This is a genomic window from Gordonia soli NBRC 108243 (assembly GCF_000334455.1).
GTDB classification, from domain to species: Bacteria; Actinomycetota; Actinomycetes; order Mycobacteriales; family Mycobacteriaceae; genus Gordonia; species Gordonia soli.
The window spans coordinates 57,275-110,848 of record NZ_BANX01000006.1; the positions used below are offsets into that span (position 1 = coordinate 57,275).

Consider the following 53,574-nt stretch of genomic DNA (forward strand, 5'->3'; position numbering starts at 1 on the left):
GTCGGGCGGTTACATTGACACCCGGGATCGGCGGCGTCGGGAGGCCGCCGGCGGCCGATCGAGAGGGGGCTCGATGACGACCACTGTGACATCGGCGGAGTCCTCCGCGGAGTCCTCCGCGGGGACACCGGCGGAGTCCTCCGCGGGGACATCGCGGGAGACCTCCGGGTCGGCCGACGAGCTTCTGGATGCCGGACGCCTGGTGGATCTGTTGCCGCCCGGTTCGCCGGCCCGCGGCGGCGTGGCCGCCGCGAACGCCCGGTTCACGCGACCGCTGCAGGTGCAGGTGGTCGGCCGACCGGGCGTCGGTCGCGACACGATGGCCCGCGCGGTGCGTGATCGTCTCGCGGTCACGACCATCGGCCCCGGCGAGGCCGCCGAGGGCGCCGCGGACGCCGACCTCTGGGTGCTGCTGCTCGCCGGTCTGCCGCGGCCCGAAGACCGGGCCGCGCTGTCCCGACTCCCCGCCGACCGGACCATCGTCGTCCTCGGCAAGGCCGACACCCTCGGAGAGCGCGACGTCGCGCTCGACCTCGCGCACCGATCCGCCGACGTGCTCGGCGTGTCCGTGGTCGCCGTATCGCAGTTGCTCTCCTGCGCCGACGTCCGCGACGACGAGTTCGACTTCCTGCGGGCGATGGTGGCCGCCGGTGAGGAGATGCCGTCGATGTCGGCGGAGTTCCTGACCCCCACCGGCGTGATCCGCGACGGCTCGGAGCGACTGGTGCGTTCCGGACTGCTGCGACGCATCGACCAGTCCGGCATCGACCTCGCGCTGGCCGTCCTCTCCGGCGACCCGGACGCCGTCCGCACCGCGACCCAGCTGAACCGCATCCTGCACGCCGCGGGCCACATCGGCGATCTCGTCGCCCCGATCCGTGAGCGCGTCGCGCGGGTTCGGGCATGGCGGACCGTCGAGGTCCGGAACCGTCTCGAGGTGATCGCCGCGGGGGGCACCGACCGTGACGCGGTCGAACACCTGCTGTCCCTGGACGGGCTCGCCCGGTCGGAGGTGCCGCGATGACCACCGGCAGCGAACTGTTCGGTCAGGTCAGCCGGCTGACCGGATTCGACGCGGCATCGGTGCCCGGCGACGGCGTCGCGGTCCGGATCGCGGGGGCTCCCGGCACGGGCGTGTCCGAGCTGGTCGCGGCCTGCCGGATCGTCGACCCGACGGTGACCGTCCTCGACGGGGCGGGGGTCGACGAGACGGTCATCGACGGGCGGGCGGCCGGCGGCGCCGAGCAGGTGCGTCGTCCCAGTGCCGTCGGACACCGACAGGCCGGTCACGCGGAGGTCGGCCTCGGCGTGCTTGTCGTCGATCCCTCGACGCCGGTCGGGGACACCGAACGCCGGATCGTCGACGACCTGCGATCGCGATACGGGGCGGTCGGGCTGGTGTGCACCAAGATCGACGCCTTCTGGGACTGGCCGCGCATCCTGCGAGCCCAACGCCAGGTACTCGACCCCCACGGCCGCCTGCCGGTGTTCGCGGTATCGGCGCTGGCCGCGACGTCGGGCGCCGTCGAGGAATCTGGAGTGGTGGAACTCGTCGACTGGATGCGTGAGCACCTGTCGGCTCCCGCCGACCTGCGTCGGGCACGCGCCCGGGTGGCCGCGGCCCAGGGCGCCGTCGAACACCGGCTGGCGGGCATCGAGTCGGCGTCGACGGCCGCCGACCGCGGCCCCGACATCGAACGACTGCTGGATCGGCGCCGCGTGCTCGTCGACGGTCGGGATCGGGGGCGGGGAGACCGGCTGGCGTCGCTGCGTGCGGGCCTGGCATCGGCCCGATCCCACGGCCTGGCCGACGCGCAGGCAGGCGTCCGGTCGATCGGCGCGACCGCCGCCACCCGATGCGCCGCGCTCACCCGGGCGCAGGTCGACGAGCACGTCGCATGGCTGCGATCGGCGATCACGGACCTGCGCGACCGGGTGGACGACACCACCGACGACCGCATCGAGCAGGCCCGCGCCGCCGCGCTGGTCGGCATCGAAGGTGCCGACCTGGCCGGCGACGATCCCGCGACCGGCGTCCACTATCCGGTCGGCGTCGAGCCGGTCCACTCGGCGCAGGACCACTCTGGGCAGGACCACGCCGGCCAGGTCGACGTCGGCGACGTCGCCGACCCCATGGAGTTCGAGCGAGCGATCCCGACCGGACGCCGGGGGGCCGAAGATGCTCTGCTTGTGGTGATCGGTGCGTCGACCGGTCTGGGTATCGGACGACTGATCGTGGCGCCGATGTCTGCGGTGCAGACCCTGCAGTGGGTGAGCATGCCGCTGACCCTCGTCCTCGGGGTCGCGGTCGCGGCATGGGTGATCCGGGTCCGACGGATCGGCGCATTCCGTGCCGACCTGCGGAGTTGGAGCCTGGACGTGCTCGCCGAGGGCCGCACCCGCATCGAACACCGTGTGGGTGCCCGGGTCGCCGCGGTCGAACCGCAGGTCGCCGGGCAACTGGCCCGGCATCACGATCGACGGACCCGGCGGTTGGCGGCTGAGATCTCCGACCTCGATGAACGGGTTCGGACGCTGCGGTCGGGAGCGAAGGATCCGGCCGCGGCCCGTGCGCTGCTCGACGTCCGCGCCCTCGACGAGCAACTCGCGACCTATGCGGGCGCGCTGGCCGGCACCGACGACGTCTGACCCGCACACTCGGGTGGAACCGATCGCACTGCCTATGCGTCCCAGTCGTGGTGCCATGGGTCGATTCCCGGCCGCACGCGGTGACGAACACGTGGAGGAGAGCGCAGATGGACCCGTTCCTGGGTGAACCGATGGACGACGGCCACCTCGATCACGGCGGCGTGCATCCGGTCGCCGACGTCGGTCCGGCCGACGGGCTGCCCGGACATCCCGCCGACACCGAGTCCTCGGCAGCCGACCATCTCTGGGTGCACACCGACGACCGGGTCTGGGACCTCGGACCGGCCGACGTGGACACCGACGCCGACGGTGTGAAGGACTCGCTGACCCGTCCCGGCCCCGACGGCCTCACCGTGTACACCGACACAGATCACGACGGTCAGGTCGACAAGATCACCGAAGTGGACAAAGACGGCGGATTCTCGTCCAAGACCCTCGACAAGGAAAGTGGGCTCTGGTCCCCGACCTCCCGCGGTCGACTGGAGTGACCTGGGACAACCCGCTCGTCGGCGGTGCGAGGTGTGGGCTGTGCCGCATCTGATCACCCGGCTACCTAGCGCACGCTCGGTGCACGTATCCTGTGGCGTACGACGACGCCTTGGCCGACCTGTGGTATTCCGGTCGACCATTCTGGAGGAGACCTTATGACCTCAGCCACCATTCCCGGTCTGGATCCCGGCACCGCACCGACCAAGCATCCCGAGCTCCTGGCCTGGGTCGCCGAGGTCGCCGAGCTGACCCAACCGGATCGGGTGGTGTGGTCCGACGGCAGTGACGAGGAGTGGGCCCGGCTCACCGATCAGCTGGTCGAGGCGGGAACCCTGGTGAAGCTGGACGAGGAGCGCAAGCCGAACTCCTTCGTCGCCACCTCCGATCCCGCCGATGTCGCCCGCGTCGAGTCGCGCACCTACATCTGCTCGAAGACCCGCGACGAGGCCGGCCCCACCAACAACTGGGTCGACCCGACCGAAATGCGTGCCACCATGACCGATCTCTACCGGGGATCGATGCGCGGCCGCACCCTCTTCGTCATCCCGTTCTGCATGGGCCCCACGGACGCGCCCGACCCCAAGCTGGGCGTCGAGATCACCGATTCGGAATATGTCGTCCTCTCGATGCGGATCATGACGCGGGTCGGCAACGACGTCCTCGAGGTCCTCGGTGACGACGGCTTCTTCGTCAAGGCGCTCCACTCGGTCGGTGCCCCGCTCGAGCCGGGTCAGGCCGATGTGCCGTGGCCGTGCAACAGCGAGAAGTACATCACCCACTTCCCCGAGGACCGGGAGATCTGGTCCTTCGGTTCGGGGTACGGCGGCAACGCACTGCTGGGCAAGAAGTGCTACTCGCTGCGCATCGCGTCGGCGATGGCGCGCGACGAGGGCTGGCTCGCCGAGCACATGCTGATCCTCAAGCTGATCAGCCCGCAGGACAAGGAGTACTACGTCGCGGCAGCGTTCCCGAGCGCGTGCGGCAAGACCAACCTCGCGATGATCCAGCCGACCATCGACGGTTGGCGCGCGGAGACCGTCGGCGACGACATCGCCTGGCTGCGCTTCGGCGAGGACGGTCGCCTCTACGCGACCAACCCCGAGTTCGGCTTCTTCGGCGTCGCGCCGGGCACCAGCGAGGACTCGAACCCGAATGCGATGCGGACCATCGAGGCGGGTAACACGTTGTACACCAACGTCGCTCGCACCGACGACGGCGACGTCTGGTGGGAGGGGCTCAGCGAGCCGCCGGCCCATCTGACCGATTGGAAGCTGCAGGACTGGACCCCTGATTCGGATACGCCTGCAGCGCACCCGAATTCGCGGTACTGCACCCCGATCGACCAGTGCCCGTCGCTGGCCCCCGACTGGAATGCCCCGCAGGGTGTGCCGATCTCGGCGATCCTCTTCGGCGGTCGCCGCAAGACCACGGTGCCGCTGGTGACCGAGGCCCGCGACTGGCAGCACGGTGTGTTCATGGGCGCCACCGTGGGCTCCGAGCAGACCGCGGCTGCCGAGGGCAAGGTCGGCACCGTCCGCCGCGACCCGATGGCGATGCTGCCGTTCCTCGGCTACCACATCGGCGACTACTTCCAGCACTGGATCGACCTCGGCAAGAACGCCGACGCCGACAAGCTGCCGAAGGTCTTCTACGTCAACTGGTTCCGCCGCGGTGACGACAAGCGCTTCCTGTGGCCGGGATTCGGCGAGAACAGCCGCGTCCTGAAGTGGATCGTCGGCCGTATCGAGGGCGAGATCGAGGGACAGCAGACGCCGGTCGGCGTCGTCGCCAAGCCCGAGGAACTCGACCTCACCGGCCTCGACGTGCCCGAACAGGACCTGGCCGAGGCCCTCGCGGTGAATGCCGACGAGTGGCGCGAGGAGATCCCGTCGATCGAGGAGCTCTTCGAGTTCGTCGGCGACAAGCTGCCCACCGGTCTGCGCGACGAGCTGGACGCTCTCAAGCAGAGGCTGAGCTGAACCACACCCTGAGGTAGGCTCACGACCCATGAGAATCCGCTACTGGGGGGCGGCGCTGCTCGCCGCTGTCGCGGTCGCCTCCTCGGGCGCGATCGCACCGGCATCCGCAGCTCCGGCACCCTCCGTCATCGCGCGGTACCTCAACAGCGTCGACGTGACGCCGTTGATCCCTGCGCCGTTGTTCGGTGCCATCTCGGGCATCGACTCCGTCGGTGGAGGCAACTACTCGCTGATCTCGACCGACGTGGGTCGGATGGGTCCGGCGCGGTACTACACCGCGCGGGTACCCGTGGATCAGGGCGGGCAGATCTCGGGTGCACCGTTCTTCAACGGTGGCGGAACGGTTCTCGGTCCGGGCAACATCCCGGTCCTGCCCGGCGGCGCCCAGTTCGAGGGCATCCGCAAGCTCGGCGCCGACTACGTCGTGGTCAGCGGTGGCGCCAATCAGTTCGTCCGGGTCATCGGCGCTCTGGGCACGTTCCAGCGTGATCTGCCGCTTCCGCGCGCCTACCAGGCCGGCCGGACCACCGGCCTCAACGGTCAGCGAGGACTCACCGGTGTCGCGGTCGGTCCGCGTGGGCAGGTCAGTGTGCTGACCGCCGGTGGCCTCAAGCAGGACCCGGGCCGCTCGGCGCGCCTGTTGACCTTCGGCAAGCGCGGCACCACGGAGTTCGTCTACCGCACGGACGCCGACAAGGTCGCTGCCAACGTGATCGCCGTCAACTCCACCGATTACCTCGTCGTGGAGCGCGGCAAGGGGCGGATCACCCGGATCTACTGGACCTCCACCCGAGGTGCCACCAATGTCGCGGGCAAGGCGAAGTTGTCGGGGGCGGAGACCCCGATGATCAAGAAGTCGGTGTTCTCGTCGGCACCGGTGCCGCGTCTGGCTATCGGCAACGTGTCCGGGATGGCGTGGGGGCCCTGGCTGCCCGACACCCCGTGGGCCAAGACCAGGTCGCGATCGCTGATGTTGGTCACCAATGACGGGTTCAACGGACCGACCCGTCTGCACGCGCTGGAGTTCGTCACCCCGAAGCGCTGATCCGCGCCTGTTCAGGGGTGTCGGTCGGTCGGTCGGACGGTGTCGCCACGCCAATGTGACCGACCGTCGGAGCCCGGTGTCGACGGCGGCGCCCGAGGTGGGACCGGACTTCCGGGGGTTGTCGGGGACATCTCAGGGTTCAACCCGATGGCAGACCTCCGTCAGTCTTGGCAGAGTTGAGCCCATGACATCGACTCCGACGGTCGCCGACCGCCAGCCCGGGCCGCAGCACCTCATCGCGGCGAGTGCGCAGGAACTGACGAAGGTCTACGGAACCGGCGACACGGTGGTCGAGGCGCTCCGCGGCGTCACCATCTCGTTCCGCGCCGGTGAGTTCACCGCCATCATGGGGCCGTCGGGCTCCGGCAAATCCACCCTGATGCACTGCCTGGCCGGGCTCGACGTCGCCAGCGGCGGTCGGGTCCAGATCGGCGAGGTCGACCTGACCGGCCTCGACGACAAGGCGATGACGACCATCCGTCGCGATCGCATCGGCTTCGTGTTCCAGGCGTTCAACCTGGTGCCGACCCTCACCGCAGCGGAGAACATCACGCTGCCGGTCGACATCGCCGGTCGCGAGGTCGACCGCGAGTGGTTCGACACCGTGGTCGACCGTCTCGGCATCCGAGATCGACTCGAGCATCGCCCGGCGGAGCTCTCCGGTGGTCAGCAGCAGCGTGTCGCATGTGCCCGAGCGCTGGTCGGCAAGCCGTCGATCATCTTCGGCGACGAGCCGACCGGCAACCTCGACAGCCGGTCGTCGGGCGAGGTGCTGGGCATCCTCCGCGCGGCGACCGACGAGTTCGGTCAGACGGTGGTGATCGTGACCCACGACCCGCGTGCGGCCTCCTACGCCGACCGCGTGGTGTTCCTCGCCGACGGACAGATCGTGCGCGAACTGCAGCGGCCGTCGGCCGACGACGTGTTCGAGGTGATGAAGAACCTCGACGAGATCCCCGCCCCCAACGGGCCGGGCGCCGCGGGCGCCGGGAGCGCAGCGAGCGGGCCCATCGACCGGAGCGGAGCGAGCGGGCCCATCGACAGCAGGGCCGGGAGCGGTCCCGACGAGCCGGGCGAGACACCGCCCGAGGCCAACCCCTACGAGGTGCGCTGAGCCGATGGCCGGGTCCGTGATGCGCCGCGTCTCGCTGCGCAATCTCTCCGCACACAAGGTCAGGCTCTTCCTGACCATCTTCTCGATCGTGCTCGGCACTTGCTTCGTCGCCGGCTCGATCATCTTCACCTCGACCATCTCCAAGGCGTTCACCGACGTCTTCGACAAGGTCGCGCCGGGAGTCGCGGTGGAGGTCACCCCCGACACCCAGCAGTCGCCCGGCGTGCCGAACGCGGTCGTCGACGACCTGACCAAACGCAAGCAGGAACTCGGCATCGACCGCATCGTGTCGAACTACACCGGCTCGGTGACCATCGCGAACGCGCAGGGCAAGGCGCTGCAGACGGGTGGCGCACCGAGTGTCGGGTCGGCGTACGTCCCGGCCGACGAGGCGCTGTCACCGGAGACGAGCACTCTGCTACCGGGAGGTCGCGCCCCGTCGGGACCGAACGAGGTCGTGATCAACTCCAGCGCCGCCGACCGCGGCGACCTCAAGGTGGGGTCGGAGACGAAGGTCGTCGTCGGTCAGGGGGCGAGCGCACCGCAGAACGTCACCATCGTCGGCCTGATCGATCTGCCCGGCTCCACCAGCGGGTACACCAGCATCCAGTTCGCGCAGGACGTCGCCTCGACACTGTTCTCCGACGGTGACCACGTCGCACAGGTCGACATGTCGGCCGTCGACGGGGTCAGCCCGTCCGAGCTGCAGAAGCGGGTGACCGCGGCACTCCCGGCCGACACCTACAAGGTGCGGACGGGCGACCAGGTCCGGCAGGATCAGAAGGACCAGGTCAACCAGTTCCTGACCATCTTCACCGGAATCCTGTTGGCGTTCGCGGCGATCGGCCTGATCGTCGGCACCTTCATCATCTACAACACCTTCTCGATGATCGTCGCCCAGCGGAACCGTGAACTCGCGCTGCTGCGCGCGGTCGGCGCGAGCCAGAAGCAGGTGTCGCGATCGGTACTCTTCGAGGCCTTCGTCGTCGGCGTGCTCGGCGGTGTCGTCGGGCTGGGCATCGGCATCGGACTGGCGGCGGCCCTGAAGGCCATCATCGGCTCGACGTCGGGACTTCCTCAGGCGCCGTTGCAGATCGGGGTGCCCGCCATTCTCGCGGCCGTCTTCGTCGGGGTGGTCGTCACGATGGTCAGTGCCTGGGTTCCGGCAGTCCGTGCATCGCGGGTACCGCCGGTCGAGGCGATGCGCGCGAGCATGGCCGAGGACTCGTCGTCGCTGGCGAAGCGCACCGTCATCGGTGTCTTCTTCGGCGCCGCAGGCATCGTGGCGGTGATCGGCGGAGCGTTCCGCACCGGTCTCGGTCCGGCGATCACGGTGGGCGGCGGTGCGGCAGCGCTGATCCTGGCGGTCGTGCTGGCGGCTCCAGCGCTGTCCCGACCGATCGTCGGCGGCATCGGGCGTGTGCTCGCAGCACCGTTCGGCAAGATCGGTCAACTGGCGCGCACCAATGCGATCCGCAACCCGCGGCGTACGGCCGCAACGGCATTCGCGTTGACGCTCGGGCTCATGCTGGTGGCGGTCATCGGCACCCTGGGCACCTCGTTCAAGGGAACCGTCGACGACGCCGTCGACAACGGGGTGAAGGCCGAGTACATCATCGGCGGCACCAACAACGGCTCCGTACCGGTCGCGGCGACCGAGGCGATCGCGAAGGCGCCCGGTGTCGGCGGATCGGTGTCGTTGAACTTCGTCCGCGCGCAGGTCGGCGACGAGTCGCAGTTCGGGTACGCGCCGATCGGTGATCCCATCGGGGATTTCGTCAATCTCGACATGCGTGATGGTGCGTCGGACGTGTTGGCCGGCGACGCGATGTTCGTCAGTGACAAGACGAGCGCCGAGAAGGGGTGGAACCGCGGCGATGTCGTGGTCTTCACGTCACCATCGGGAGAGCAGGTCCCGGTGCGCGTGGACGGCGTCTTCGCCGACAACGAGGCGCTGCAGCCCTGGATGATGGGGTCGGATGCCTACGACAAGCTGATGCCGAAGTCGACCCAGGTGAGTGGTGCCGTCTTCGTGAACCCCGCGCCCGGTACCGATGCCGCGACGCTGTGGACGTCGCTGGAGGACGCGACCGCCGACTACCTGACCGTGCAGGTCCAGGACCGCGAGCAGTTCAAGAGCAGCATCTCGTCGCAGATCGACCAGATGCTGGCAGTGCTCTACGCGATGCTCGGCCTCGCATTGGTGATCGCGATCCTGGGCATCATCAACACGCTGGCGCTGTCGGTGGTCGAGCGGCGTCGCGAGATCGGCATGCTGCGCGCCATCGGCATGGTGCGTGCCCAGGTCCGACGCAGCATCTACATCGAATCAGTGCTGATCGCCATCTTCGGTGCGCTGCTGGGCGTCGTGCTGGGTACGGGCATCGGGTACGCACTGGTGAAGACGCTGGCCAAGTGGGGTCTCGGAGATCCGGTGCTGCCGTGGAGCCTGATCGTGATCACGCTGGTCGCGGCCGGTGTGGTCGGAGTCCTGGCTGCGCTGTGGCCGGCGATCCGAGCAGCTCGGACGCGGCCGTTGGAGGCCATCGCCGACCTCTGATCGCCCGATCGCGGCACGCACCGACGACCATCGGGTTTCGCGTGCCGCGGTCGGCGTGGGTGGCCGAGGTGACAGAATCGGGACCATGACGCGACCACCGGAGGACCCGCGCGACCCGTACAACGACCCGCCCGGGACGCGACGATTCGACCCGCTGGACGAGACGGCCGCACATCCGGCGCCCGGACCCGAGTACGGCGAGACCGGGCCGACCGAGCCGGTCGGATACGACCCCCGCAGACCGGCCGATCCGTCGTATCAGGACCCGGCGTACTCGCAGGCCTACGGTGCCCAGGATCCGTACGGACCGCAGGGCGGCTATCCCGATCAGAGCTACGGGGACCAGAACTACGGGCCGCCGCCCGGTGGTCCCTACGACGATCCGCGTGGCGGTGACGGCGGAGGCAACCGAGGCCGCACCGCCGGTCTCGTCCTGGCGGTCCTGGCTGCGATCGTCGTCATCGTGCTGGTGGCGTTCCTGATCGCCCGCGGCAGCAGCGACGACGAACTCCCCGCGACGAGCAGTTCGGCCACCTCGCAGGTCACCACCACGTCCGCCGAACCGACCACGACGACCACCACGCGGGAGACGACGACCACCACCACGACGTCGGCTCCTCCGCCGGGCGAGGTCGTCTACCAGATCACCGGCAGCGGTGACGTCGTCGGTCTCCGGTACGCCGCGCGCGGTCAGACCGTACTCATCGCTGCGACCGCGACGCCGTGGTCGCAGACGGCCCGCGTCAACGGTGGATCGGCGGAACTGACCGCGCTGGTCATCCGGGGACCGGTGACCTGCACGATTTTGCGTGGCGAGAAGTTGCTGACCTCGTCGACGAGCAACGGGGGTCCGCTGCGCTGCGCGGCGACCTTCAGCGAGTGAGCGCCGCGCCGTAGAGGTCGACGCTGGGTTCTCGGACAACTGACACGTGAGCGGGCTGCGCTGTGTGTATTCCAGAGTTGAGCTCGCTCTGGTGTCAGGAATCCGGGCGGCCCGGCCACCCGCCCGCCCGTCGGTCCGCCGAGGGCCTCGACCCGGTCGCCGATCAGCGGTAGCTGCGAACGAGCGGACACGTGAACGGGTCCCGCTCGCCCAGCCCGGCCTGATTGAGGTACCTGATCACGATGGTGTACGACGTCAGCAGTGAGGTCTCCGTGTAGGTGATCCCGTGGCGGGCGCAGTGAGCGCGCACCAGCGGACGGACCTTCGCGAGATTGGGTCGAGGCATGCTGGGGAACAGGTGATGCTCGATCTGATAGTTCAGCCCGCCCATCATGAAGTCGGTCAGGCGCCCGCCGGAGATGTTGCGCGACATCAACACCTGGCGGCGGAGGAAGTCGACGCGCATGTCCTTGGGCACCAGCGGCATGCCCTTGTGGTTCGGCGCGAACGCACCACCGAGGAGCAGGCCGAACAAGCCCAGCTGGATCGCGATGAAGCACACGGCCTGGGCAGGTGACATCACGACGAAGGGGATGGCGACGCCGAGCCCGAGACGGAGCGCGATCAGCGTGATCTCCAGTGCTCGGTGCGGGACCGGCGTTCGCGAGGTGACCAGTGCCTGAAGACTCGCTACGTGCAGGTTGAGTCCCTCGAGCGTGAGCAGCGGGATGAAGAACCAGCCCTGCCGCCGGGTGAACCATGCGTAAGCGCCCGACCGTGTGTCGGCCACCGCGGGCACGAAGGCGATGGGGCCGTCGGCGATGTCGGGGTCGATGCCGATCTGGTTGGGCGCCTTGTGATGTCGATTGTGCTTGGCGCGCCACCAGTGGAGGGAGAGTCCGGCACCGCCGGCGGCGAGCAGGCGTGCGGTCCACTCGTTCGCCGCTGCGGAGTCGAAGATCTGTCGATGTGCCCCGTCGTGGCCGAGGAAGCCGAACTGGGTGCTGATGAGCGCCGCGACCACCCCGAGCGCGAGTTGCCACCAGGAATCGCCGACCAGGACCACCGTGGTCCAAGTGGCGACGAACGCGGCGACGACGAGGACGATCCGCGTCAGATAGAAGGTGTGTCGTCGCTCGAGGAGTCCGCTGGCACGGACCTCGGCGGCCAGGTCGGTGTAGGAGCTGACGTACTTCTTCGCAGTGGTGGTGGTTGCGGTGGCGGTGGAGTGGACGTCGGACACGAGTGCACCTCGTAGCCTTCTGTTCAGTGCCAGGTGCGCCGGAAAACGGTTGTCAGGTAACCGGTGGCGCGTCACGAGGGTCATGACCGGAAGCGATGGAACCCGGTGGCACCTCCAATCCTGCCAGACATCGGCGCGGTGCGACCCCTACGCGAGGATGAACCTGCCCCCTACGCGAGGGGGATATCGGGCCGGGGTGCCGTCGCCCGGTCGACGCGGTCCGGGCCGCAGCAGACGCCGCGGAACGCACCCCGTCGGGCGCCGATTCCATGCATCCCGGCCGTCGGGCATCGGGGAGCCGACAGTCCGTCGGCCACGGCGGGAGAGGTGCTGGATCGCTTGGTCTGACCTCACCGGACCCGCAGCACCAGAACAAGATTCGTCGCCATCACCTCGCGGAGACCGGGTACCCGCATGACCCACCAGAACTGCCGCGGCAGGTAGCGGGGAAAGGCTGCGACGAGGTCGGCACGATCGGCCACCGAGCCGGCCCACCTCAGTCCCTGCGCCGCGGTCACCGCGAACAGCGAAGTGCCGTACAGGTTCTTGGGCGGGTGACCGTGTCGCCGGGTGTACCGACGTGCCGCGCGGTGACCGCCGAGGTAATGGGTGAGGCCCATCTCGTGCCCGCCGAAGGGTCCCCACCACAGGGTGTAGCTGACGATGACCGTGCCGCCCGGTCGCGTCACCCGGATCATCTCTGCGCCCATGTCCCACGGACGCGGCGTGTGCTCGACGACATTGGACGAGAACGAGACGTCGAAAGCGTTGTCGGCGAACGGGAGTTGTTGCCCGGACCCGCGCACGGTCGCCCGATGTTCGAGGCCTCCGGAATGCATCTCCGACGGATCCGGCTCGACCGAGACGTAATGCGCGCCGCGTTCGGTGAAGGCGTCGGCGAAGTATCCCGGGCCGCCGCCGACGTCGAGCACGGTGGCCGCGTCGAGCCCGGCGGGAGAGTGGGACGCGACGAGGACCGCGGTGTCCGCAGCGAGTGGACGGTAGAAGCGCTCCGGCTCGGTCTGCTCGTGCCGGAAGGCGTCCAGGAGGCCCCATGCACGCCGCAACGTCGCGTATCGGGCGAAGGACTCCGGCATGCGCGACACGCTATCGGGGCGCGGTCAGGGCTCCGACAGGCGGTGCGGGGCCAGGCCCGCGACGAACGCGCGGACCGCGAAACGGAACTCGGTGACCAGGTCGACCTGCAGGACGTCGGCGACCTCGTGCAGGACCGGAAAGCGCTCGGGGTCCATCGTCTCCAGGTACTCGCGGATTCGCGCCTGCTCGTCCGGTTCGTCGACGGCCAGCTGGAGGGCGTACCCGATGATGAGGCGGCTCAGCGACGAGTCGATCCGGATCGCGATCGCCGGCGGGAACCCGAAGGCGACGAGGGCCTGCAGCGACGCCTCGGATCGGAGCATCGCCATCGGACCCGAGGGGGTCTGGGCGGTGAACAGCACCGCCGCATGCGGATGTCGGCAGAACACCGTGAAGGCGATGAGGGCTCGACTCTCGACGAATGCACGCCAGTCCGTCGGCGCGCCGTCGCCTGGGCCGGTTGCGTCTGGTGTGTTGCCGGCCGTGTCGGTGGAATGCCCCGTCTCAACCATCGAGACCACCATCTCGCCCATGATCCGGTCGACCAAGAGGATCGACAGTTCGTCCTTGCCCGCAGGCAGTTGCCGATAGAGCGTCGACGTCGAGGAACCCAGGTGCTGCGCCAGGGTCCGCATGCTCAGTGCGTCGAGACCGTCCCGGTCGAGGATCTCCAACGCCGCCGCGCAGATCTGGTCGAGTTGCAGCGGAGGGCGCCCGGGTCCGCCGGATCGGGTGTTCTCGGTAGTCCGGAGATCCCACCACTGGGGCGTCCCGAGACGTGGTCGATCGGTCGTCACGTGGTGGTCGGCCTCCGGACCTCGAAGTATGTAGACGGCGGATGGGTATTTGGCTACAGTGTAGCCACTATCAACGATCGTGAGAGCGCGGTCGGCGATAAGGCCCTGGTCGGTGCTGCGCGACACGGAGGGGATGACGCGCCACGTGGCCAGGGCCGGTGTCTGCCTCGGTACGCTGAGCAGCGATGTCCATTCCCGGCGAAGTCCTGCTCCTGTGTTGGCGTGACACCGGCCATCCGCAGGGGGGCGGCAGTGAGCGCTATCTGGAACGCGTGGCCGCGGATCTGGTGTGTCGTGGGGTGTCGGTGACCCTGCTGACCGCCGGATACCCGGGAGCGCCGTCAGCCGAGGTGCGCGACGGAGTCCGCATCCTGCGTCGCGGCGGCCGACTCACGGTCTATCCGTTCGCCCTGATGACCATCGTCGCCGGACGACTCGGCCGGGGGCCGCTCGCCGGACGTCGTCCCGACGTCGTCGTCGACACCCAGAACGGCATCCCGTTCTTCGCGACCACGGTCGCCGGGCGGCCGACCATAGTGCTGGTCCACCACTGTCACCGGGAGCAATGGCCGGTCGCGGGCACACTGCTGGGCCGGCTGGGCTGGTGGCTCGAGTCGAAGGTCTCACCGCGCGTGCACCGAGAGAACCGGTACATCACGGTGTCGACGCCCTCGGCGGGTGAGCTCGCCGCACTCGGTGTGGATGCCGAGCGCATCAGCGTCATCCGCAACGGGGTCGACCCGGTGCCCTCCGGCAGCATCGATCCCACGCCACCGGTCGACGGCTCTCAGCCGCGCCCCAGCAGCTCTGCCCGACTCTGCGTGCTCTCTCGGCTCGTCCCGCACAAGCAGGTCGAACACGCGCTCGCAGCCGTTGCCGAACTCGCACCCGACCGCCCGGACCTGCATCTCGACGTGATCGGCGACGGGTGGTGGGCGGACCGACTCCGTGACCGCGCAGCCGAACTCGGGGTCACCGACCACGTGACGTTCCACGGCCACGTCGACGAGGACCGCAAACACCACCTGCTAGCGCGCGCGGACGTGCACCTGATGCCGTCCCGCAAGGAGGGCTGGGGGCTGGCGGTGATGGAGGCCGCGCAGCATCGGGTGCCGACCATCGGATACCGGTCGTCGGCCGGCCTCGCCGAGTCCATCGACCACGAGCACACCGGGCTGCTCGTCGACTCGCCGGACGAGTTGGTCAGTGCGACACGCAAACTCATCGACAACCCGGACGAGGCCGCGCGACTTGGTGGGCACGCCCAGCGCAAGGCAGCCGGGTACTCGTGGTCGGCGACCACCGACGGCGTCCTGGACGTCATGTCGCGCCTGGTCTGAGCGCCCCCCTCAACGCGTCGACCGTGCGTTCGAGATCGTCGACCGTGCATCCGATACCTGCGGTCAGTCAGTCGGATCGGCGACGGCGGAGCAGCCCGACTGCGCCGATCACCCCGCCGCCGACGACGAGGACCAGCCAGGCGAGGTGTGTGGTCCAGGCGATGGCCCGGACCGTCGGCGAGGGATCGAATCGCTGCGATGCGCCGTCGATGCGGATCAGCGTGAGGTCGGTGCCTCGGTAGGCGACGTCGGCGCGGCCGAGCTGCGCAGGTGGATCGCCGCCCTCGACCAGCACCCAACCGACTCCCTCGGCGGCGAGTCGCGCGGGATCGCCTCCGGCGGCGAGGATCTCGTCGACTCGCTGAGAGCGTTCATCCGGCGGGTCGACCTCGACCCCGTCCACCGACAACGCGCCCGGCTCCAGCACCGTCGCCCGCACCAGCCGTGCCGTCGGATCGAGCGACGGATCAGCGGAGAACGCATAACGCCGGACCGTCCCCGACGGCCAGAGCGCCACCGCACCGTCGTCGGAGGTGATGCGGTCGGCGACCGCGGTCCAGTCCGCCGGGTAGTGCACGCGACCGATCCGGTCACCGACACCCCATGCCTGATCCGGGAGTGGGGCGACCACCAGCAGGAGCGCGGCGGCGACCGCGAAGCCGACCGGGACCCACCGTCGCATCGATGCGACCGCCGCGGCTGCCGCGACCGCGGCGAACGGCACCATCAGCGCGACGAATTTCTGTGTGTCCCGGAACAACCCGGCCCCGGGGATCTCACGCACCATCCACGAGAGCACCGACTCGCCGACGCCCGTCGCCGACACTGCGATCACCAGCAGGGTGACGACGGCGAGCCCGGCGAGCAGTGCCACCGATCGATCGAGATGCCGGCGATCGCGGACGAGTCGTGCGGAGCCGACCGCCACCACCAGGAGCAGACACCCGGTGGCGACGGCCGCCCACCAGATGGTGCGACTCGACGGCACGGCATCGGCGTTCCAGATGCCGCCGAGACCCGCGACGGTGCCGAGCGTGCCCAAGCCGGGTTCTGCCCGTACCGCGAACGCGGTCACCCCGGCCTCACCCGAGGTGACCGACGCACCACCGATGACGGCGGCGGTCAGCCAGGGCAGAGCCCCCAGGACGGCGATGACGGGCAACGCCGCGACGGCGCCGCGTCTCCGCGCGCGGTGCGACGATCGACTCCGGATCGTCAGCAGCGGAATACCGATGGTCAACAGGACGATGGCGGCGAGCACGGAGCCCGTCGGGGTCAGACCGGCGGCCGCCGTGACCGATATCAGGAGCGCCCAGATAGGTCCGTCGCGGTGTCCAGGTTCCGACTCGCCATCGCGCAGGTCGAGCAGCAGGACCACGAGCCAACCGAGCGCGGCACAGCCGATCAGGAGTGACCAGTGGCCTTGCAGAAGGCGCTCGGCGACAAACGGATTCCAGATCGTGACCACCGCGGCGACGATCGCACCGCCCCGACCGCCGGCGGGCACCAGTCGGTGGGCGAGCAGACCGGTGCCGGTCCCCGCGGCCACAAGGGCGACGAAAGTCAGTGCGACGACCACGAACCCGCCGTCGACGACGTGACTCAGCATTGCGATCAGCCAATCCTGTGGGACCGCACGTGGCGCCCGGTCGCCGACGCCCAACGCGCCGTCGGTGACGAAGGACCGTGGGGTCGACACCGCATCTCGGTACAGGAGGTGCCCGGGGCCGACGAGGGGGGCGAGGGTCAGCGCGGCGAGGCCGACACTGACGACGGTCAGTGCCGGCAGGACTCTCGGGCCGGCCATCGCGACTACTCAGTAGTGGTAGGTGTCCGACGGTGCGGGGACGTGTCCGGCGTCGTCCACCTCGTAGACCGACGGCTCGATGCCGTATGAGCGTGCGAGGTCGAGGATCTTGGTCGCCCGCGCGATACGGGGCAGGTCGGAGCCGTTGCGGATCTCACCGCCGTCCCGCTCGAATTCCGCGAAGAACTCCTTGGCCCAGCTGATCTCCTCGCGCGACGGGGAGAGGCCTTCGTTGACGGCGGCGCACTGATCGGGTGACAGGCAGATCTTGCCGGTCATGCCGAACTCGGCGCTGACAGCCGTCGCCTCGCTGAGCTTGAGGGCACTCGAACCGACCGTCGGGCCGTCGATGGCGCTGGGCAGGTGAGCGGCCTTGGCGGCGATGGTGAACCGCGACCGCGCGTATGCGAGCGTCGTCGGGTCGTCGCCGAACCCGGTGTCGCGCCGGAAGTCGCCGATGCCGAAGGCCAGACGGAACGTTCCCTTGGCCGAGGCGATCTCGCTGATCCGCTCCAGCCCGCGCGCCGTCTCCACCAGCGCGACGATGGGCACACCGGGCAGTCGTTTCGCCGTCTCGGTGACGTGGTCGACGGACTCGACCATCGCCAGCATCACACCGCCGACCGGCGCGGACGCCAGCGCGGCCAGATCGTCGGCCCACCACGGCGTGCCGAAGCCGTTGATGCGCACCCAATCGCCCGCACCGGACGGACTCGGTGCGGTACCCGCCTCGTCGCCGGACGCTCGTGGGGCACCGGAGGCCTGCGCGACCTCGGCGGCGTGGTGCGGGGCGCCACCGCCCAGCCATCGGATGACGTTCTCACGCGCCGCCACCTTGTCCTTCGGCGCGACCGCGTCCTCGATGTCGAGGACGACGACGTCGGCGCGTGACCGCGACGCCGCCTCGAACCGCCCGAACTGGGCGCCGTTGACCAGCAGCCAGCTGCGGGCCAGTACGGGATCGATGCGGGACCCGACGTCGGACGGGTCGGAGTCGTGGAACGGCTGGTCGTACATCGTCTCTTTCGTTGCGACTGATGCGCGGGTCGGGACCTGCTCACGCGGACGAACTCGGCAGGTCGTGCGGACACCATCGTCGCCCATCGTCGGCGTGGCACGCACGCCACCCCGGGATCGCGCCGGTTCTCGGGCGCCGGACCCGCCACCCGCACCGATCCCGGGACGACGCCAGGCACACTTGTCGGCATGACATCGACCGGCCGCCGTGCACTCGTCGGCGCGGTCGGCGCCGTTGCGGTCGGGTCGATGGTCGCGAACGTCTGCAATTACCTGGTCCACGTGACCGCAGGTCGGTGGTGGCTCTCACCGGCCGACTACGGCGAGTTCGCGGTGTTGTTGTCGGCGATGCTGGTGCTGGGTGTCCCGGCGCTCGCACTGCAGGCGGTCACGGCGCGAGAGGTCGTCCGGAATCCTGGACGCACCGGGGCGCGATCAGTCGGCCTCGACACCGAGATGGCGCGCATCCGCCGACTCACCGTACAGACGACGGTGGTCGTCGCGGTGCTGGCGGTGGCCGCCACGCCGATCATGGCCCTCGTCGCCGACACCGGATGGCCGATCGCGGCGGCGGCGCTCGCGACGGCACCGGTGCTCGCGGTCATCGGTGCGGGTGAGGGGGTGCTGCAGGGACGGCAGCAGTTCCGCGCCCTGGCCTGGGTGCTCGCCGGCGTCGGGGTGGTGCGGACCGTCCCGGTGGTGCTGGCTCTCGCGCTCGGCGGTGGCCCATTCGGCGGCCTGCTCGCGGGCACGGTCGGTGCGGTGGTCGGTGCGGTGGCGGTGTGGGCGATGGTCGCCGTCGCCGGACGGCCGGTAGCCGATGGTGCATCGTGCTCTGCCGACCGCAGCGCGGCGACCGACGGCACCGAGCAGGACGGCACGGGGCTTGACGGGACGGGGCGGGACGGGACGGGGCTTGACGGCACGGGGCGGGACGGGAGAGGGAGCTCGGAGTCCCCGGCGCGTGGACCGCGTCTGGGCGCGCTGGCCGGGGTGGCCCGCGCATCGCAGGTGCAACTGGTCCTCATCGTCGCGGCGTCGCTGGATCTGCTCCTCACCCGCAGCGTGCTCGATGCCGGTGATGCGGGTGTCTATGCGCTCGGCGCGATCGCCACCAAGGTGGCGTTCTGGCTGCCGCAGGCCATCGGCGTCGTCTTCTACCCCCGCCTCGCCGATCCCGCACGTTCCCGACGTTCACTCCGAGAGGCGCTGACGGTGGTCGCGGTGATCGGTGCCGCACTCACGGTGCTGGCCGGGGTCGCCGGTCCGCTCGTGCCCATCCTGATCACCCCCGACTACCGACCACTCGTCCCGTTGCTCTGGGTCTTCGCGGCGACCGGCGCACTGCTGTCGGTGCTCCAGGTCGCGCTGCTGTCGGCGATAGCGCGCGATCGCACGGCCGTCGCCCTGATCGCCTGGGTGGTGGTGGTAGTCGAGGTGGTGACCATCGTGCTCGTCGCCGACTCGGTCGTGGTGCTCGCCGTGGTGGCGCTGGTCGCGGCGACCGTCGCCACCGTCACGACGACGGTGTACTGCCTTCGGATGCCCGTGCCCGCCCCCGACGTCCGCGAGACCAGGTCGACCGCCACGCCGGGATCGTGACGAACAGCCCGGCGACGATCGCGGCGACGCCCAGGACGACGGCGATGACGGGCACCACCGAACCCCACCAGAACAGCGGCGCAGCAGTCGAATCCGCGTCGGCTGCCAAGGCGCGCCGGGTGGCCTCGTCGTAACCGAAGGTCGCCGAGAGTGCCGTGGTCGCACGGTCCCCGAGATCGGGATCGGTGAAGCGGTACTCCTGGGTGATCTGCTCCCGCCGGTCCAGGACAGTCCCGGTGGTCGTGTCGACGGCGAGTCGTACCTCGGCCCGATGGTGCAGGTGTGCGGTCAACGGTCGGCGAGCATCTCCCTCGGCACCGAACCACGACGCGGGCCGCGTCAGGGTGGTCGGCGGATGTCCGACCGCGTTCTCGCCGAGCGTGTTCAGGTCGGTGTCGGGTACGTGTGCCACGAGTTCGACCGCATCGCGCCCCGCGACGGTGGTCGTGCCGGTCCGTTCGAGGGGGAGTGCTCGTCGGGTGGTCGGGTCGAAGTAGGTGAGACCCGCTGGGGCATAACCGGTCTCGATCGGGAACAGGTAGGTGAAGCCGGCGCGGTCGGCAACGACGATCGGTGCCCGCCGGCTGTCGTACTGGACCTCCGAACCGGTCGGTCCCGGGATCGGCCGCGCGGTCCGGCGATCGATGGTGACCCGGTCTTTGACCGCGGTGACGGTCGCGTCTGTGCAGTCCTCGCGATCGGAGCGGCGATCGGTGGTGCTGCCGTCGTCCGCCGGATCGGACTCACGCTCAACGGGTTCCGGCGCACCGGGACGCGGTGCATCGACGTCCTGCTCGCGGCCGTCGACGACGAAGTGGTCCAGTCGGATCGAGGTGCCGGCCTGTAGCGTGACCCGGTCCGCATCGGCGGGGCGTACCGCGACCACGCGCTGCTGCCGGGTGAGGTCGGCGCCGACGACCCGCGCGGTCGGCGCATCCAACGAACAGCGGTCCAGGATCTCGGCGCCACGCTCGGACTCGCCGACGGTGGTCTGGTCGATGCCGAGTCCGACGGTCTTCAGCTGGTCCACGAACAGGGTCGGCAGCGCGATGGCGACCGCCAGCAGGAACCCACCGACGAAGAGGAGCGTGGGACCGACGAGTTCGCGGGTGGTGAACCGGCTCTGCACCGGACCGTCGGTGTCGGAGCGGCCGGACATCTCCGACTCGGTCGCGCCCGTCGCGGGATCAGTGGTGTCGACCTCGTCGGTGCCACGAGTGGCGTCGTCGTCGGCGTCCGGGGTGGGCGGTTCGGTCGACGGCATACCCGTGACACTACTGACCGGCCCCCCGGCCGTCGGCGCACGGCGTCGCGGGCACAAGCGGCAGGGGTGACGGGATCGGGCTGATCAGCCGCGTGATCCCGCTCCGGCGATGCCGCCGAGGACCAGACTCGCCAACGACTGACAGATGAGCAGAACGATGCCGACGGCGATCGCCACGGCGGTGAGCAGGACACGGAGACCGATGCCGGCGCCGTGAAGCGTGGTGGTGATCATGGTGCACCTCTCGTCGAACGGGGTCGTGGCGGCGGGGTGGGTGGGCGTGGGAAAGCGAGCGGCGGGATGTGCGGGTGGACGTCGACGACGGGGCGGATGCCGGGGACTCCGGGGACATCCGCCCCGACGCGGGGGTCAGCCCCCGTACACGTCGGCGTAGATCTGTTGGATCTGCACCTGGGTGGGCACCACCGGATTGTTGCCGGGTGAGCCCGAGGCGATGGCCTGTTCTGCCATCGTCGGTATCAGTTGCCGCCACCTGCCCGCGTCGATCCCGTACGCGGCCGGGGTGGGTACCTCGACGTCGGCGCAGAGCCGGTCGATCGCGGTCACCAACTGCGCCGCGGCATCCGCGTCGTCGGTTGTCTCGGTCGCGGCGCCGTAGGCCCGCGCGCAGTCGGCGTAACGGGAGACGTTGCCGTGGACGGAGAACCGGGTCACCGCCGGCAGAAGCATGGCGTTGGAGAGACCGTGGGCCACATGGAAGTGGGCGCCGATCGGTCGGCTCATGCCGTGCACCAGGCAGACGCTCGAGTTGGAGAAGGCGATCCCGGCCTGGGTGGCCGCCATCATCAGTCCCTCGCGCGCCTCCCGGTCGGCCCCGTCCGCGTACGCTCGGCGAACCAGTGCGGAGATGGTCGAGATCGCCGACAGTGCCAACGAATCCGAGATCGGGTTGGCGCGCTTGCTGACATACGCCTCGATGGCGTGGGTCAGCGCATCGACCGCCGTGTCGGCGGTCAGCCGCGGCGGCATGGACACCGTGAGCTCGAAGTCGAGGATCGCACCTGCCGGGAGGAACGAGAGACCTGGGCAGAGCATCTTCTCGTCGGTTGCGTCATCGGTGATGACCGTGAACTGGGTTGCCTCCGAACCGCTTCCCGCGGTGGTGGGGATGGCGATGATCGGCAGCGCCGGCCCGGTGAACGACGATGGGGCCTTGAACTCGCTCATCGGACGGTTGTTGACACCGAGCACCGCGAGAGCCTTCGCGGTGTCGATCGGACTGCCACCGCCGAAGCCGATCACGCTGTCGGCGCCGTGGTCGGCGACAGCCCGGATGCCCGCCTGCAGCGAGGTGGTGGTCGGGTCCGGCACGGTCTCGGAGAACACCTCGGGCTTGTGCCCGGACAGCTCCAGTGCGGTGCGGAGTCGGTCGACCGCACCGGTCGACACCATGAAGGTGTCGGTGACGATCAGCGGACGAGAGAGACCGAGGGTGTCGAGCGCGTCACCTGCGGTCTCGAGCGCGCCGGCGCCGACGTTGAGGAACCTGGGAAATGCGAATGAGGACATCGATGCTCCGTCAGTCGTTCTGCGGGAAGCCGAGATTCACGCCACCATGGCTGGGGTCCAGCCATCGGGTGGTGATTGCCTTGGTGCGGGTGTAGAAATGCACGCCCTCGATACCGTGAGCGTGCGAGTCGCCGAACAGCGAGTTCTTCCAACCGCCGAAGCTGTAGTACGCCATCGGAACCGGGATCGGCACGTTGATGCCGACCATGCCGACCTCGACCTCGTTGGTGAATCGTCGCGCCGCGCCGCCGTCGTTGGTGAAGATCGCGGTGCCGTTGCCGAACTCGCTGCTGTTGACCAGCGCGAGCGCCTCGTCATAGCTCTCGACGCGCACCACGGCCAACACCGGGCCGAAGATCTCGTCACGGTAGATCGATGCGTCGGTGGAGACGTGGTCGAACAACGTGGGCCCGACGAAGAAGCCGTTCGCGTCGCCGCGCGGTGTGATCTCCCGGCCGTCGACGACCAGTTTCGCGCCGGCCTCCTCGCCCGCGGCGATGTAGCCGACCACCTTGTCGCGATGGGCAGCAGTGACCAGCGGGCCCATCTCGTTGCCCGCGGTCGGATCACCGGGGACGATCTCGCGTGCCCGCGACGCCAGCTTGTCGACCAGGAGGTCGCCGACGTCGCCGACCGCGACGACCACCGAGATGGCCATGCAGCGCTCGCCTGCCGAGCCGTAGGCCGCACCGACGATCGCGTCGGCGGCCTGGTCGAGATCGGCGTCTGGCAGCACGATGGCGTGGTTCTTCGCGCCACCGAGTGCCTGCACGCGCTTACCGCTGCCGGTACCGGTGGAATAGACGTACTGGGCGATCGGCGTGGACCCGACGAAGCTCACGGCCTTGATGGCCGGATCGGTGAGCACGGCGTCGACCGCCGTCTTGTCGCCCTGGAGAACGTTGAAGACGCCGTCGGGCAGACCGGCCTCCCGCCACAACTCGGCCAGCCACAGTGATGCGGACGGGTCCTTCTCGCTCGGCTTGAGCACGACGGTGTTGCCCGCGGCGATGGCCACCGGGAAGAACCAGAGGGGAACCATCGCGGGGAAGTTGAACGGGCTGATCACGGCCACCGGGCCCACCGGCTGCAGAACGGAGTGGGCGTCGACCCTGGTGGACGCGTTCTCGGTGAACCCGCCCTTGAGGAGATGCGGGATGCCGCAGGCGAACTCGACGACCTCCTGACCACGGCTCACCTCACCGAGCGCGTCGTCGAGAACCTTGCCGTGCTCGGATGTGATGATCGCGGCGAGCTCACCCTTGCGTTCGTTCAGCAGCTCACGGAAGCGGAAGACGACGGCCGCACGCTTGGCCAGCGAGGTGTCACGCCACCCGGGAAAGGCGTCGGCGGTCGCGCGGATGACCTCTGCCGCGTCGTCCTCCGATGCGAGAGCGACCTGACCGGTGACCGCGCCGGTGGCGGGATCGGTGACGTCGGCCGAGCGGGTGCCCGTCCCGTCGTGGCGACGGTTGTTCACCCAGTGCGGGATTGTGATCGAGGAAACAGTCATGCACTCACTGTGGGGACGCGAATGTGCAGTCGTCAATGCCGCAACTTGCATATGCAACTGCACAATCGCAGACATCCAGCGTGTGAAGGCGTGCTGCGGCGACGGAGATCACCACTGCACTTTTGCAGTGTCGAGTGCATTTGTCGGCGTTGACGGATGCATCGACGCCTAGTGAGATGTGGTTCACACACATTGGTTGAATGCGACGCCGACCGCCCCACCTGAGACGTCGGTTGTCGTCCGAAGGGAATGCACGTGAGTCTCTCCGACTACTTCAAGGGTCCCTCCGCCAGCCTCGACGATCAGATCGAGAGCTATGCGACGGAGCGGGTGCCCGACAGCGCACGATGGCGTCGACCCGCCATCCTGCTCGTCCTCACCGGGAACGTCACCGCCATGTTCTGGTTCGCTCTCGGTGGCCAGATCGGCTTCCTCGTCGGGTGGCCGCTGTTCCTCGTGCCGGTCGCCTACATGGTCATCGGGGCGACGGTCGTCGGCGCGCTCGTCATGCGGATCGCCAGTCAGCAGGGTCTCTCGCTTCCGTTGCTCTCGCGTGGACTGGGTTTCGGTGCCAAGGGTTCCGCGGTCGCGTCGTTCGTCTACGCGATCAACTACGTCTTCTATTTCATCTTCGAGGGCAGCATCGTCTCGCACGGCCTCAGTGAATTGCTGGGGATCTCGATCAACTCCGCAGCGGCCAGCGTGGTATTCGCCATCGTCGCCTCCATCGCCCTCTACTTCTCGTGGCGAGGGATGCACTCGATGAACCTGCTGCAGCGGTTCGGTGCGCCGATATTCCTGCTGCTCTTCATCATCGGCCTGGTCATGTTGGCAAAGGGTTACGTCCTCGTCGGGCCGGGTCAGTGGGAGGTCACCGGTGGCGTCACCGGCGCCGCGATGTGGCAGGCGATGAGCCTGGCCAACGGGCAGGTCGTCTTCCAGGCTCTGATCGCCACCGACTACGGGCGATTCATCAAGCGGTCGGTGTCCTACGTCGGGGCCGGCGCGGTCATGCTCACCGAGTTGCTGATGATCGTCGTGGTGATGATCCTCGGTGTGTTCCTGGGCTTCACGATGCTCCAGCACTTCTCGGGCACGCAGGCCGAGCGGGAGCTCTCGGCCACCGACCCGGGCCTGATCTTCGCCGTCGTCATGGGGGTGCTCGGCGTCATCTTCGCCATCATCACCCAGATCCGGATCAACGTGATGAACCTGTACTCCGGGTCGCTCGCGCTGGCGAACACCTGGGATGCGTTGTCGACGAAACGGATCGGCCGGCAGTGGTGGATGGTCGCCCTGGTGCTCGTCGGAATCGTGCTGTACCCCATCAACATCCTGCAGTACACGGACAAGTTCCTGGCCATCACCGGCATCATGACGAACACCTGGATCTTCATCCTGCTCAGCGACTACTTCGTCTGCCGCAAGTGGCTGCGCCTCGCGCCGGTCGACTCCATCGAGTACCGCGACCACGAGGTCAAGAACTGGAATGTGTGCGGTATCGCGGCGCTCCTGGTGAGCTTCGCCGTCGGTGCCGTGGGCGTCGCCGGGGTGTACCCGCTCTACTACGCTTCGTTCATCGCGATGCTGCTCGGGCCGGCGATCTACATCCCTCTGACCATCCTCACCAAGGGCTCCCAGTACCGGCCCGGCGCCCCGTCCGTCCAGGACGAGGATCCGACTCCGGCCCCTGCCCTCGACTGAGCGCCGAGCACGAGACACGGAGTCCCCGAGATGAACACCCATCACACCGATCAGTTGCACTACCAGGAGATCTACGAGATCGCCGACCTGCTGTCCGCAGGTGAGCTGACATCCGTACAGGTGACCACGGCCCTGCTGGACCGCATCGACACGGTCGACGAGCGGATCGGGTCGTACGCCTTCGTCGCACGCGACGACGCCCTTGCCGCCGCTCGCCGGTCGGACGAGCGGCGCGCGGCAGGGCAGACCATCGGTCGCCTCGACGGCATCCCGCTCGCGATCAAGGACATCTACGACCGCGAGGGATGGCGCACCGAGGCCGGTATGGCCTCGCGTCGCGGGACGGTCGCCGACTCGTCGGCAACCGTCGTCGAGCGACTCGAGGCGGCGGGAGCGGTGATCCTCGGCAAGGTGCACACCACCGAGGGTGTGTACACCGAACACACCGCGCCCTTCCGGGCTCCGTTGAACCCGTGGGACGAGAGCCGCTGGGTCGGTGTCTCGTCCAGCGGCAGCGGTGTATCGGCTGCCGCCGGACTCTGTTTCGGTGCGCTCGGCTCCGACACCGGTGGATCGATCCGCATGCCGTCGGCATCCAACGGCGTCACCGGCCTCAAGCCGACCTGGGGGCGGGTGAGCCGGGCCGGGGTCGTCGAGTTGGCCGCGACGCTCGATCACGTCGGACCGATGTGCCGCTCGGCGCGCGACGCGGGCCTCGTCCTCGAGGCGATCGCCGGTGCCGATCCCCGCGACCCGACGGCGTCGTCGGTGCCGGTGCCGGACCTCTCCGTCGGCGTGGAACCGCGCTCGCTGCACGGTGTCCGGATCGGAGTCGATCCCGCCTGGAGTTACCACGAGGTCAGCGCCGACGTAGAGAAGGCGCATCGGGCCGCGGAGGAACACCTCGCCGGCCTGGGTGCCGAGATCGTGCCGGTCACGCTGCCCGATCCGACGCAGGCGATCGACGACTGGTTCGGCGTCTGCGCCGCCCAGACCGCCCGGGCCCACGGCGACGGATTCCTGGCGGCACTCGACACCTACGGACCCGCTCTGCGTGAACTCATCGAGCGCGGTCGGTCCATGTCGGCGATCGAGTACGACGAGTTGCTGCGGCGCCGATGGGACTTCAAGGGACGAATGGAAGCTGCTGTGTCGCAGGTCGACTCGGTGCTGATCCCGGCACTGTCGTTCATCGCGCCGCCGGTCGAGAAGATGGTCCGGATGGATGACGAGACGACAGCGGGCGTGCACCGGTTCACCGTGCCGTTCACGCTCTCGCAACTGCCGACGATCACCTTCCCCGGCGGCTTCACCACCACCGAGGCCGGACGCCCCTTCCCGGTGGGGCTGCAGATGGTGGGCAGCGCGTTCAGCGAGCAGGCACTCGTCGGGATCGTCGACGCGTTCCAGCGCACCACCGACTGGAACTCCCGACACCCGGATCTGTGAGACCGATGTCGGGAGCACCGACGCCCCTTCGCCTCCACGCGGGGCGGCGTCGGTGCCGGGGAGTCGATGCGGTTGGTTCCGACGGTGGCGGCGTGATTGCCGGGAAGAGGTCTGATCGGTGAGTATGGGACCCGTGCTGGCCGCCGACAACCTGCAGTTCTTCCTGGAAGTGTCCCGGACCGGACGGGTGGCCGACGCCGCCCGCCGGCTGCACGTCGACCAGACCACGGTCTCCCGCCGAATCGGGCGTCTCGAGAAGGACCTCGGCGTCCGACTCTTCGACCGCACCGCCGGCGGATGGCAACTCACCGATGCCGGGCAGGAGATCGTGCCGTACGCCGAGGCCGTCGAGACCACGATCGTGGCGGCCCAGGACGTCGTCGTCGACGCACAGGCCGGCGGCGGCGCACTGTCGGGCACGGTCCGCATCCTCGCGCCCGACGGGTTCGGCACCTACCTGTTGATGCCGGGGTTGTCGGCCCTGCGCAACCGGCACCCGGATCTCACCCTCGAGGTACTCACGGCGACCACACACGACCTGCTGACCGGTCGTGATTTCGACATCGGGATCACCCTCGAGGAGCCGTCGCCGCGGTCGGTGGTCGTGGAGAAGCTCGGGCAGTACGAGCTGAAGCTGTACGCGTCTCGCCGGTACCTCGACGATCACGGCATCCCGGAGTCCATCGACGACCTCGCCGAGCACACTCTGATCTGGTACATCGAGGACCTGCTCGACGTCGACCCGTTGCAGATCCTCGAACGGCACCTGCCCGGTGTCCGAGCCCGGGTGCAGGCGAACAACATCGCCGGACACCGGGAGGCGGTGCGCGCAGGTCTCGGCATCGCGCCGCTGCCCACCTACATCGGCAAGACCCTCCCGGACGTGGTCACGGTCCTCGACGAGGAGTTCGTGGCGGAGCGCAACTACTGGCTGGTCGTGCCGCGAGAGCTCATCCGGTTGGCGCGCATCTCCGAGATCGTCCACAGCCTGCACCGCATCGTCGCCGACAACCCGTACCTACGGGTGCCCGTCGCGGATCGTCCGGGAGGTCCGTCGACCAACGGACGTCCGGTCCCGCCACCCCCGACGGTCTGAGCGCCCGCGCCCGCGTGCGGTCGGTACCCTGTGTCGAAATGGTCTCCACCAGCCCGGACAGCTCCGCACCCGATGCCCCGACTGCTCGCCGACAGACGGCGGCAGAGGTGCCGGGTCCACGTCGGTTCGTCCCGCAGCTCGAGGGCATGCGTGCCCTCGCCGCGCTCGGTGTCCTGACCACCCACGTCGCCTTCCAGACCCGTGCGGTGGAGATCCCGGTGCTCGGTCCGGTCCTGGGGCGTCTCGATCTGGCCGTGGCACTCTTCTTCGGTCTGTCGGGGTTCCTCCTGTGGCGGCCCTGGGTCGCCGCTGCACACGGTGGAGACACACACGGCGGAGACACACACTGTGGGGATACACACGGGGGCGGTGCGAGTGGCGGGCATCCGCCGATTCGGCGCTATCTCCGACACCGGGTCGTCCGCATCTGGCCCGCCTACCTGGTCGTCGTCGTCCTGGTCCTCACCCTGCTGCCCGATGCGCAGAACGCCGACGCGACCGTCTGGCTGGCCAACCTCACGCTCACGCAGGTCTTCGTGCCGCTGTCGCTCACCGCCGGCCTGACCCAGATGTGGAGTCTGTCGGTGGAGGTGGCCTTCTACCTGCTCCTGCCGCTGCTCGGGCTCGCCCTCGTGACCCTGCGTGGTCGGCGCGTCCGGTGGCGCATCCCGGCGCTGTTCGCGATCGGTGCGGCGTCGTTGACCTGGGGATGGGTCGCGGTGACATTGCCGGTGCCGGCCGGCGTGGAGCCGAAGAACTGGGTCGTCGGGCACCTGCCGTGGTTCCTGGCCGGACTCGTCCTCGCCGAACTCGTCGGACTGTGGGAGTCGCGGGTCGCTGATCCCCGGGCCGTGCAGTCCCGGTGGCTCGCAGTCGTGATCGGCATCAGTGGCCGCCGATGGTTGATGTTCGCCGTGCTCGTCGTCGCCTACGGGTTGGCGTGTACGCCGATCGCCGGTCCGACCGGGCTCGGCGACCTGCACCAGTGGCAGTTCGCCGTCAAGATGGTCCTGGGTGCGATCTGCGCATACGCGATCCTCGCTCCGCTGCTGTGCGCACCGGGACCGTTCCGGTTCCTCGACTCGCGGGTGATGCAGGCACTCGGGCGATGGTCCTACGGCATCTTCATCTGGCACATCGCGGTGCTCGCGGTGGTGTTCGGACTGTTCGGCATAGTGCCGTTCAACGGCGACACCGTGCTCGTCTGGGCGATCACCGTGGTGGTCACCATCGGTGTCTCGGCGGCGTCCTACGCCTTCGTCGAAGAACCTGCACGCCGATGGCTGCGGCGTCGCGAGACGGCGCGTGCGACAGCCGTGCGCCAGGAGTCGGGGATCGCCACCGACCAGGCGGTCACCGCAACCGCCACGACCGCCGGCAACTGAACCCACCACTGGAACCCGGTGTAGCCGCCGGACGCGTGCCACGGACCGGATGCCAACGCGATGCTCGCGAGGAGCATGGCGACGAAGACCACGACGACTCGGCCACGGGGGCGGAGCGCGACGGCCACGACGGCACCCAGTGCAGACACCACCAGTCCCCACCACCCGGCGAGCAACCACGACGCCACCGCGACACCGGTTGCGGCGACCACGGAACCACCGATCCCGACGGTGGGTGTCGGTTGGTGCGATGTGGCCTGGACGGGCTCGGGGGGATCTGTGGAAGGCGACGCGTCACCGGCCGGAACGAGCGCGCGTGGCGTCCACCGACGCGGCCAGAAGGCCAGTGCGAGAACAAGTGCCATCACCGCCAGCCCGAGCCCCAACGACCACCGGTACAGGCTGTCGAGCCGATAGGTCAGGTTCAGCTCGCCACTCGTGCCGGCCGGGACGACCCACCCCTGTTGCCAACCGTTGACGACCACCGGTGCCAGTTCCCGGTCGCCGACGGTCGCGCGCCAGCCCGGGTTGGTGCTCTCGGGCACCACCAGCACCTGCGCTCGTTCGGAGTCGCTGAGGCGGATGGCGCGGTGCGTCGACGACCAGTCGATGACGTCCGCCGGCCGCATCGGGGCGGTGCTCGGCGCAGTGTGTGAATCCGAGCCCGCCCGGTCGACACCGCCGTTCGCACGGGCATCGCCGGCCGCACTGGGATTGCCGGCCGCACTGGGATCGCCGGTGGCACGGAGGTCGACGGCGTCGACGGTGAAGGCGGTGCCCGGGTTCACCGAGAGTTCCTGCTCGCCCGCACCGAGCGACACCGGTTGCGGCGAACACGGTCGCGCGACGACGGGAACCCCGTCGCGCAGCGCGCGGGCGGTGGTGGTCACCGATAACGGGACGACCTGTCCCGACACCGTCAGTCCGATGCCTCGGTCGCAGCCGATGCGGATCTCGCGGTCGGGGTCCGCGGGTGCCGGGGGACGCGGCGTGATCTCGACCTCGGAGATGCCGGCCGGCGCAGGCCGGGCGAATCCGAGGCTGTTGACGTCGATGACGTCGGTGGTCCGCAGCACCCGGATACGGATCTGTCGGGTCTCGGCCGGATCGAGTCGGACGACCCCGTCCCGCCCGACCTCGCGCACCTGTCGGCCGGTGCCGAGATCGAGCGCGACCCGCGTCGGAGCAGCGGGGAAGTCGGGTCGGGTCACCAGTCGTAGTTGCTCGACGCGCTGGGTCGCGGGCAGGCGGACGACCAGAAGCGGGCCGTCGCCATCCTTCGCGCTGTCCTTCTCGTCCCCGTTCTCGTCGGCACCCTTCTCGTCATCCCCCTTTCCTTCATCGCGGTCCCGCGACCGGCTCTCGGTCTCGGGTGCCGTCCAGGTGGTTCCGCGGTCCCCGTCGACGGCGGCACTGGGGCTGCCCCGGGGATCGCCGATGGACGTGTCGCCGTCCGCAGTCACGTGGCCGGTCGTCGACAACAGCTCTGACAAGCCGTCGCCGGGCGTCGGTCGCAACGTGACGGTCGGCGCCACCGACGTGGCCGCGGGCACCGACAGAGAACGTGTGAGGATTCCCGGCGTCTCCGGCGCCGCACCGAGACCACCGGCACAGCGGACAGCGACGCGGTCGTCGACGCACGGACTGCGTCCGCCCAGTTCCTGGGTCAGCAACCAGCGGCCCACCCGATCGTCGGCGCGGAGCTCGGGAAGGGCGACCCGATGTCGGATCGTCAGCGGCAGGCCGGAGTTCAGGTCGGAGACACCGAGCTCGCCGACGGCGAACTGATTGCCTGCGGTCCCGTCGGCGGTGCTGATCGCCCGCACCTGCACCCATCGGGTCGGCCCGCTCGGCGCGGTGACGGTGGTCGGCTCGCCGGGCCGCAGCCCTTGCGCGACCGTGCTTCCCGCCTCGGTGGTCACCAGCACGCCGCTCACGTCGGAGCCGAGCGCCGCCGCCGTGGTGACGGTGACCGCCAGCGACGACCGAGGGCGTGTGAAGTCGAGTCGGAGCCACTGGCCGACAGCCGAATCCAGACCGCGTGACACCCAGGCGGTCTCGGGATCCCCGTCGAAGGCTGCCGCAGTAGAGGCAGCGGGTGCGGTCTGCCCCAGTTGCGTCGCGTCGGCGGCGGAGCCGGACGAACTGACGCGCACCTGATCCGGCTGGTTGTCGAGCAGCCATTGGCCGCGCACCAGGGGCTGTCCGTCGACGGGATAGTCGGCGGTCGCGTTCTGGGTGGTGCGGGCATCGCCGGGTCCTCGGATGGCCGAACTGTGGTCGTCGACGCGACCGAAGTCGGTCTCCCGGTCGGTCGGCGTGTCGGTCACGGTGAGCTCACCACGAGCCAATCCGGCTCGGCGCGCGTCGGATTCGAGCACCATCGGCCCGATCGGGGGGCCACCGGTACGGGCCTGGTCGGCCTGGATGGCGGCGAGGGATTCTGGCCCGCCCGCGACCCGGGGGAGCCCGTCTGCGTCGACAAGGGTCGGGCCGGTGCCCGGGAACCCGTTGTCGGAGCGAACCGCGTAGATCTGGACCGCCGGCATCGTCGGGCGGAGGCCGCTGTCGCGGACCACCCCGCGGACGGTCGGTGGTCCGGTCCGGGGGCCGAACTCGGCGACCCGGATCAGCCCTGGCGACCGGTCGAGGGCCTGCTGCGCGACCAGTGGCCGGGTGGAGCGGGAATTCTGCGGATCGAGATCGGCTCGCAGGACCACGAATCCGATGCCTTGCTGCGCGAGCGTCGGCGCCAGGCCGGGCGACCCGCGGCCGGCTGCGATGTCGCGCTGCACCGAGTCGAGCGCCCGGATCGCGCCGGGCGGGGTGAGTGGGATGGCGTCCCGAACCGCCCAGGGGTCGTCGGCGAGGGCCTGCAGCGGCTCGTCGCGGGTGAGACCCCAGAGCTGGTCGGCGAAGGGGGCGCCCGGCACCACGAGAGATCGCACCGGAGCGGTCGCGCCCGGCGGGTTGCTGTGGGAGGCAAGCCAGTCGGCGGTCTGACGCCAATGGTCCGGGATCGCGCGGTAGGTACCCGACGGCGCGAGTTGGCCGGTCCACATCAGCGATCCGGCGCCGATGGCCGCGACCAGCACCGCGATGGTGGCGGCCACCGGACGTGAACGCTGCGGGTGGGCGAAGGCCGATGCGGTCTCCCGGATCGGGACCGTCGAGGGCAGGGGGACCCGTGCCAGGAGATGGGCGATGCCCAGCACCAGGGGGATCCGGATGAACGGCTCGAACTTGTGGATGTTGCGCAGCGGTGCACCCGCGCCGTCCAGGAAGACCTTGATCGGTTCAGCGATCGGCGATCCCAGCTCGCCCGCGTAGCCGGTGCACATGAGCGTCAGGCCGATCAGCAGGATCGCAACGAGTCGTCCACGGAAGGCGATGTGGCGCATCGCCAGTCCGGCGAGGCCTGCGGCTGCCAGCACGCCGGTGGCGAGGACCGCCGCGGGCTGGGTGACCAGGACCGCGCCGGCGACACGTTCAGGGGAGACGAACGGGGTCCACGAGCTGGTGCCGCGCAACACCTCGGTGAGCGAGGTCCACTCCGTCGTCACCCGGGAGGACTCGATGAAGTCGAGGAACGGCGGTGAGACCCGGGACAGGATGAGCAGCGGCACCACCCACCACGCGCAGACCAGTGCGAGACCGAGGGACCACCACCCGCCGAAGCGGACCCACGAGCGTGTCGCAGGACGTCGGAGACCGGGGAATGCGGCGACCCACCAGACCGCCGCGACCGCGAGGGCGGCGAGAGTCGCGACCGCGTTGACCGCGCCCATCAACGCGACGGCCGCCGCGGACCGGAAGGCGAGCCGCCACAGGCGCTCGGTGCGTGCGGGATCGCATGCGCGGACCACCGGTACCAGCACCCAGGGGGCCAGGATCATCGGCAGGGTCTCCGACGAGATCGACCCGAGTGTGGTCAGCACGCGCGGACTCACCACGAAGATGACCGCGGCGATGAGTCGTGACGCGGGTGACCCGATGCGCAGGGCCTCGGCCAGGCGCACGATGCCGACCACACCGACCGCCAGCAGGATCGCCCACCAGAGCCGCTGCACCACCCACGGTGGGAGTGCGATCAGATCGCCGAGCGCGAAGAAGGCGCCGTGCGGGAAGAAGTAGCCGTAGGCCTGGTTCTGCACCTGCCCCATCGGGGCGTCCGGAGACCAGAGGTGCAGGGCACGGGCGAGGAAGCCGAGCGGGTCGGCGGTGAGGTCGAGCTTGGTGTCGGCCGCGATGCGACCGGGGGACTGCAGCAAGGCGACGACGAGCGCGACCACCGCAACAAGGACCACCCCGCGACGTGAGAGTGCGGAGTGGTCGTCCTGTGTCATCGGCGGGCTTTCCGACCGCGCGCCCTCCGGTGACGGTCGTCCCGACGTCGATCGCCCGACGGGGCCGTGTCGGCGCGCGGTGTCGCCGTCAGTTCGTGTCGCCGGATCCGCCGCGGGATCCGTAGTCGACCGATCCCTGCACGAACCCGTTGTTCGGGTTCACGTTGTTCACATCGGTGGACGGACTGTTCTCCGACGACAGCCAGCCCCCGAGGAACACGGCTCCCAATCCGACCACGATGCCGGCGACCCCGGCGACCGCACCGGCAGCGAGGCGGTTGTTGATCATGGCGACGAACCTACCATCGGGTAGCCACCCGACCGCGCAGACCGCACCCGTCCGACTGCGTCGACCGCAGTCCGTGACCCGGATGACTCATGTCGAGTGCGGCAGGTCGGGGCCAGGTGGGCCATCTGTGAGATCGGCGTCCGTGGGACCGGACCGGTCGGCATCTGTGTCCATGATCGAGTGCCACCAGTCGTCGAGTGGGCTCGGTTCCGGCCACGTGACCGACTCGTCCATCTGACCGTCCGCTCGTCTTCCAGCCCGTCAGTTCCGATACCCCTGGCGACTCGAGCCGAAACCGCGGTCTGCACGAGAACGTGAGTTGCTTTGTTGCGGTACACATGTGGCCGGAAATCTTCCCGAAAAAGGTCTTGGCACTCGGATGGGTCGAGTGCTAATCTCGGTATCACGCAGTGATGGTTGACATGCTCCCGTCATGGTGGCGGGAGCCGTTGGAACAGGAGGTGTGTTGCTGTGCTGCGTTTCGATCCCTTCAGTGACATGGATGCGTGGACCCGCGAGTTGATGACGGGTCAGCGTGCTGGCTCCAGCCGGACCCCCCGGTTCATGCCGATGGATCTCTACAAAGTGGAGGACCACTACGTCTTGGTGGCCGATCTCCCCGGCGCCGACCCCGGCTCGATCGACGTCACGGTCGATAACGGCGTCCTCACCTTGTCGGCCCATAGGAGCGCTCCGTCCGACGACGGTGTGCAGTGGCTCGCGGGTGAGCGGTTCTCCGGCACTTACCGACGCCAGGTGACCCTCGGTGACAGCGTCGATGACGCTCGGATCAGCGCGGCCTACGACAACGGGGTGCTGACCGTGACGATCCCGCTCGCCGAACGAGCGAAGCGACGTTCGATCACCGTGGAGCGTGTCGCAGCATCCGACCAGATCGCAGTGGGCGCAAGCGATTCCGGCTGAGTCGACACGACTCGTTCCGAACGGCCAACGGAGGTGATGCCTGTCGATCATCTACCGAGAACTCACATCGACAATCCCTGATCGTTTGCCGCCGGGCGGGCTCCCACCGCCCGGCGGCGCGATGGTGATTCGTCGATGTCCGCCGAAGCTGATCGATCACCGAAGCCCGGCGCCCTCGTCACGGCGTGACGTCGGGTGTGGACTCGCACTGCGCCGGCACGATGAACACCGGTCGGTGACAGTGCTTGAGCACGCGCTCGGCCACGCTGGAGTGCAGTAGGGCCTTGAGTCCAGACGCTCCTCGAGTACCGGTGACCAGCAGGTCGACCTCCAGGATGTCCGCTGCGGCGACGAGTGCACCCCACACCGTCGACTCGACCTCCACCAGCGAGCCGCGCGCGTCCAGGCCGGCCTCGACGGCCAGCGCGACGCCGCGTTCGTTGATCGCGACGGCTTCTTCCTTGAGCGCTTGATCGACTCCGGCGTCGATGCGGGTGTCGACGAAGGGCTGCATGCCACCGGAGAGCGTGGACAGCCGGGCCGGCGTGAGCCCGCCGTGCTGCCAGGCGGTCACCACGTGCGCGGTCCCCGCGCGCAGGAATCGACCCGCGTAGACGATCGCGCGGTCGGCGTTGGGTGTGCCGTCGTAGGCGATCATCAGCGTCTGGGTGACCGGCGTTTGCGTGACGGGCGTTTGGGGCGACGAGGGTGGGTCGGGCTCGCGGGTCACCGTCTCGCGACCGCTCGTGGCATTCGCGGACTCAGAGGAGATGGACCCGGCGTCCATGGACTGAGGGTACATGCCAGACTCGGGGAATGGGCTCATCTGGATGGCTCCGTCCGATCCGGTCGATGACCGTGTTCGCAGTGGTCAGCGCGGTGTTGATGGTCTCCGCCTGCTCGAGCGAGCAGTCGCCGGGGCCGATCTCGTCGCCATCGGCGACCGGCTACGCGTCGCCGTCGTCGTCGGCGAGCGCGACCCCCGTCGCGGCCGCCGGATGCGGGACCGCAGAGCTCGCACGGATGTCGCTGCGGCAGAAGCTCGCCCAGCTGCTGGTGGTCGGTGTGACCGGCGCCGACGACGCCCGTCGGATCGTCGGGCGAGAACAGATCGGTGGGATCTTCGTCGGCAGCTGGACCGACAAGTCGATCCTCTCCAGCGGTGCCGCGGCGCGGATCTCACGCACCGCCCCGATCCCGTTGATGGTGTCGGTCGATCAGGAGGGCGGCCGCGTGTCGCGGCTGTCGTCGCTGGGCATCGACAGCCCGTCGGCGCAGGAACTCGCCCGTACGCGGACGCCAGCACAGGTCCGGACGCTGGCGGAGTCGATCGGCCGCAAACTCCGCGCGCTGGGTGTCACGGTGGACTATGCGCCGGTGGTGGATGTCAGTGACGAGTCGCCGGACGAGGTCATCGGAGATCGGTCGTTCGGCAACGATCCCAAGGTGGTCACCGAGTACGCCGAGGCCTACGCAACCGGTTTGCGATCGGCCGGAATCCTGCCGGTGTTCAAGCACTTTCCCGGGCACGGTCACGGTTCGGGCGACAGCCACCTGGGCGTCGTGCGCACCCCGCCGCTCTCCCAGCTGAAGACCAGCGACCTGGTGCCCTACCGCACCCTGCTGAAGGACGATCCGAAAGACACCGCGGTGATGGTCGGCCACCTCATCGTCCCCGGTCTCACCGGACCCGAGACCCCGGCCAGCATCAGTCCCCGAGCGATCGGGATGCTGCGTGCAGGAGCGCCGTACGGGGCGCCGCCGTTCAACGGTGTCGTGTTCTCCGACGACCTCTCCGGGATGGCCGCCATCAGCGACCGGTACCCGATCGAGCAGGCCGCGCTGCGCGCCATCCAGGCCGGCTCGGACATCGCCCTCTGGCTCGCGACCGATCGGGTCTCGTCCGTCCTCGACGCACTCGAGCGGGCCGTCGGCGCAGGCAAGCTCACCACCGATCGGATCGATCGGTCCGTGGTGCGAATCCTGCGGACCAAGGGTGTACTGCGCTGCTGACCTAGACGGCTTCCCACCCGTCCAGGTCTGCGACGAATTCGGCCCAGGTCCCATAGCGTTCCGACATGATCTCCTCGGATGTCCGGACGGGCCCGGGATCGTCGAGGGCCGCAGTGAACCCCGCTCGGTCCGCGTGGTCGTAGTCGGCCCAGAAGATGCGCCCGGCCACGTCGTCGTCCAATCCGATGCACATCGCACCCCCCTCACCGTCGGCCACCGCGAGGTACCGGTCGGGGATGAGCTCGTGGTAGCTGGACTCCGAGCTCAGCAGGGTGTCGATGTCCGCAGGCCCGAGCACCGTGTGCAGGATCGCGTTGTCGCCGGTGCCTGGAACGATCATCCGCGTCAGCGGCCCACTACCGACGGTGAGCAGGTGCTCGCGATAGTCCGGCGGCAGTCGGCGTCCGATCCGCGACTCGAGCGCGGCCACCTCCCTGTCGGTCCACGTCTGTGGTCGTCCGTCGAAGCGCATGGACCCGATCATCCTCCGCCGCCGGTCGCGACGCCGCCGGCATGCCCCACGCCGCGATGCAGGTCGGTGGGTACCAGTTGCATCGTGTGGCCGTCCTCGTTGTGGTGCCAGGTGTAGTCCGACGGTGGCTTCCAGTTGGGGTCACCGAGTCGCTGGCGGACGATCTCGTTGGCTTGTCGCTCGTCCACCGGTCTGGTCCGCCCGAACCCGTTCGGCAGGTCGACGGTCTCCTTGGCGTACGGGCCGAACTCGGGGAAACCCTTCTCGTTGAATCGGATTCCCTCCGGATACTTGGCCTGCAGCTGGGGTGGGAGCGGGAGTTGTTCGCCTGCGTATCGGGAGTTGGGCGGATAGCGACCGCTCGGGAGTTTGTTCACTCCCGGGGGAGGTGGTGTCCCGCGGGGGATGACCTTCGGCTGCTGTGGGGCGGGCGCGGGTGCAGGCGGTCGTAGGCCGGGGAAGCCGCCACCGCGCGGCATCGGGATCTGGATCGCGGGGAGGTCGTCGAACGGATTCTCGTTGTCGACGATTCCGTCGCCGTCGTTGTCACGGCCGTCGAGACCGGGTTGGTCGTACGGTGTCGCAGACCCCGGACGGTTGGGCCGGGCCCCTGGTGCGCCGTCCGGGGCGCGGTGCCGACGATCGACAGCAGGGTCGGTCTTTCCCTCCGGTTGCCTCGACGGTTGCGTCGCCGGGGGATTCGCGGTCGGCCGGTCATCGCGATGCGACGGTGTGGTGTCGTTGCGATGGCGGTCGGGAGTGGCCGGATGGGCGCGCGTCTGCGGTGTGCTCTTGTGCGGTCCGCGGTCGACGGTCGGAGGTGAGTTGTTGCCGCGGCCGGAGGTGCCGGGTCGCGTGGCCTGCGGCTTCGAATGATCCCGCCCGCTGGTCCCCGCATTCGGGCCGGCCTTCGTCTTCGGCGTGAACTTGTGGGGGCCGCGATCGATGTTCGGCCGGTTGTGCGGTTGCTGTGGAGATGCTTTCGGCGACTGGCCCCGGTGCGACGGCGACCCGCTCCCCGCGCGGCTGTTCCCGGATGAACTCGGCGCCGAGTGGCTGGGACCGGGTGTCGAGTGGGTCGTCGGTGCATGGCGCTGGGGTCCCGGTTTGCCGGCCGACTGCCCGACGCCTCCTCCGCCACCGCCCCCGCTACCTCCGTGGGACGTCGACGACCCCGGTTTGTGCGGTTTCAGCGCCGCGTTGGCGTGCGCCGGGAGCAGTCCGAGCGCGAGCACTGCGCAGATCGCGGCCACGACGGCCGCGACGAGTGAACGACGGGTGGTGGACATGGACATTTCTCGCCCTTCGCCGGGGTCGATGCGGAACGGTCGTATCGAAACACCGGGGACGCGCTGGCGGTTGCGTGATCGCGCAAAGGTCTCCCCGTCGAATGACGGCCGCACCTTGTGTGCATCGATGCATGCAAGCGCTGTAGAGTCTGGATCGTGAGCTATCCGAACGATGCCGACCAAACGGCGCTACCGGCGTCCGAACGCGCGTTCCTGCACGTCAAGCAGGCTGTCATCCGAGGTGACTTCGCATCGGGGACGATGATCAGCGAGGGGTTGGTCGCCCAGGAGTTGGACATCAGTCGCACACCGGTCCACGAAGCATTCCTCCGGCTCGCGGCCGAGGGGCTGCTCGATCTCCTCTCGCGGAAGGGCGCGATCGTCCGGCCGATGTCGCCGAGCGAGGCCGAGGACGTGCTGGAGATGCGTGAGGCGATCGAGTCGGCGGCGGCCGAACGGGTGATCCGCCTCGGTGACGCCGACACGGTGCTGCCCCTGCTGCGTGAGCTCCTCTCGGTACAGGCGGACGCGACCGGTCGCGGCGACGTCGAGGGCTACCTGGACGCCGACGACCGATTCCACTCCGCGGTGGTCGAGGCGTCGGGCAATCGCATCGCGGTCGACGTGATGTCCCGACTCCGCGACCGGCAACAGCGACTCCGTCACCAGCTCGTCCGGGTGCGCCCCGCGCAGATCGCCGAGGGCCTTGTCGAGCATCGGCAGCTGGCCGAGGCGTTGGCCGCCGGGGACGCGGCCGCGTACGCCACCGTGCTGCACGCCCACGTCGCATCGCATCGGGGCGCGCTGTGACCGCGGTCCGGGCGCCGGAAGAAGTCGATCACCGCATCCGTCGGGAACCGCCGCCGTGGATCGCCGTCTCGGCCGCGGTCTTCGTGTGTTGTTGGGGCGGAAACCAGTTCAGCCCGCTGCTGCTGATGTACGAAGAGCGGGCGCACTACTCGTCCGTGATCGCCAACGGTCTCCTCGGGATCTACGTGATCGGTCTCATCCCCGCACTCCTCATCGCAGGTGCGATGTCGGACGGCCGCGGTCGGCGTCCGCTGATGCTCGCGGGTGTGGTCGCCACCATCGTCGGCAGCGCGTTGCTGGCGTTCGGTCCGGTCGGGCTGGGCTTCCTGGCCGGCGGGCGGCTGCTCTCCGGCGTCGGTGTCGGTGTCGCGATGGCGGTGGGCACCAGCTGGCTGACCGAGTTGTCCAGAGCCCCCTACGATCCGAGGTCCGACGATGGTGCGGGTGCGCGTCGCTCGGCGGTCGCCTTCGGGGCGGGATCGGCGTGCGGGGCGCTGGTCGCCGGACTCTTCGCGCAATGGGGTCCGCATCCGGAGACGCTCCCGTTCGTGGTCCACATCGTGCTCGGACTCCCGGTGCTCGCGGCCGTGGCCAGGGTGCCGGAGACCCGGACCCGGGCTGTCGGAGCCCGCGATGCCGCAGCCACCCGGGGGTCGCTGCGGAGCCGACTCGACCTGCCCGGCATCCGGCACCGACGGTTCATCCGGATCGTGATGATCGCGAGCCCGTGGATCTTCGGTGCTGCGGGTATCGGTTACGCCTACCTTCCGACGCAGCTGTCGGCGACCGGGTCCCACGGGCTGTTGTTCGCGACGGCCGCGTCGATCATCGCGCTCGCCACCTCATCAGCGGTGCAGCCGCTGGCACGGTGGATCCACTCCGACACCTCGGCGCGCGGATTGATGGTCGCCATCGGCGCATTGGCGCTCGGCCTGGCCCTGGTCACCGTCAGCATCGCGATCCAGTCGATCCCACTCGGCCTGATCGCGAACGTCGCGGTCGGCTTCGGCATCGGCATCGGCCAGGTCTCCGGACTACTGGAGGTCCAGCGCATCGCCCGCCACGGCGAGCTCGCTGCCTTGACCGGTGTCTTCTACTCGCTTGCCTACCTGGGGTTCCTGTTCCCGGTGATCATCGCGGCGCTCGCGGCGCACGTCGCTGTCGTCGGCATCCTGTGGACGCTGGTGGGTCTCGCCGTGATCACCGGTGCACTCGTGGCGGTGTCGTCTCGGCGGCACCTGCCGGTCCGAGTGGTCGAGCCCGGCGAGGATGCTCCGGTACGGACGTCTCATAGCCGACTGTGACAGTCGTCGATGACCAGGTAACGCGCTCGCGAGTGGCGGCGATCACTGATCAGTAGGGGAGGGCGCCGGCGGTGCTGGGGAGGACACGTCCGCGCGCTCTCCCTTACCGCATGTATTCTCCGAGAGCCGTTTTCGTAGAAGTTCTGCCCGGATTCCGGGAAGAACTGCTACGGATTCGCCGGGGATCTACCGACCAGCCCGGCTGCGAGGGCTGTCGCTGCGAGGGCCGCGGTGATCCAGAGCAGGGGGAGCAGCCCGACACCCTCGACGAGCAGTCCGCCGACCAACGCGCCGAGCGCGATGGACGCGGTGAATGCTCCGACGTAGAGGCCGGTGATGTGTTCGATCCGGTCGGGTGCGGCCGCGGTCATCCAGAGCTGGCCGCCGACCGACACCCCGCCATATGCGATGCCCCACAGGGCGATCGCGGCGATCGCTCCCGGTGTGGACGTCCCGAACGCCGTGAGTGCGGCGATGGCGACGGCGATCCCACCGGCCAGGGTGAGCAGCGTCGCACGTGGCCGCCTGCCGGCCACCGCACCGGCCACGAAGTTGCCGACGAGCCCGAACACGCCATAGACCAGCAGCACGATGGCGATGACGCCCGCCGACATCCCGGTTCGCTCCTCGAGTACCGGCCGGACGTAGGTGTACGCGGCGAAGTGGGCGGTCACGAGCGCGACGATCACGATCGCCCCGGTGGTGACAGACGCCCGGAGCAGCGGGAGTCTGGGCGCGGGAGCCGTACCGGCTCGCGGTGCAACCGGCCGGCGCAGCACCGGGAGCGCGACGAGGATGCCGATCGCCGCGAGACCGGCGAGTGCCGCGAGGACGCCGAAGGCGCTGCGCCATCCGAATGCGTCGCCGATCGCGGTGCCGATCGGGACACCCGCCACCGATGCCGATGCGACACCGCTGACCGCGATGGACACCGCGAGTGTGACGTTGCGTCGGGCGACCAACCGGGCCGCGACGGCAGCGGCCATCCCCCACACGGCGCCCATGCCGACACCGAGCACGAGCCGGGAGATCACGAGCATCGTGAACCCGTTCGCGACCATCGTGAGTACGTTCCCGACGGCCAGTACGCCCATCGCACAGGCCAGTACACGCCGACGGTCGGCATCGCCGATCACTCGGGAGACGCCGGCCGCGGTGACCGCCGACATCAGGCCCGCCACGGTGAGGCTGAAGCCTGCAGCTCCGGGCGAGATGTGGAGTCCGGCGGCGAGTGGTGTCAGGACCCCGACCGGCAGCATCTCGGAGGTGACCGCCAAGAAGGTGCCGAAGGTCAGGGCGGCGACGGCGAGCCACTGCCCGGTCGTCGTGTGCTGCTGGGCGGTCAGGCCGTCGTCGACTGTGGTGCGCATGCGTCCGAGTCCACCGGTGGGCACGCGCCCGAACAAGGACGATCTGCTCACCGATCGATGAGCTAGGCTCATCGATATGGATGTCGCGCCATCGGTCGAGCAGGTGGATGTGCAGCAGATCCGGTGCCTGCTGGTGCTCGCCGAGGAGTTGCACTTCGGCCGGACCGCCGAGCGGTTGGGCCTCTCCCAGTCCCGCGTGAGTCAGTTGATCGGCACGCTGGAGAACCGGGTCGGGGCCCGCCTGGTGGAGCGGACGAGTCGACGCGTCGCGCTGACGCCGACCGGCGTGCAGTTCGTCTCGGAGATGGCGCCCGCATACGCCGGTCTGGCCCGCGCCTACGGCCGGGCGCGTGAACGGGCGATGCGAGGAGCACTGGAGGAGCTTCGGGTCGGCTTCACCGGCGTCGTCTACGAGGAGATCACCGCGACATTCCGCGCGCTGCACGAGCGGCACGGCGTCGCGGTGCACACGCACGAACTGCCGCTCGGCTCGCCGTTCGCCGCTGTGCTCGCCGGCGACGTCGACGCCATCATCGTCGAATTGCCGGTCTATGAACCGGAACTCACGATCGGATTTCGATTCCCACCGCAGGATCAGTTCGTGGTGGTCGCAGCCGACCATCCGTTCGTCGAGCGATCTGCGGTCGATCTGGAGGATCTCGCCGACGTCGACCTGGTGCATCGGGTCGGCGATGCGCCCGACTACTGGATGGCGTCGCGGACGCCGCCGGCCACGCCGTCGGGTACGCCGATCCGATCGAGCGCGGGCATCAGCTCCGTCCATCACGGCATGGCGCTGGCGGCGTCGGGCCGACATGCGATGTTGGTGTGTCGTCCACTCGTCGAGCATCATTCGCGTGCCGACCTCGGGTTCGTCCCGGTGCGCGGGCTGGAGGGGACGAGTCAGTTGGGCTTGGTCTGGCGCACCGACCGTACGAGTCCTCGACTGCTCACACTCGCCCGTCTCTTCGCCGATGCCGGAGCGGGTGAGATCACCGCGGTGCGATCGGCGTCATGAGTCGATGAGATCCGACGTCGTGGTGACGGTGGCGAACTCGGCGTGGAGATTGGTCGCGGTGATGTGGGAGAGCGTTGCGGCGTCGATGATCTGGCCGTCGGGAGACCTGCGGTCGAAGGTGTGTGTCGCGTCGATCGCGAAGTAGGTGTCGTAACCGAGGTTGCCCGCGACGCGTGCCGTCGTCTCGCAGCAGTGGTTCGTGGTGATTCCGCAGATCACCACCTGGTGGATCTCCTCCGCACGCAGCCACGCATCGAGGTCGGGTGTGCCGTGGAAGCTCGAGTTGACCCGTTTGCTCACGAGGAGGTCGGGCTCGCCGGTCAGGAAGGGCTCGAACGCGTTGCCCGCGTTGGTCGGTGACAGCGGTGACGACGGATCGTCGGAATCGTGACGGACGAAGACGATCGGCCAGCACCGGGTACGCCAGTGGTCGAGCAGCCGGGCGATGTTGTCTTCGCAGGCCGGGTTGTCCCGCGGGCCCCAGAACGTCGAGTCCCGGAAACCGGACTGGGCGTCGACGATCACGAGGGCCGGACGGTCGAGGTCGACGAGACGCATGACGGGACGGTATCGCGAGTCCGGGGGGCCGGGAGTGCGGGCACGTCGACGACGACCGACATCTGCCGGCCGTCGTCGACGCAGAGATCACTCGGCGAGCTTGGCGGTGGCCTGAGCCCAGAGGAAGAACTTGTTGGTGCCGAGGTCGCGCACCGTCGTGATGTTGAACGCCGCCTTGAGGTGCTCGGCGTCGCCGTCGCTGACACCCTGAAGGGCCGCTACCGGGGCGTCGGCCAGCTCCTCGATTGACTTCTCCTCGTATGCCTTGTCGAACTTGTCCTTGATTCCAGCCATGTTCACTCCTAGCGATCGGAAGAGTTCTCCTACGACCTCGAATCGAGGCCGCGTGCGAAGCCTAGACCCGGGCCGGAGTGCTGTCGACGGATGCGGGCCGCTGTCGGCGCAACCCGGTGTCCGCTGGGGATACGGCAGATGACGGTGTGGTGCCCGGAGTCGACGACGGTCACCGCCAGAGTCCGATGATCAGGACGACGATCAACAGCTTGATCGCCCAATCGAGGAGGTGGACGGCCGCCGAGCGGACGGCGACACCCTCGTGGAACACCGCGCCCGAGAACAGGACCACCGGTATCAGCCAGAGTCCGGCGGCGAGAACCACCGCCTCTCCGACCCCCGGATGCAGACGCGTGACCAGCCAGGTGACGGGTACCGCCAGGATCAGGTTGCGCAGGATCTCGACCACCGGCACCGACCACGCAGGACGCTCCGGCGCGGAGCCCTGCTGCGCGGCCGGCGCGCCCGCGACTCCGTAATACACGGCACTTGCGATGAAGGCGGCCACTGCCGCGACCACGATCGCCCACACATTCACATCGTTCACGGCGGCCTCCTCGGCGTCAGGTGTCGTATCCGGGCAGACCCGATCGGAGGCGAGAACTCATCGCTGACTCGGAGATCGGGGTGCGCGATGTCTGCGGCGTGCGGTGCCCCGCTGCCGTAGTGTTGCGGTCATTGATCGAAGCGAGGGACGAGAACCGACGTGTGGGTAGGCATGACAGCGACGATTCTCAGTGTGCTGCTGCATACCTGGGGCGCGATCGTGGCGGCACGGCAGAACTTCGGATACCGGCTGCCGGCGATATCGGGTGGGTACCCGGTGCGTCCGGCTCAGCGTGTCAAACGCGCCCAGACGGCTGGATGGTTGCTGAGCATCGTCGGGGTCCTCGGCATCGGCGGCGCCGTGTGGGACACGGCCCCGTGGTGGGGTCTCGCCACCGCGGCGGTCCTCTTCCTTCTGGTGAACGTGGTGCCCAGCCTCGCGGTGACCGCCTTGCACAACCGGCGAGAACTGGCTCGGGGTTGAACGGCGCTCTCTTTGCGGTCCCGTGCGGGGCTCTTGTCGGCCTTCTGACCCGTGAGCGGGCTGTGGTGTGGTTGGTGCACAGCGTGGTTCGCTCAGGTGTCAGTTGTGCGGTGGGCTACTGAGGGTTTAAGTGCTTACAGACCGTGGGTAGGTCTGACTAGTCCTTCACCAGGACAGAGGCGGGTCCTGGCGGTCAAGAGGTAGCACTGAAGCCAACGGACGCGAATTAGAAACCGGAGAACGAGCATGGCCGCAGCCGAAATTGCTGATCGATACGAACGATACATCGACGCATGCAACGCCCGTGAGTTCGACCGGCTCGGAATGTTCGTCGCCGACGACGTCATCGCTTCAGAGACCGCGACGGGTCTCGATGCGTACGTTCGCGGTCTCGAGGACGTAGTGGCCGGGTTTCCTGACTATCACTGGAATATCGAGCAACTGGTGGTCGAGGACGGGTACATCGCGGCTCGCCTTACGGGAACCGGCACCCACCGAGGCGAGTTCCGCCAGGTCGCGGCTACTCAACGCACGGTCGAGGTACAAGAACTCGCTGTGTATCGCACAGACGCAGGCAAGATTGCGCAATGCTGGGGCGACCTGGGAGCAGTTCTGCGCGACGAGTTGCTCTCGGCCTAGTAGCGAGAGTGCGGCGTGTGTCCTGGTGGTGAGGCGCGGAGTGCACACCCCGGAGTTTTCATGGGTTGTTGCGCAACAGAAGATTCAAAACGGTCCGACACTCTCATATCTCCTCGGACGCGGCGCACGGTGCGACTCCAAACAAGTTGTGAGAGTGGCCAGCTCATACCGCTCACCTGCTCATCAGCTCCGGATCGGATAGGGCCGGTACCGGCCGATGGTCATCCGTGGTCGGACAGTGCGGCGATCATCTCGCCGGTGTGGGTGCGCTGAACGCCGATCAGTGTCAGATCGTCCAGACGCTCCCAGGTGACCTGTGACCTGAGATGTCGGGTCGGCGACCGCCGCGACCTCGTTTCGTTCCCGCGACCTCAGTTGAAGTCGCAGGAAGGAGATGAGGTCGCGGTTGTCGAATCGCCGCTGTCAGCGGGGCCTCGGTCGGTCCGGGGCAGCGTGGCGATAATCGGATTTCTGACGCGTGAGCGCGGCGCGGTGTGGTTGGTGCACAGTGTGGTTCGCTCAGGTGTCAGTTGTGCTGCGGAGTGGAGTCGTCGGTCACTGGCGGACGGAATTGTCGGTGTCATCGGATAGTGTTCTGGGTAGATAACGAAAGCTATGAGGAGATGATGATCATGGCTTTCGACAAGCCACCACCCACACCCAGCTCGTCCGTGTTGGATGTCCCACCTGCTGCGGCACACTCGGATTCGGTCGACGAGTTGGTCGCCGCCTACGGCGAACTCGACGCGGTGCTGGATCGGATCGCTCAACTGTCCGCCGACCGGTGCACCGATGTCGAAGTGGTCGCGCTGGCGAAAGCCAACGAGGTCGCGGGTCGGCGGATCGCCTTGCTCGGGCATCGCCGGTTGATGGACGTGTCCGATCGTGACGCGTGGCGGCTGACCGGTGCGGCGACGATGCGAATGTTTATGGCACGATCGACAACGGGGCCCTTCGGCGGCAGGTGTCGCGGTGGCGGGAGCGACTGACGTGTGACCGATCCCGACGTTCAGCCGGGGATCAGCCGAGGCACCAGACGGATGTAGACCACCATCCCGATCACCTCGACGAGAGTCTGTGTCACCACCACCGCGGCAGCGAGTTCGTAGCCGTCGGGCAGTGCGAGCGCGAGGGGGAGGACGACGAGCGAGTTGCGGGTGGCGCCGGAGAACACCAGCGCGCGTGCTGACGGAACATCGAGCCGAAAGACCCGGGCTGCAACGGTTCCGAGCACTGCCATCACCACGAGAAACGCCACGTAGAAGGGAACAACCCGACCGATCGAGCCGAGCCGACCATCGATGGTGGGTATCTGCGACGCCACCACCACGGCCAGCACCGCCACCATGAGCGGCACCATCAGCGTGCCCGCCCCGGCGGCGAACCTGCGTCCGACGGACGCCCGCTCGCTCCACGCCTGGGTGAGCCAGGCCAGCGCCAACGGGATCACGATGAGGATGACGAACGCATGGACGAACGGTCCGATCTCGACCACCTCGCCGGGGTCGGATCCCAGGAAGATGACGAGGAACACCGGCAGCGCAGCCATCTGTGCGAGCAGTAGCAGCGGCGTCGCCGCGAGGAGCCGTTTGCTGTCGCCGCCGGCCAGCCCGGAGAACACGATCACGTAATCCACGCAGGGACAGAGCAACACGAGCACCACGCCGATGCGGACGGCCTGGTCGGCAGGGAGCAGCCAGAACATCGCGGCCACCACCACCGGGACGACGACGAAATTGATCGAGGCGACGGCGGCCACGAAGCGTCCGTCGCGCACCGCCCGCAGCAGATCCGATGCGGGCACCTGCAGGAAGGTGACGTAGAGAAGCGCTGCGAGCAGCGGATTGATGGCCACCTCGAGTGCACCCGCGCTGCGGGGCGAAGCCAGCCCGGCGACGGCTCCGCCGACGATCGCGCCGACATAGATCGGGATCTGGTGGCGTTCCATCCAGGCGACAGGTCCGGGTGCGCTCACCGGACAACGGTAGACCGCGTACGCACCCACAGCGTCGACACCACATCGAACAGATCCGCCGGACGCACGCTCCGGTGGCCCTACGATCGAGACATGACACGCTCCGACGGGCCGACCCCTCCGCCCCGGCCGCGCGTGGAGATCACGCCGATGCGTCCGGACCGCCCTCCGGACCGCTCCGGCATGGTTCCGCTGGTGATCGTCGCCTGGGTGCTGGTCATCGCACTGGTGGCAGTCACCGCGATCGTCATCGCTTTCCATCTGGACCCCGTCCGTGACGTCCTGGCGACCGACCTCACCTCGGACCGTCCCGACGCAACACCCGAGGACGTGTCCCGGACCGTCGGACTCGCGCTCATCATCGGTGCCGCGGTCGCTGCCGTGGTGGTGGTCCTGTCGATCGTCGGTGCACTCCGGCTCCTGGACAGCCGACGGTCCGCGCGCACGCTACTGTCCGCGGCGACCTTGCTGTTGGTCGTCGGCGCGATCGGCTTCTATCTCACCACCGCACCCTCGCGATCGGCTCTCGCCGAGGCCGGGATCGCGACCGTCGTCCAGTACGCGGTACCGCTCGCCGCAGTCCTCGCGGTGATCGCGGCCTCGATCACCGCTGTCCCGGCGTTCAGCCGGACCTTGCGCTAGGGGCGCCGAACTACCGCACCGACGAATCGAACTCGGCCACCAGACCCTCCGCACTGCGGGCGGCCGCCCGGTAGGCCGATGCCGACGCCGGATCGACCAGCGGGTGCGCTGCGCGTGATCGCCAGAGCTGCACCGCGGCGACCGCAGCGCCGTGGCACCGACCGGCGTCGGCGTCCGGCTCGAGACCCAGGCGGGAGGCAGCATCGATGCCCTGTCCGCCGAGGATGCGGGTCAACTCGCCGAGTCGATCGCCGTCGAGCGGGAGTCCGCCCGCCCGGGCGGCGCTCAACAGGCGCAACTCGCGGAAGCCGTGCACGTCGGCCAGCGTGCGTCGTACCGCATCCCGGACCTCTCGGGCACGCGACGACGTCGATGTCGCCAGCACGTGATCGAGGCTGACCAGTGCCGAATGGGCCTTGAGTTGGTCGGCGCGTTGTGCGAACTGGGTGTCGATGATGGCGCTCAACTCGGCCAGTCCGCTGCGTTGGACGAGTTCGGCGGCCAGCTGCGCCGAGGTGGTCGCACCGAATCGGATGAGGGTGATGGACATCCGGATGCCGAAGACGCCGAAACGATCCGCGAGTGCACGGCGGATCTCGACCGGGATGTGCGGCAGGATGTCCGGGCGGGTGAACCGGTCCATGGTGAGCAGTGCGGTCTCGAGGTCGGGGCCGGGGGTGGCCGCGAGCTGTGCCAGCGCCCGGAACTCGACCTCACGGAGCGTCCGCGCCCCGAGCGCGACCAGACCCGCCACCGGGACCACCGCCTGGCACAGTCCCGTCCGCATCAACTCGTCCGCGAACCGGCCGGCGATCTGGTGCGCCGAGATCATCGCGTCCATGCGCCCGGCTCCGAGCTCGTCGGCGCGGGAGACCACGCCGATCACACCGAGCGGACCGGACTGGCCGCCGATGGCCGATCCGATACGGCGAAGCATCGCGGTGTCGGCAGCGGTGAGCGCGCGCAGCAGGTAGACGACGGCATCGACCCCGGACCGACCGTCGTCGGGGGCGAGCAGGCGCACGGTCGACTCGGAGAGTTCGGTGGTCAGCGACGCCGTTCCCGGGGTGTCGACGATGGTGGTCGAATGCAATGCGCGGGCGGGCCATTCGACGTCCAGGTGGTCCACGTCGTCGGCGGTCAGCTGTCCCAGATCGAAGCCGAGGTGACCCGCGACGCGGGTGACCGGCACCGGGACGGCGCGCCCGGATCCGACGTGTGCGGTGACCGACGGCGACTGCCCGCTGCGGTACCAGGTGACCACCCGGGTGCACTCGGTGGCATCGGTCGGCGCGATGTCCTGCCCGACGAGCGCGTTGAGCAGCGTGGACTTACCCGCCTTGAGCGATCCTGCCAATGCCACGCGGACCGGCTGACGCATCCGACGTTCGCAGCCGTCGAGTTCGAACAGTGCCGTCCGGTCACCTGCGACGGCGTCGCGGGCCGCATCGAGGAGGCCGTATGTGGTGTCGACAGCTGCCATCAGGAGGCGATCGCCCGGTCGAGATGATCTGCGGCGGTCCGCAGTGCGGCCACCGAGTTCAGGCGCGACTCGAGCTCGGCGACACGGATCGTGCGTTCGGAGTCGGCGAGCGCAGCCGCCGACTGTGCCGCGGCCAGCGACTCGGAGATCGACCGGGCGGTCTGCTCGGCCACCGAGGTGAAGTGATCGCGCAGGACCCGCTGGATCACCCGGAGTCGGTCGCGCGACTCCTTGCCCACCTGGAAGCTCACGTCGTCGGTGAACGCCCGCACCGCCACCTTCGCCTTGCCCCGCCGCTCGGCCACCTTGGCCTGCTTGTCGTCGCGATAGGCCTTGGTGCCCAACAGGAGACCGGCGCCCACCGACACCGGGTTGATCAGCGCCATGCCGACCATCGTCGAGATCAGGCCGAACATCAGCACGCCGCCGTAGGACCCGCGCATGCCGATGAGCAGCTTCTGTGCGACGCCGACCTTGCCCGCGTCGAGCTCGGACAGCTCGGTGACCGCGTCGAGTACCCCGGCGAGGTCGGCGACATGCATGTCGGGCAGAGTGTCCTGGCCGGCTGCCGCGAAGTGTTCGGCGACCCGCTCGGCCAACCACACCGACCGCTCGTGGGCCCAGACGAAATTGTCGCCGATCACCGCGGCCGTCTGGTCGGCCAGCCACTCACCGAGCTGCTCCCAGTCGGCGCCGGGGTCACCGTCGTCGATGGCGCGTTCGGCCTCACGGGTCACCGCGCGCAGCCGATCGCGGAGGTCGTGGTCTATGTCGGCAGCCAGGTCGGCGATGCCGTCGGAGAGGGTGGTCTGCCATTGCGCCGACTGTCGGCGCATCGCCTCGGCGTTGGTCTTGGCCTCTTGCAGGGCCTCGACGGCCTGGCTCGCGGTGGCCGGACTCCGCAGCGCGGCGAGTTCGCTGCCCAGCACCAGGGCGAGATGCTCGGCGACGACCCGCATGTCGGTGGACACGGATTCGCGGGCAGCCCGCTGCGCCGTGGTGACGACCCGCTCGCGCAGGTAGCGGTAGAGGTCGAGGAAGCCTGCCTCGGCGTTGAGCTGTTCGTCGGAGAGCCGGAGCGCGTGCGCGCGCAGCACCGAGGACACCGGCAGCAGCGGGATGTCGACGCCCGCGGTCTGCAGGTGCCGACGGTCGGCGTCGACGATGGCACGCCAGTGCGGGTAGAGATCGGTCTTGGTGATCAGGCAGGCGACCGTCGGACAGAGGCCGACGACCTGCTGCAGGAACGACATCTCCGGTGCGGTGAACTCCTGCGACGCATCGGAGACGACCAGGACGGCGTCGGCTGAGGCGACCATCCCGAGGGTGGCGGCGGCATAGGGGTGGCCGTGTCCTCCGACGCCGGGGGTGTCGACGAGTACGAGTCCCTCGGCGAGCAACGGACCCGGCGCGCCGACCTCGAGTCGGAGTACCTCGCGGCCCCCGGCGAGTGGGGAGTCGGGGGTGATGCCGGTGACCTGCTCGAGGGGGACCGCGATGCGGTTGTCGGGAGCCGGCGCGTCCACGATCAGATGTGCGGTCGGTTGGTCCGCGTAGGAGATGACGGTCGGGACGGCAGTGGTCTCGTCGTCGCCGACCGAGCACGCCGAGACGTCGAGCAGTGCGTTGACGAACTGACTCTTGCCCTGCTTGAGCTGGCCGACCACCACGATGCGCAGTCGGGGATCGTCGATGCGGGTGCGGGCACCGTCGAGGCGGCCGACGAGGTCGGTGCGGCCTGCTTCACGGGCCACCCCGGAGATCTGGGTCAGCAGTTCACCGATGGTAGTCGGCCGACCGGTCGATGCGGCCTCCGGATGCTGACGTGGGGCTGTCGGTGTCGGGGCGGGGGCCGGCGTCCGGGGTGTCGGGACCGCGGGTGTCTGTGTTGCGGGTGGCTGTGCTGCCGATGCCTGCGCTGCGGGCGCCTGTGCTGCTGGGCCCTGCGGCCTGCCGGGAACCGGTGCGGGCCCGGAGTTCTCGGTGGAATCGGAGGGTGCCGCATGTCGCCCGTACGTCGCGGAGTCGGTCGACGAAGGGTCGGCGGTGGGGGTGCCGGGGTCGGTCATGATTCCTTCCACGGTAACGCCGTGAAGCCACGTACGGCCTGCGATTCAGGCCTGTCGCTTGCCATTTGCCAGATGGTACGGCCCCGGAGTCGCAGTTGGGGGAGGAGACCGATCGATCGCGGGGGTTGATCGATCGGTCCTCGCTGCGACTCCGGGGCCGGGTCGGGGAGGAGTGGGTCAGTGGCCGATCAGGCCGCCCAGCCCTCCGTGGTGGTCGCCGGTCTCACCGGTGTCGGCGGCGGTCGCGGCATCCGACTGGCCGGACAGCCCGTCGGTGAGGCCGGACGTGAGTCCGCCGGTGAGACCACCGGTCAGGTCGGTGGTGTTGGTCAGATCGGAGCCGACGGTCGAGGTGACGCCGCCGTGGGTGGTGTCGACCCCGGCGAAGCCGCCGCCGTCGGTGGAGTTCTGACCGGCGAAGCCACCCGTCACGCCACCCAGGGCGCCGGTGGTGGCACCGAGGGTGCCGTCCACGGCCCCGGTCAGCGCGCCGGTTGCCGCGCCACCCGCGTACACGCCGTCACCCGCGGTCACGCCGCCGTCGCTGTCGGTGGCACCGTTGACCGCCCCGGTGAGCGTGGTGGTGAGGTCGCCCGGCAGATCGGTGGCCGGCAGGTGGGTGTCGAGCCCACCGCCGAGGCCCAGTCCGTCGCCGATGCCCAGACCGCCACCGACGTCGGGGATGCCGCCGCCGATCGCACCGTCGAGTCCGCCACCGACGACACCGTCGAGTCCGCCACCGACGACACCGCCGAGGCTTCCGCCGACTGCTCCACCGGCATCGGCGACCAGGCCGCCGTCGACGGGGAGTCCGCCGCCCAGACCCAGCGAACCGCCGAGACCGGCGAGACCGCCACCGACTCCGCCGAGCCCGGCGCCGCCGACACCGCTGAGGGTGCTGTCGACACCTGCGACGAGGTCGGTGCCCGCCTGCGCGGTGCCACCGATGGCGGCCAGGGTGCCGGTCGATGCGTCGATGCCCGTGGAGAGCACGCCGCCCAGGCCGACCGGTCCACCGATCGAGATGCCGGAGTCGGGGGAGACCACGAGGGTCGGGTTCAGCACCGCGCCGAGTTCGGTCGACAGTGCGCCGCCGATCCCGCCGGTGGCGGCGAGTGTCGAGTCCAGGCTCGCCACCAACGCATCGGTCGTCGAAAGGTCGACGTCCAGGGCCCCGCCGAGTGTCGAGCTCAGTGCGCCGGCGAGGTCTCCGCCCGCGGCGAGCTCGGATGTCAGGGCTGCGCCGAGGTCGGCGGTCAGGGCCGTTCCGAGCACCGCGCCGAGCGAGGCACCCAGGTCGGCGCCCACGTCGCCACCTGCGGCCAGCACGCCCGAGAGGGTGCCCGCCAGGTCGGCCCCGGTGTCGGCGACCAGGCCGAGTGCGGTACCGGCGTCGAGTGCGGCCCCCAGTGCGCCACCCAGCTGTCCGACGAGTGCACCGTCGAGCCCCAGGGCGCCACCGAGGTCGGCGGCCAGCAGGCCACC

Annotated in this window: 43 protein-coding genes and 2 pseudogenes; 23 read left to right on the forward strand and 22 right to left on the reverse strand. The window is 69.2% G+C overall.

All coding sequences use genetic code 11. From position 1 onward, the window contains the following. The first annotated feature begins 73 nt into the window (after positions 1 to 73). The 8 genes from GS4_RS05040 (at position 74) to GS4_RS05075 (ending at position 10,719) form a co-directional block, all read left to right on the forward strand. The gene (locus tag GS4_RS05040; protein ID WP_007618142.1) at positions 74 to 1,024 is read left to right on the forward strand and encodes a hypothetical protein; all 951 of its coding nucleotides are present in this window, start codon (positions 74 to 76) and stop codon (positions 1,022 to 1,024) included. Beyond that, complete coding sequence (locus GS4_RS05045) at positions 1,021 to 2,649, forward strand: GTPase Era family protein (protein WP_007618143.1); 1,629 nt, start codon at positions 1,021 to 1,023, stop codon at positions 2,647 to 2,649. The genes GS4_RS05040 and GS4_RS05045 overlap by 4 nt, the downstream gene beginning before the upstream one ends. Positions 2,650 to 2,756: 107 nt before the next feature. Next, entirely contained in the window at positions 2,757 to 3,137 is a 381-nt protein-coding gene (locus GS4_RS05050; protein WP_007618145.1) for a DUF6802 family protein, read from the forward strand. Positions 3,138 to 3,293: 156 nt separating this feature from the next. After that, complete coding sequence (locus tag GS4_RS05055) at positions 3,294 to 5,117, forward strand: phosphoenolpyruvate carboxykinase (GTP) (RefSeq protein WP_007618147.1); 1,824 nt, start codon at positions 3,294 to 3,296, stop codon at positions 5,115 to 5,117. A 28-nt stretch (positions 5,118 to 5,145) separates the two neighbouring features. Next, positions 5,146 to 6,162 (forward strand): esterase-like activity of phytase family protein, encoded by a 1,017-nt coding sequence (locus GS4_RS05060; protein ID WP_007618149.1) that lies wholly within the window; start codon positions 5,146 to 5,148, stop codon positions 6,160 to 6,162. A gap of 184 nt (positions 6,163 to 6,346) precedes the next feature. Further along, positions 6,347 to 7,276, forward strand: a complete 930-nt coding sequence (locus GS4_RS05065) for an ABC transporter ATP-binding protein (RefSeq protein ID WP_007618154.1) — start codon at positions 6,347 to 6,349, stop codon at positions 7,274 to 7,276. Between the two features lie 4 nt (positions 7,277 to 7,280). Beyond that, positions 7,281 to 9,836 (forward strand): ABC transporter permease, encoded by a 2,556-nt coding sequence (locus tag GS4_RS05070; protein WP_007618155.1) that lies wholly within the window; start codon positions 7,281 to 7,283, stop codon positions 9,834 to 9,836. Positions 9,837 to 9,921: 85 nt separating this feature from the next. Further along, on the forward strand, positions 9,922 to 10,719 hold the full coding sequence (locus GS4_RS05075) for a hypothetical protein (RefSeq protein WP_007618156.1): 798 nt from the start codon (positions 9,922 to 9,924) through the stop codon (positions 10,717 to 10,719). 163 nt (positions 10,720 to 10,882) lie between these two features. Here GS4_RS05075 and GS4_RS05080 read toward each other — a convergent pair whose 3' ends face one another. The 3 genes from GS4_RS05080 to GS4_RS05090 form a co-directional block, all read right to left on the reverse strand. Then, positions 10,883 to 11,962, reverse strand: a complete 1,080-nt coding sequence (locus GS4_RS05080) for a fatty acid desaturase family protein (RefSeq protein WP_007618157.1) — start codon at positions 11,960 to 11,962, stop codon at positions 10,883 to 10,885. Positions 11,963 to 12,312: 350 nt separating this feature from the next. Further along, positions 12,313 to 13,059: a class I SAM-dependent methyltransferase gene (locus GS4_RS05085; protein WP_007618158.1), complete on the reverse strand. Its 747-nt coding sequence runs from the start codon at positions 13,057 to 13,059 to the stop codon at positions 12,313 to 12,315. 24 nt (positions 13,060 to 13,083) lie between these two features. Beyond that, positions 13,084 to 13,857 (reverse strand): TetR/AcrR family transcriptional regulator, encoded by a 774-nt coding sequence (locus GS4_RS05090; RefSeq protein WP_007618159.1) that lies wholly within the window; start codon positions 13,855 to 13,857, stop codon positions 13,084 to 13,086. A gap of 185 nt (positions 13,858 to 14,042) precedes the next feature. On the opposite strand from GS4_RS05090, the gene GS4_RS05095 reads away from it, so the two are divergent. Continuing rightward, positions 14,043 to 15,197, forward strand: a complete 1,155-nt coding sequence (locus GS4_RS05095) for a glycosyltransferase family 4 protein (protein WP_007618161.1) — start codon at positions 14,043 to 14,045, stop codon at positions 15,195 to 15,197. Positions 15,198 to 15,264: 67 nt separating this feature from the next. On the opposite strand, the gene GS4_RS05100 is transcribed toward GS4_RS05095, so the two are convergent. Next, positions 15,265 to 17,004, reverse strand: a complete 1,740-nt coding sequence (locus tag GS4_RS05100; protein ID WP_007618162.1) for an MmpA family trehalose lipid delivery protein — start codon at positions 17,002 to 17,004, stop codon at positions 15,265 to 15,267. Positions 17,005 to 17,013: 9 nt separating this feature from the next. After that, positions 17,014 to 18,021 (reverse strand): HpcH/HpaI aldolase/citrate lyase family protein, encoded by a 1,008-nt coding sequence (locus GS4_RS05105; protein ID WP_007618163.1) that lies wholly within the window; start codon positions 18,019 to 18,021, stop codon positions 17,014 to 17,016. A 189-nt stretch (positions 18,022 to 18,210) separates the two neighbouring features. On the opposite strand from GS4_RS05105, the gene GS4_RS05110 reads away from it, so the two are divergent. Beyond that, positions 18,211 to 19,623 carry a lipopolysaccharide biosynthesis protein gene (locus GS4_RS05110; protein ID WP_007618164.1) on the forward strand — a complete coding sequence of 471 codons (1,413 nt, stop codon included), beginning with the start codon at positions 18,211 to 18,213 and terminating at the stop codon, positions 19,621 to 19,623. On the opposite strand, the gene pgfA is transcribed toward GS4_RS05110, so the two are convergent. From pgfA to GS4_RS05125, 4 genes are all read right to left on the reverse strand, one after another. Next, the gene (gene pgfA / locus GS4_RS05115; RefSeq protein ID WP_007618165.1) at positions 19,538 to 20,887 is read right to left on the reverse strand and encodes a cell envelope lipid trafficking protein PgfA; all 1,350 of its coding nucleotides are present in this window, start codon (positions 20,885 to 20,887) and stop codon (positions 19,538 to 19,540) included. The two genes, GS4_RS05110 and pgfA, sit on opposite strands and share 86 nt — an antisense overlap. An 84-nt stretch (positions 20,888 to 20,971) precedes the next feature. After that, a complete protein-coding gene (locus tag GS4_RS25545; protein WP_157226506.1) occupies positions 20,972 to 21,121 on the reverse strand; it encodes a hypothetical protein in 150 nt (49 codons plus the stop codon). A 135-nt stretch (positions 21,122 to 21,256) separates the two neighbouring features. Continuing rightward, positions 21,257 to 22,417 carry an iron-containing alcohol dehydrogenase gene (locus GS4_RS05120; protein WP_007618166.1) on the reverse strand — a complete coding sequence of 387 codons (1,161 nt, stop codon included), beginning with the start codon at positions 22,415 to 22,417 and terminating at the stop codon, positions 21,257 to 21,259. 10 nt (positions 22,418 to 22,427) lie between these two features. Further along, positions 22,428 to 23,930 (reverse strand): CoA-acylating methylmalonate-semialdehyde dehydrogenase, encoded by a 1,503-nt coding sequence (locus GS4_RS05125; RefSeq protein WP_040509594.1) that lies wholly within the window; start codon positions 23,928 to 23,930, stop codon positions 22,428 to 22,430. Between the two features lie 249 nt (positions 23,931 to 24,179). Between GS4_RS05125 and GS4_RS05130 the strand changes: the two genes are divergently transcribed. The 4 genes and pseudogenes from GS4_RS05130 to GS4_RS25100 all read left to right on the forward strand — a co-directional run. Next, complete coding sequence (locus GS4_RS05130; RefSeq protein WP_007618168.1) at positions 24,180 to 25,634, forward strand: purine-cytosine permease family protein; 1,455 nt, start codon at positions 24,180 to 24,182, stop codon at positions 25,632 to 25,634. A 30-nt stretch (positions 25,635 to 25,664) separates the two neighbouring features. Then, entirely contained in the window at positions 25,665 to 27,083 is a 1,419-nt protein-coding gene (locus tag GS4_RS05135; RefSeq protein WP_007618169.1) for an amidase, read from the forward strand. Between the two features lie 124 nt (positions 27,084 to 27,207). Beyond that, positions 27,208 to 28,179 (forward strand): LysR family transcriptional regulator, encoded by a 972-nt coding sequence (locus GS4_RS05140; RefSeq protein WP_040509595.1) that lies wholly within the window; start codon positions 27,208 to 27,210, stop codon positions 28,177 to 28,179. A gap of 146 nt (positions 28,180 to 28,325) precedes the next feature. Beyond that, positions 28,326 to 29,417: pseudogene (locus tag GS4_RS25100) on the forward strand (acyltransferase family protein); the annotation flags it as partial. A gap of 11 nt (positions 29,418 to 29,428) precedes the next feature. On the opposite strand, the gene GS4_RS26465 reads toward GS4_RS25100, so the two are convergent. Both GS4_RS26465 and GS4_RS05150 read right to left on the reverse strand, forming a co-directional pair. After that, positions 29,429 to 33,910 carry a DUF3367 domain-containing protein gene (locus GS4_RS26465; RefSeq protein WP_007618172.1) on the reverse strand — a complete coding sequence of 1,494 codons (4,482 nt, stop codon included), beginning with the start codon at positions 33,908 to 33,910 and terminating at the stop codon, positions 29,429 to 29,431. Positions 33,911 to 33,998: 88 nt separating this feature from the next. Then, positions 33,999 to 34,199, reverse strand: a complete 201-nt coding sequence (locus tag GS4_RS05150; RefSeq protein WP_007618173.1) for a DUF2613 family protein — start codon at positions 34,197 to 34,199, stop codon at positions 33,999 to 34,001. A 471-nt stretch (positions 34,200 to 34,670) separates the two neighbouring features. Here GS4_RS05150 and GS4_RS05155 point away from each other — a divergent pair, with 471 nt between their 5' ends. Then, a complete protein-coding gene (locus GS4_RS05155; protein WP_007618175.1) occupies positions 34,671 to 35,123 on the forward strand; it encodes an Hsp20/alpha crystallin family protein in 453 nt (150 codons plus the stop codon). A gap of 178 nt (positions 35,124 to 35,301) precedes the next feature. Here GS4_RS05155 and GS4_RS05160 read toward each other — a convergent pair whose 3' ends face one another. Next, positions 35,302 to 35,910, reverse strand: coding sequence for a universal stress protein (locus GS4_RS05160; protein WP_040509596.1), 609 nt, complete (start codon positions 35,908 to 35,910; stop codon positions 35,302 to 35,304). A gap of 65 nt (positions 35,911 to 35,975) precedes the next feature. On the opposite strand from GS4_RS05160, the gene GS4_RS05165 reads away from it, so the two are divergent. After that, positions 35,976 to 37,136 carry a glycoside hydrolase family 3 N-terminal domain-containing protein gene (locus GS4_RS05165; protein WP_007618179.1) on the forward strand — a complete coding sequence of 387 codons (1,161 nt, stop codon included), beginning with the start codon at positions 35,976 to 35,978 and terminating at the stop codon, positions 37,134 to 37,136. A 1-nt stretch (position 37,137) separates the two neighbouring features. Here the strand turns inward: GS4_RS05165 and GS4_RS05170 are convergent, their stop codons facing one another. Both GS4_RS05170 and GS4_RS05175 read right to left on the reverse strand, forming a co-directional pair. Continuing rightward, positions 37,138 to 37,608, reverse strand: coding sequence for an SMI1/KNR4 family protein (locus tag GS4_RS05170; RefSeq protein WP_007618181.1), 471 nt, complete (start codon positions 37,606 to 37,608; stop codon positions 37,138 to 37,140). A gap of 8 nt (positions 37,609 to 37,616) precedes the next feature. Further along, positions 37,617 to 38,897, reverse strand: coding sequence for an HNH endonuclease (locus tag GS4_RS05175; protein ID WP_007618183.1), 1,281 nt, complete (start codon positions 38,895 to 38,897; stop codon positions 37,617 to 37,619). Positions 38,898 to 39,053: 156 nt separating this feature from the next. Here GS4_RS05175 and GS4_RS05180 point away from each other — a divergent pair, with 156 nt between their 5' ends. Further along, a complete protein-coding gene (locus tag GS4_RS05180; RefSeq protein ID WP_007618190.1) occupies positions 39,054 to 39,707 on the forward strand; it encodes a GntR family transcriptional regulator in 654 nt (217 codons plus the stop codon). Further along, a complete protein-coding gene (locus GS4_RS05185; RefSeq protein ID WP_007618192.1) occupies positions 39,704 to 41,011 on the forward strand; it encodes an MFS transporter in 1,308 nt (435 codons plus the stop codon). The genes GS4_RS05180 and GS4_RS05185 overlap by 4 nt, the downstream gene beginning before the upstream one ends. 167 nt (positions 41,012 to 41,178) lie before the next feature. Here the strand turns inward: GS4_RS05185 and GS4_RS05190 are convergent, their stop codons facing one another. Next, on the reverse strand, positions 41,179 to 42,381 hold the full coding sequence (locus GS4_RS05190) for an MFS transporter (protein ID WP_040509633.1): 1,203 nt from the start codon (positions 42,379 to 42,381) through the stop codon (positions 41,179 to 41,181). Positions 42,382 to 42,457: 76 nt separating this feature from the next. On the opposite strand from GS4_RS05190, the gene GS4_RS05195 reads away from it, so the two are divergent. Continuing rightward, positions 42,458 to 43,399, forward strand: a complete 942-nt coding sequence (locus GS4_RS05195) for a LysR family transcriptional regulator (protein ID WP_007618205.1) — start codon at positions 42,458 to 42,460, stop codon at positions 43,397 to 43,399. On the opposite strand, the gene GS4_RS05200 is transcribed toward GS4_RS05195, so the two are convergent. The 3 genes from GS4_RS05200 to GS4_RS05210 form a co-directional block, all read right to left on the reverse strand. Then, positions 43,394 to 43,957, reverse strand: coding sequence for a cysteine hydrolase family protein (locus GS4_RS05200; protein ID WP_007618207.1), 564 nt, complete (start codon positions 43,955 to 43,957; stop codon positions 43,394 to 43,396). The two genes, GS4_RS05195 and GS4_RS05200, sit on opposite strands and share 6 nt — an antisense overlap. A gap of 87 nt (positions 43,958 to 44,044) precedes the next feature. Next, positions 44,045 to 44,251: a hypothetical protein gene (locus GS4_RS05205; protein WP_007618209.1), complete on the reverse strand. Its 207-nt coding sequence runs from the start codon at positions 44,249 to 44,251 to the stop codon at positions 44,045 to 44,047. A gap of 169 nt (positions 44,252 to 44,420) precedes the next feature. After that, a complete protein-coding gene (locus tag GS4_RS05210) occupies positions 44,421 to 44,798 on the reverse strand; it encodes a DUF1761 family protein (protein WP_007618211.1) in 378 nt (125 codons plus the stop codon). A gap of 171 nt (positions 44,799 to 44,969) precedes the next feature. Here GS4_RS05210 and GS4_RS05215 point away from each other — a divergent pair, with 171 nt between their 5' ends. The 3 genes from GS4_RS05215 to GS4_RS05225 all read left to right on the forward strand — a co-directional run bounded on the left by GS4_RS05215 (position 44,970) and on the right by GS4_RS05225 (position 46,909). Next, positions 44,970 to 45,281 carry a hypothetical protein gene (locus tag GS4_RS05215; protein ID WP_157226508.1) on the forward strand — a complete coding sequence of 104 codons (312 nt, stop codon included), beginning with the start codon at positions 44,970 to 44,972 and terminating at the stop codon, positions 45,279 to 45,281. Positions 45,282 to 45,527: 246 nt separating this feature from the next. Beyond that, positions 45,528 to 45,920: an ester cyclase gene (locus GS4_RS05220; protein ID WP_007618216.1), complete on the forward strand. Its 393-nt coding sequence runs from the start codon at positions 45,528 to 45,530 to the stop codon at positions 45,918 to 45,920. A 632-nt stretch (positions 45,921 to 46,552) separates the two neighbouring features. Beyond that, entirely contained in the window at positions 46,553 to 46,909 is a 357-nt protein-coding gene (locus tag GS4_RS05225) for a hypothetical protein (protein ID WP_245555576.1), read from the forward strand. Positions 46,910 to 46,929: 20 nt separating this feature from the next. On the opposite strand, the gene GS4_RS05230 is transcribed toward GS4_RS05225, so the two are convergent. Beyond that, positions 46,930 to 47,868, reverse strand: coding sequence for an arsenic resistance protein (locus GS4_RS05230; protein WP_007618219.1), 939 nt, complete (start codon positions 47,866 to 47,868; stop codon positions 46,930 to 46,932). Between the two features lie 120 nt (positions 47,869 to 47,988). Between GS4_RS05230 and GS4_RS05235 the strand changes: the two genes are divergently transcribed. After that, positions 47,989 to 48,537, forward strand: a complete 549-nt coding sequence (locus GS4_RS05235; protein WP_040509601.1) for a hypothetical protein — start codon at positions 47,989 to 47,991, stop codon at positions 48,535 to 48,537. Positions 48,538 to 48,547: 10 nt separating this feature from the next. Here the strand turns inward: GS4_RS05235 and GS4_RS05240 are convergent, their stop codons facing one another. The 3 genes and pseudogenes from GS4_RS05240 to GS4_RS05250 form a co-directional block, all read right to left on the reverse strand. Continuing rightward, complete coding sequence (locus tag GS4_RS05240; RefSeq protein WP_007618223.1) at positions 48,548 to 50,020, reverse strand: dynamin family protein; 1,473 nt, start codon at positions 50,018 to 50,020, stop codon at positions 48,548 to 48,550. Then, complete coding sequence (locus GS4_RS05245; RefSeq protein ID WP_007618225.1) at positions 50,020 to 52,089, reverse strand: dynamin family protein; 2,070 nt, start codon at positions 52,087 to 52,089, stop codon at positions 50,020 to 50,022. Before GS4_RS05245 ends, GS4_RS05240 begins: the two co-directional genes overlap by 1 nt. Before the next feature lie 177 nt (positions 52,090 to 52,266). After that, positions 52,267 to 53,574, reverse strand: a pseudogene (locus GS4_RS05250) (IniB N-terminal domain-containing protein); the annotation flags it as partial.

Excerpts from the sequence above, each read along its gene's own strand:
- GS4_RS05195 (WP_007618205.1), top strand. The coding sequence starts at position 42,458 with ATGGATGTCGCGCCATCGGTCGAGCAGGTGGATGTGCAGCAGATCCGG.
- GS4_RS05240 (WP_007618223.1), bottom strand. The coding sequence starts at position 50,020 with ATGGCAGCTGTCGACACCACATACGGCCTCCTCGATGCGGCCCGCGAC.
- GS4_RS05230 (WP_007618219.1), bottom strand. The coding sequence starts at position 47,868 with ATGGAACGCCACCAGATCCCGATCTATGTCGGCGCGATCGTCGGCGGA.
- GS4_RS05165 (WP_007618179.1), top strand. The coding sequence starts at position 35,976 with ATGACCGTGTTCGCAGTGGTCAGCGCGGTGTTGATGGTCTCCGCCTGC.
- GS4_RS05215 (WP_157226508.1), top strand. The coding sequence starts at position 44,970 with ATGACAGCGACGATTCTCAGTGTGCTGCTGCATACCTGGGGCGCGATC.
- GS4_RS05160 (WP_040509596.1), bottom strand. The coding sequence starts at position 35,910 with ATGGACGCCGGGTCCATCTCCTCTGAGTCCGCGAATGCCACGAGCGGT.
- GS4_RS05245 (WP_007618225.1), bottom strand. The coding sequence starts at position 52,089 with ATGACCGACCCCGGCACCCCCACCGCCGACCCTTCGTCGACCGACTCC.
- GS4_RS05045 (WP_007618143.1), top strand. The coding sequence starts at position 1,021 with ATGACCACCGGCAGCGAACTGTTCGGTCAGGTCAGCCGGCTGACCGGA.
- GS4_RS26465 (WP_007618172.1), bottom strand. The coding sequence starts at position 33,910 with ATGACACAGGACGACCACTCCGCACTCTCACGTCGCGGGGTGGTCCTT.
- GS4_RS05060 (WP_007618149.1), top strand. The coding sequence starts at position 5,146 with ATGAGAATCCGCTACTGGGGGGCGGCGCTGCTCGCCGCTGTCGCGGTC.
- GS4_RS05225 (WP_245555576.1), top strand. The coding sequence starts at position 46,553 with ATGGCTTTCGACAAGCCACCACCCACACCCAGCTCGTCCGTGTTGGAT.
- GS4_RS05200 (WP_007618207.1), bottom strand. The coding sequence starts at position 43,957 with ATGCGTCTCGTCGACCTCGACCGTCCGGCCCTCGTGATCGTCGACGCC.
- GS4_RS05140 (WP_040509595.1), top strand. The coding sequence starts at position 27,208 with ATGGGACCCGTGCTGGCCGCCGACAACCTGCAGTTCTTCCTGGAAGTG.
- GS4_RS05130 (WP_007618168.1), top strand. The coding sequence starts at position 24,180 with ATGCACGTGAGTCTCTCCGACTACTTCAAGGGTCCCTCCGCCAGCCTC.
- GS4_RS05235 (WP_040509601.1), top strand. The coding sequence starts at position 47,989 with ATGACACGCTCCGACGGGCCGACCCCTCCGCCCCGGCCGCGCGTGGAG.
- GS4_RS05125 (WP_040509594.1), bottom strand. The coding sequence starts at position 23,930 with ATGACTGTTTCCTCGATCACAATCCCGCACTGGGTGAACAACCGTCGC.
- GS4_RS05075 (WP_007618156.1), top strand. The coding sequence starts at position 9,922 with ATGACGCGACCACCGGAGGACCCGCGCGACCCGTACAACGACCCGCCC.
- GS4_RS05150 (WP_007618173.1), bottom strand. The coding sequence starts at position 34,199 with ATGATCAACAACCGCCTCGCTGCCGGTGCGGTCGCCGGGGTCGCCGGC.
- GS4_RS05050 (WP_007618145.1), top strand. The coding sequence starts at position 2,757 with ATGGACCCGTTCCTGGGTGAACCGATGGACGACGGCCACCTCGATCAC.
- GS4_RS05095 (WP_007618161.1), top strand. The coding sequence starts at position 14,043 with ATGTCCATTCCCGGCGAAGTCCTGCTCCTGTGTTGGCGTGACACCGGC.
- GS4_RS05220 (WP_007618216.1), top strand. The coding sequence starts at position 45,528 with ATGGCCGCAGCCGAAATTGCTGATCGATACGAACGATACATCGACGCA.
- GS4_RS05120 (WP_007618166.1), bottom strand. The coding sequence starts at position 22,417 with ATGTCCTCATTCGCATTTCCCAGGTTCCTCAACGTCGGCGCCGGCGCG.
- GS4_RS05055 (WP_007618147.1), top strand. The coding sequence starts at position 3,294 with ATGACCTCAGCCACCATTCCCGGTCTGGATCCCGGCACCGCACCGACC.
- GS4_RS05135 (WP_007618169.1), top strand. The coding sequence starts at position 25,665 with ATGAACACCCATCACACCGATCAGTTGCACTACCAGGAGATCTACGAG.
- GS4_RS05190 (WP_040509633.1), bottom strand. The coding sequence starts at position 42,381 with ATGCGCACCACAGTCGACGACGGCCTGACCGCCCAGCAGCACACGACG.
- pgfA (WP_007618165.1), bottom strand. The coding sequence starts at position 20,887 with ATGCCGTCGACCGAACCGCCCACCCCGGACGCCGACGACGACGCCACT.
- GS4_RS05065 (WP_007618154.1), top strand. The coding sequence starts at position 6,347 with ATGACATCGACTCCGACGGTCGCCGACCGCCAGCCCGGGCCGCAGCAC.
- GS4_RS05040 (WP_007618142.1), top strand. The coding sequence starts at position 74 with ATGACGACCACTGTGACATCGGCGGAGTCCTCCGCGGAGTCCTCCGCG.
- GS4_RS05205 (WP_007618209.1), bottom strand. The coding sequence starts at position 44,251 with ATGGCTGGAATCAAGGACAAGTTCGACAAGGCATACGAGGAGAAGTCA.
- GS4_RS05070 (WP_007618155.1), top strand. The coding sequence starts at position 7,281 with ATGGCCGGGTCCGTGATGCGCCGCGTCTCGCTGCGCAATCTCTCCGCA.
- GS4_RS05175 (WP_007618183.1), bottom strand. The coding sequence starts at position 38,897 with ATGTCCACCACCCGTCGTTCACTCGTCGCGGCCGTCGTGGCCGCGATC.
- GS4_RS05170 (WP_007618181.1), bottom strand. The coding sequence starts at position 37,608 with ATGCGCTTCGACGGACGACCACAGACGTGGACCGACAGGGAGGTGGCC.
- GS4_RS05105 (WP_007618163.1), bottom strand. The coding sequence starts at position 18,021 with ATGTACGACCAGCCGTTCCACGACTCCGACCCGTCCGACGTCGGGTCC.
- GS4_RS05100 (WP_007618162.1), bottom strand. The coding sequence starts at position 17,004 with ATGGCCGGCCCGAGAGTCCTGCCGGCACTGACCGTCGTCAGTGTCGGC.
- GS4_RS25545 (WP_157226506.1), bottom strand. The coding sequence starts at position 21,121 with ATGATCACCACCACGCTTCACGGCGCCGGCATCGGTCTCCGTGTCCTG.
- GS4_RS05110 (WP_007618164.1), top strand. The coding sequence starts at position 18,211 with ATGACATCGACCGGCCGCCGTGCACTCGTCGGCGCGGTCGGCGCCGTT.
- GS4_RS05085 (WP_007618158.1), bottom strand. The coding sequence starts at position 13,059 with ATGCCGGAGTCCTTCGCCCGATACGCGACGTTGCGGCGTGCATGGGGC.